Below are 57,671 nucleotides of genomic sequence, written 5' to 3' on the forward strand. Positions count from 1 at the left end.
TCGTCAATGGTTCATAAATAATAGGGTCAATAGCATTGCCTTGAGCGTCAACGAATTGCGCCCACATTAACTTATTTGGTCCATCTTCAAATACAAGACTATTATTAGTTGCGGTTTGAGTACTAAAAAAGTCCTCGATAATGATTTTTTCGCCATTTTTTAATTCTATAACCGCATTAGTTCCATCTCTTAATATGGATTTAACCTCAGTAGATGGTATCTTTACTAATACCACTGAAGCCTCTGTTAGTTTTGCTGTATTTACAGTTGTTGTTAAAACTGCATGGCTTTCTTTTGCAATAGTTTGAATCTCTGTCATATTTCCATCCTCTTGAAACATTTTTTCAAATAGTTTTCACGGCCTTAAAGACTTATACTTATTATGGAATTGTTGATCCACTTCACATTATTATTACCATTAAACACACATATTCTTTAAAAATAAATAATAAAAATATCAGTTTATAATTAAAGTGATAACTACGTCACAAAAAAATATACACTTGTATAATTTAACTATTTGATTAGTAAATAAATAACATTTTAAAAATTTTTAAAATAAATCTAGTAATAAAATATTTTACAAAAACGATTATTAATTTAACCTTCAATTTAATCCAATAAAAAATTAGAAAAACTAAAAAAAAACCCATAATTACCACATGGGATTTAAGCTCAATATTTTAAGATTATTCAAAAATCTTAGACCATATTATTTGTATTGTGCATTTTAAATACATATTATATGCTACAAATAGAAATAATTAAAAAACTTATTATTTAAACTAATAAGTCTATATTCTAAATTTTAATTTTTAAAAATTATTTGGATTTTCAAGGCGTTTTACTTCTTCTATTTTGCCCGGATTATGTACAGAGGCAATGCCATCATCCGCTTTTTTATCAACAATTGCTTCAGGGTTATAAACTGTAATTGTTTCAGTACCATAAGCATCTTCACCTACAATATATTTGAACCCTCTTCGATTCATTTTATTGCATAAACGCTGATACCAGCCTTTAAATCCTTGTGTCGCTTCATTAGGATTGTAATAAAATGCATTCATTACAGCAGGTAAACCTAAGCCACATACAACACCAGAAAGTAAAACACTTATAAAAGTATATCCAATTAAAATACTACTATATTCACGTAATTCTGGAACATTTGCTACCGCCAGTATAAGGGCAAGTGAAATTCCACCTCTTACGCCACCCCACGATAATATCGTCAGACTACCGTTATAGCTTTTACTTCTAAAAGATGGGAAAAAAGCAAATGATAAGAAGTTCGCTGCAAAACGTGAAATGTGTAGAATAATAAAGGCAACTATTCCACCTAAAATCATACTTGCATTTAAATCCAATATAAATAATTCCAACCCAATTAATGTGAAAAGGAAAGAATTTATAATACCTTCAACTGTATGCCAAAAGTGGTTTACTTCGCGTATTTCTTTATTCTCTAGTATTTCTTTCCATTTATTTCCAACAATTAATCCCCCAATTACACAAGCAATCGGTGCAGATGCATGGGCAAATAATGCGACGAGATAAGAACCACATGCCAATAAAGCAGTGATTAAAATGAGAGACTCCATTTCATGTTTTCCACGTAATAAACGTAGAATTCCGACACCAAATGCCCAACCAATAAGTGCTGCAACGACGATTTCATAAATAAAATCTTCAAAGGTATGTAAGAGTGAGAAATGTTCCCCCTGTAATACATTGAGTAAAGTCATAAATACTGCGATACACATGGCATCATTAAATAAGGATTCACCTTCAAGTTTTACAATGAGGTGATGCGGTGCACGCACCGAACTCAGGACTCCTTTAACGCCAATCGGATCGGTTGCTCCTAATGCTGCGCCTAATAGAAGTAACACCAGTATCGGGACTGGATTACCTACCAGAAATTGAAAGCCGTATAACAATCCCGCAAATAAAATCGCGCATAACACCAAGGCAATCGTGGCTAAAATCCCAATAGGTTTCCAATAATTTTTTAAATCAGAAATTTTAAACTTGAGTGCAGACGAGGTCAGAATAAAACAAATCACACCATTAATTAAGAAATCGTAAAAGTCGATACCACGTACTGCTTCTTCAATATTGTGGATATTTACAGTCACAAATTGATTACCTTGCAGTAGATTTGCTCCCCATTGCAAGATAAACACCAATACTGCGGAAACAATTGGCACTCCAATAGCTTGTGGAAAATCCAGAATGCGTTTATTGAACATGGTGGTGACAATTGACAATGCAAACACAACCGTCAGTGCCTGCAACAAAAAATAATTACCCATATAAGTCCTTCGCTTATTAGAGCAATAACCGAAACCGTTTCAATTATTTCTAATAAAAATGCAAATCAAAAAATCATTTCAAAGTAACGATAATTTTAACGAAAAGTTCAGTGTGTTCTGTGAAATAATTAACTTTTTTAACATAAAACTTTTTGACCCGATCTGCCATTGTCTATAACCAATACAGCTAGTCGAAAACTATCTATTCACTTTTCAATTTCTGATGAGCTTTTGCTAGATGACCATGCATCAAACCGTTAAGAAAATCTTTCGTTTCAGTGTTGCACTTTGTATTTTTGTCATTACAGCAGCTTTAGTCATGACCTGTCTTGTAAAAACACAGGAGATACTGCATGCCGATCGTGATTATCAAGATCGAAAAGTGCTTGATTATCAGACTGATCATGATCGGCAATATATTTTAGTTTCAAATAACCAAAAACCAGATCAAGCTGCGCTGGTTGTGTTAAAAGATCATGGTTATGTCGCAAAAGTCGCTTGTGTTCATTATCAAAAAACCATTTGTATAGATGATTACAATTTATTCAGTACGCGCTATATTCAGCAAGTTAGCCTTCAGGCGATTGGAAGTCATCTGTATTTTAGAACTATTCAATGGAATGATATTAAAACCAGTCAACTCACTTCATTATCGTGGTCAGAACAAGATATTCAGCAGTTTTATCAAAACGATATCACCAATTTAAAGTACATTTTAGGTGCTCTGATTTTGTTTTCAATGATTGGCATTTATGTCTGCTATCGACTGATTCGCAATTTTAAACAGTTTTTGGAACGCTAGGTGGAGGGCTAAACGCCCTCTATTTTAAATGTTTGAGTTAAATGTGTCACACTGGTTCACGTCACCTGATTTTAACCCCACTTGAAACCAGTGCATACGTTGCTGACTCGTACCATGCGTAAAGCTGTCTGGTACAACCTGACCTGTGGCTCGTTTCTGCAAATAATCATCACCAATTTTTTGTGCTGCATCCATCGCTTCTTCAATATCACCCTGTTCTAAAAACTTTGTTCTTTGCTCATTATGATTTGCCCAAATCCCGGCAAAACAATCAGCTTGTAATTCGACACGGACAGATAATTGATTCGCCTGTGCACGATTAACACCAGCTTGAGCCTGTTGAACCTGTGAAGAAATCCCCAACAGATTTTGCACATGATGTCCAACTTCGTGTGCAATCACATAAGCTTGGGCAAAATCACCCGCCTGATCCTGACGAGATAATTCAGTCTGATTTTGCTCACCAGAGATACCCATTTGTTGACGCATATCTTTGAAGAAGGCTGTATCTATATACACTTTCTGATCGGCTGGGCAATAAAATGGTCCCATAGAGGATTCTGCGGTACCACATCCTGAAGGAACCGCGCCAGAGAACATGACCAGTTTAGGTGTCTTATAGCTTCCACCTAATTGTTGAAAAATCGGTGACCAGGTGTCTTCGGTATCAGCCAGTACTGTCCCGACAAATTCAGATGCCTCTTGCTGCTCTGCGGTGAGTTGTTGAGGGGCTTGATCGTTTACTTGCTGCTGTTGAGTGACACTTTTAGTGGCCTGATATGCCATTTGTGGATCAACGCCAAAGAACTTCCAAGCAACGAATGCCACGATTAAACCTAAAATGCTAATACCACCCGCTTTGGCAGCTCCGCCTCCACGACGATCTTCTACATTGGTACTCACTCGACGACCTTTCCAGCGCATGGTTCACCTCTTTTATGATTATTGTGTTATGAAGTTGCTTTTTTAGGCCAAAACTTTTGTATTAAGCTTACAGCGAATAACACAATGATGCCAGCAACAATACCGACTCCCAAATTAATTAATGTTGGCGTAAGTGCCCCAATAATATTTCCTACATTGGGAATCAGCTCCAAATGGTCAGTTGCATCTTCTGTAAAATGATGCAGTAAAGGAATAGTATGTGAAATAATGCCTCCTCCAACCAAGAACATCGCAATCGTACCGACGATGGTCAGAGTTTTCATTAATTTCGGAGCAAATGCCAATAAACCACGCCCAATACTTTGTTTAAAGCGAGATGCCTGTTGAGTCAAATAAAGTCCTAAATCATCAATTTTAACAATCATGGCAACAAAACCATACACCCCGACGGTCATCACGATTGCAATTATACTCAGGACTGTGACTTTGGTCATGAATGCTGCTGTAGCAACAGTTCCTAGTGAAATCACTACAATTTCTGCGGATAAAATAAAATCAGTGCGCACTGCACCTTTGATTTTTTCTTTTTCAAATGTTGCTAAATCTGTTTCATCTTTAACTAATTTTGCAGCAGCCTCTTCAGGTGTGGTTGCTTTTTTATGCTGTAAAGAATGCAAAACTTTTTCTACACCTTCATAACATAAAAACAAACCACCAATCATCAGTAATGGATTGATTAGCCACGGTGCAAGCACACTAATGAGTAATGCCAAGGGAACTAAAATCAGTTTATTGACGAATGAGCCTTTAGCAACACTCCAGACCACAGGTAACTCACGGTCTGAACGTACACCACTGACCTGTTGGGCATTGAGGGCCAAATCATCACCCAGTACGCCTGCTGTCTTTTTAGCTGCCATTTTGCTCATGACAGCGACATCATCCAGCACAGTGGCAATATCATCTAATAATAAAAGTAAGCTGCTCGCCATTTAATTTTCCTTAGGTTTTTTAGGCTTCTTTTTTATTGTGACTGACATTAAAAAATTTTATGCCGTACAATGTCGCCTATTCAATCGTTTAATGATATGTAGATTCGTACTACTTTGGAATAGAGAATGAGTAATCTTGATCATCGTCCAATTATTTTGACTGGCGACCGTCCTACGGGACAGCTTCACTTAGGCCATTTTGTAGGTTCATTGCGCTCACGCGTAGGTTTGCAGGACAGCCATCATCAACATCTCTTATTGGCAGATGCTCAAGCATTAACAGACAATGCAGATAATCCAGATAAAGTACGCCGTAATATTCTTGAGGTTGCGCTGGACTATTTGGCTGTAGGAATTGACCCAGCGAAAACCACCATTTGTGTTCAGTCTTGTTTGCCTGCACTGAATGAACTGACCATGCTTTATTTGAACTTTGTAACAGTGGCACGTTTGGAACGCAATCCAACCATTAAATCAGAAATTCAAATGCGTGGTTTTGAACGCGATATCCCTGCTGGTTTTTTATGTTATCCAGTTGCACAAGCTGCTGACATTACTGCATTTAAGGCAACCGTTGTTCCCGTTGGTGAAGATCAGATTCCGATGATTGAACAGACCAATGAAATTGTGCGTCGTATCAATCGTCAAATCGGTCAGGATTTATTGCCAGAGTGTAAAGCTCTACTTTCAAATATGGCACGTTTACCAGGCTTTGATGGTAAAGCCAAAATGTCCAAATCACTTGGCAATACCATTGTGCTCAATGCTACGGATAAAGATATCAAAAAAGCAGTTAATGCAATGTATACCGATCCAAATCATTTGCGCATTGAAGATCCAGGTCAGGTTGAAGGCAATATCGTATTTACTTATTTAGATGCTTTTGATCCAAATTCTGAAGAAGTTGAAGAATTAAAAGCACATTATCGCCGTGGTGGTTTAGGTGATGGTACGGTTAAAAAACGTCTTGAAGGTGTTTTAAAAGACTTAATCAGCCCAATTCGTGAACGTCGCGAAGAGTTAGCGAAAGATCCTGATTATATTATGGATGTCTTGCGTGATGGTACTGAAAAATGTCGAATAATCACTCAGCATACTCTGGATGAGGTAAAAGATGGCTTAGGATTATTTAGATTCTAAGTTTTGATTAAATAGATTTGCTTAATGTATTTAAAGGTTCTTTATTTAAAGAACCTTTATTTTTTAAATAGTTAATATGTATCAGCAATGATTTAAATAATTATAAGATCATAAAATAATCGTGTTATTAACGTGATTTAACACTACTTAACGTGAATACCAATGAATCTGTTCAATGATAAAACTATGATGAGTCATGAAAGTTATGAATTTCCCCAATTTCATGACATTTCTCCTTAACCGAACTGTGTATACAGATTCGTTGTTCTGCGTAATGATCACCCCAATCATTGCGCTTTTTTTTGCTTGAATTTTTTATCCAAATTAAGCATGGTAAACGCGGTGAATACTCGTTTTCGAGGACTTTTTTAATTTACTTTTAAAGCAATAAATCTTAAATACCATCATTTTTAGGTACTTACAATAGACTTTTGCTATTTTAAATGATATTTTTTCTCAATTACTTCACCAATATCAAGTAATAAAAATAATTGAGTTGTTATCACTAAATAAGATCAAGAGCAATTTTTTATGTTATGGGAATTATTTACTCATCCTGTAAATTACATATTTAGCATTAGTCTGATTTTATGTCTATTTATTGGAATTCTTGAACTATTTTTATTAATTATAGGTAGTTCTTCTCAACTACTGGATCAGTTTCTTCCAGATCAATTGAATGATTATCAAACTGAAGTCGATTTAGATGCCAATCATGGCATACTTTGGCAATTCTTAGATTGGTTATATCTTGGGAAAATTCCATTATTGGTTTGGTTAATTATTTTCTTAACTATCTATGGATTAACTGGACTGATTTTACAGGGAATTTTCTATCATTTTACTGAACAATATTTTTCAGCCTGGCTAATAGCTGCTGCAGTGCTTTTCTTATCAATGCCTTTGGTACGTTGGTTCTCAGCCATTATTAGCAGAATTCTTCCCAAAGATGAAACTACAGCTATTTATATTGAAGATTTAATTGGACAACAGGCAGAAATTATTCTAGGAATCGCCAAAGTTAGTTCACCCGCTCAAGCCAAAGTCAAAGACCAATTTGGACAAACACATTATGTACTGGTTGAACCAGAAGACGATGAGGTTTTTCAGCAGGGACAAATTGTTATTTTAACCCGTAAAACAACGCTTGGTTTTCAGGCCATTTCGCAACATACCAATACTTAAGAGACAAAAAATGTTCAGTTCTGCTTTTTTTGAGATTGCCATTATTGCTGGCATTATTCTTATTGCCCTTGTCATCGTGGGCATTATTATCGCACGATTATATAGACGTTCAAGCAAAGAAGTTTCTTTTGTGCGAACAGGTTTTGGGGGTGAAAAAGTCATTTTAAACGGAGGTGCAATTGTACTTCCTGTTTTACATGAAATTATTCCTGTCAATATGAATACCTTGCGACTAGAGGTTAAACGCGCTGCCGATCAAGCTCTAATTACCCGTGATCGTATGCGTGTCGATGTGATGGCTGAGTTTTATGTTCGAGTTAAACCTACGGCGGAATCGATCGCTACTGCTGCTCAAACATTGGGTAAAAAAACCATGTCGCCTCAGGAACTTAAAGATTTGGTAGAGGGTAAATTTGTAGATTCCTTACGTGCTGTTGCCGCTGAAATGGCAATGGAAGAATTACATGAAAAACGTGTTGATTTTGTGCAAAAAGTTCAACAAGTTGTCTCTGAAGATTTATTTAAAAATGGTTTAGAACTTGAAACAGTATCTTTAACTGGACTTGACCAGACCAGCTTTAAATTTTTCAATCCACAAAATGCGTTTGATGCCGAAGGTTTTACCAAACTGACTGAAACCATCGAAGACCGTCGTAAAAAGCGTAATGATATTGAACAGGATGCAGATTTGGCGATCAAAGCCAAAAACCTTGAAACTGAACAAGCGCGCCTACAAATTTTACGCGAAGAAGAATATGCAAAATTGCAACAAGAACGTGAAATTTCGATTCGTCGAGCCGAACAGCTTGCAGAAATTGCTTCTCAAGAAGCAGCAAAAAAACGCGAAGCTGAAGAAGCACGTATTGCAGCAGAACGTGAAGTAGAAATTAAACGGATTGCTTCTGCACGTGATGTCGAAAATGAAAATATTTTAAAAGCTCAACTCATTCAAAAAGCTCAGGTTGAACAAAAGAAAACCATTGAGCTAGCTGAACAAGATCGTGCCATTGCGATTGCGGAAAAATCCCGTGCTGAATCTGAAGCCAAAGCATTGGCAGATCAAGCACGTGCTGCCGCTGTAAAAGCGGAGGAAGAAGTCTTAACCGTACGTGAAACCCAACGTGCTGAACGTGAAAAAGCAGTCGAGTTAGTGGCCGCAAAACAGGCGGCTGAAAAAGATGCAATTGCGATTACCGTTGCAGCAGAAGCATCCAAACAAGCCGCTGTAGATGATGCAGAAGCCGTTCGTATTGCAGCCGAGGCCGAAGCAGAAAAATTACGCCTAAAAGCCAAAGGGGAATCTGATGCCAAAATGCTGCTTGCTCAAGCGCAAGAAAAACAATATCAGGTCGATGCCGAAGGTACTCGCGCAGTCAATGAAGCATCCAATGTTTTATCAACCGAACAAGTCGAGATGCAAATTCGCCTAGCCTTAATGAAATATTTGCCTGAAATTATTCGTGAAAGTGTTAAGCCAATGGAAAATATTGATGACATCAAGATTTTACAAGTGAACGGTTTGAATAGTTTTGCAGCTAACGCAAGTGCAAGCGAAGGACAAGAAAATGCGCAAGCCTCTTTATCGGATCAAGTGGTTAATAGTGCGCTGCGATATCGCTCTCAAGCCCCTCTTATTGATAGCTTGATGAATGAATTAGGCTTACAAGGTGGCGATATTAATGGATTAACGCAGGGTTTAAAGTCCCCACCTCATAAATAGCTGTGAAATTTATCAATACCAACAAAAAATGCGATTTCAAGAATCGCATTTTTATCATAATTTATTGGTTTTACTGAAAATAATAGCTATAAGTTGTGAATTAATATCTACTATTGCTATTTTTGGACAGTGAGTTTGATATCGTTCATCACTTAAGTGTATCGTACATCAGCATGAATCCATCAATTTGATCAGTTGCTAGTTGACTGAATCATAAGAAAGCAACTGGTTGATGAATATTAAAGTTCATGTCTGGTCACGTCATATTTGATCAGGTTACCATGATCATCAAAATATAAAGTTAAATTTTTATTATGCTGCAACAGCATAATATCATTAGAACTAAGCTTAAAACTTTGCGCAATCTCGTTAATTGTAACAGGTGCTGATAGTTCTCTTCGCTCGATTTTATAAAAGCGAATCCAATTATAAGATGCCCAGACTAAAAGCATTAAAATGAAAATACCTATACATATAGCCAATGTATATAAACTATATCGCCCATTATTTCCCCATGACAAAAACAATTGCTGATATACATTACGCCCTTCAGTCCACCATAAAAAAAGAGTGATAAGCGGCATAATTAACCACATCCATATTGTCCAACCTAAGATTTGCAAGGAAAAACCAGCCAATTTATTTTTGACGTATTCAGGTTGATCAATATATTGCGGAATATCTAATCTAGGATTAGGAGAACTATTGGTTTCGAGTTGCTTATTTTTCATATTCTTTATCCGCTATAAAACCACGATCGGGACTAACCCATCGAGCACGTTTTTGTCGTTTTACAAGTGTTTTAGGTAAAGCAACCACTGTCGCTAACATCGCCAATACCCAGAAAAAAAGTGGATACCAGATGACCCAGAAATAATTACGAAAATGTCTTTGATCATATTGGCGATCAATTAATAAGCTTACTAAGAACTGGATTAAGCAAGTTAAACCTAAAATCACACCATACCACTGTGGCCATAACGATTGGACAGCCCACTCGCCCGGTAAACTAAAAAAAAGACCATAAATATATAGAACAAAAATCGAAAACATTGCATAAGCCCAAAACACGCTAATTAAGGCTTCAAAAGCAATTGGCCACATACGACGAAGTCGCCATTTAAACATTTTGGGGATATACGCAAAAATGACCTCTATACCGCCTTGTGCCCAACGCAAGCGTTGTTTCCATAGCCCTTTAAAGGTTTCAGGCATATAGATATAACACAGTGCCTGAGGAACATAATGTAAATCCCAGTGATCAAACTGCAAACGCCATGACACATCAATATCTTCAGTAATCATGTCATCACGCCAATAACCAATGCGATTCAACGCAACTTTACGAAAACCAGCAATGGCTCCTGATACAGTAAATAAACGCCCATAAGTCCGTTGCGCACGTTTAATAAGTCCAATGATTGAAGAAAACTCCCCTACCTGAATTTTTCCGAGTACGCTTGAACGATTAATAATCCTTGGGTTACCGGTTACTGCACCAACTCTTGGAAAGTTAGTCAAATGATGCATCATCCACAATACAGTATAAGGATGTAACAAAGCATCTCCATCAATACATACTAGAAATTCGTACTGACTAACCATTACACCAGATCTCAGGGCATAAGCTTTACCTTGATTTTCAGCCAAGTGCACTATCCTTAATTGAGTATGCTTTTTTTCGAGTTCATTTAAAATTTGACCAGTGCGATCAGAACTTCCATCATTAACCGCAATGACCTCAAATGTGGGATATTGACTTTGTAATGCATATCGAATGGTTTGGCGAACCTGCTTTTCTTCATTAAAACAAGGAATAATAATACTGCATCCTTCTTGACTAGGCTCAGGATGGTCAGGCTGTTTATATTCACGTTTAAAATAAAACCATAAACCACCGGCTATCCATGTCCAAGCCATGAAGAGTGGATATAAAAAAGCAAAACCGAAAACAATATCACTGATATGGAGCTGATTAAGTTCAAACATTATTTTTGCTCCATCTGAGAATGAATCATATACGGATTTTTATAATTCAGAGCGGAATCATTAAGGCTTAACTCACGATATAAATTTTCATGGATGGCCTGCCCCTGATCTAAATGATAATTCGACACACCGATTTTTTGTATACCCAGTGTTTTAAGCTGCTGATACGCATGTTTGTATATTTTCCAGTCCTGTGGCTGTTTTGCTGAAAGATCAAAACTCACGATTAATTGTTGCTTTTGCACAGAGCTAAGTTGTTGACTGGATTTTTCAAATGCCTTAAAGCTATTAGGATTTTTTAAGGGATCGATTTCAATATTAATTAAGTCGCTATACATCAAGCCTTGTTCAAGTAAAGGTTTTAAGCCATCAAATTGGGCAGTTTTAGGTTTTACTTTTAATATCGTTCGTAGATTGGTACTGATATTGACGAGATTATTGGCTTTATTTTTGATCTGTTCTTTAATTTTAAAGACCTGATGAATATTTTGTTGACATTGCTGACTCCATTGTTGATTTTGCAATGCGCAGTCCAAATGATGTTGTGCATCTAAAGTCAAGCCTTCCAGCGAACTATTATTTTTAAATAGATCTTCTGTCAAACCGACCAAAGCATTCTGCTGTTCGAGTTGTAGATCAAGCGGTAATTCAATATAAATTTGCTGTGCAATTCTAGTTCTAGACTGCCAGATAATACGATTCAGAATATCTTGATAATGTGGTAAAACCTTAGTCGGGAAATATGCAGTATCTGCTTTTCCATCACCATTTTGATCTTTCACCACCTTAAGACTAATGACATTAGTCTTCAAACTACCTACCTGATCTAGCATTTGTCCAAGCTTGTCATCAGTCAATGATGGTTTGTTATTCAATAATTCAGCAGGATCAATGGATAGAACACTTTTTCTATTTTTAGAAGGTTGTTTAATATCATTCAAAAACTTAAGCATTTGAGCATGTAATTCCTCAGGAACAGGATTTCCCATCACGATGGCACGTTGATAGGTCTTTATTGAACTATCATGTGCTGAAACATCTCCCAAACTAAAAGAAAAAGGTAAACCTGCCTGCGTTGCAAGCAGCTCAGTTTCTTTGGTGACAGCACCATAAGGCCAGAAGATAGCTTTGGTCTGAATACCTAGTTCATGATCTAAAACTGCTTTTGATTTTTTTAAGTCATTCAATACACGCTTGTGATAACTCTGATCATCTTCATAATCCGCTTGTACAGGAAAATATTGACGAGTAATGGCCGCAGGTTGCATATTTTTTTGTGGATTCGCCAATACGCCCTTGTGCAGATTATCCGAATGGGAAACAAACTCAGCTAAACCCGAATGCTGCATCTCACGCATTTGAGACCAATTCATCAAATTACCCTGACCATAAGCCTCATAGGCATCGGCAGAGTTACCATTAATCCAGCTTGTGACAATGGCAAATACAGCAGGAATCTGGTATTGCTTAAGTAGTGGATAAACACGGTTATAACTGCTGAGTGCGCCATCATCAAAGCTTAGTAACAATGCTTTATTCGGTAATGGTTTTTTGTTGTAACGTGCCTGCCAAACGTCTTCAAGCCGAATGACATTCCAGTCGGATTGTTTTAACCAAGAAAGAAATTGAGCTAAATTTTTACTACTAATGGCATAAGCATCTCGATCCCCGTTTATAGCAACATCATCTCTTACATCATGAAAAGTAAGGCTTACAAATTGTCCATGGGTATTTAAATTAGCATCTTCAGTTCTATCTTGCGCATTAACTATTGTAATAGGAGCTAGAAAGACACTGATTATGATCATCAATTTTAATTTATTTAACATTAGAATCGTCCTTCAAAACCAAATTGAGCATAAGTTCTATGTTCATCTTTTTCATCATAAGGATGATTAGACCAACCAATGCCATAGTTCATCGACCAAGTTCGAGAAAGCTGCCAGTCATGTCGATATAAAACATTAAATAAAGACTTAGTTGTATAATCTGCCTGAGAGAACGCACCTGTCCCCACTTCAAAATGCTGACTAAAATGGCGCTCATAATTCCTCCAAGTCATCCAATCATGGCTCAAAATGACTTCTGCACTATTGCTGTAACGAGGATTAAAATAATTCGTCTGTATATTTGAATTTTTATCGTATTCGTTTCTTAGGGTGATACGAGTAATATGGTGTGGAGCCTGATAAATTTGCTGAGTGAAATAACCCACAATCTCATGACGACTATTACCATCATCAATATCTGTCAACTGGTACGCCATACCTGCTTTTCTGGATTCATTGGCTTGCCATAATAATTGTAGTTTATAGGCTTTTCCGTCATCCCCCTGTTTAAGTGCCTGTAGTGGGATGTTTGCCTGACTGTCAAATCCTAGTGCATATTGCCAATGATCATTCAACCATTGTGACCAATTCAATTGAATACCTAGAGCATTAGAATGAGAACGCTGGCTTAGCTGTAGACTTGCCCAGCGTCTGTTATTCGCCCATTCCAGCCCCACCTCATAGCGCTCATCAGTTAAATCTTCTCCTTTAAACTCTGCTTTGCGTTGTATGAGATCAATGTAGGCACGATAATCATCGGCAAACCAAGGTGTATTCAGACGAGTATAGTGTTCTCTCTCAGATGAACCAGACAAACTCTGTAAGACTTCAGGTTGATCAGCACGACTTTTAGAGAACATAGTTTGATGCTGAATTGAAGCATGATTACGATCTTCCAGTTCCTTTTTGCTAAGACGTACACCTGTATCTTCTGTCAAAATCGACTGAAGAAACTTATTCTGCTCACGCCATACTTGAGTACGGTTTAATACCTGATTATTTTGCATTTGATTGATCAAAGTACTGGTCGAAACAGGTTCAAGACCATTCAATTGAGATAAATTTGATGCTGAAGTGAGTGGTTTTTCACGCCATCGCTGTATAGTCGCTAAATTATTTTGATATCCAATATTGTTTGGTGCTTTAGCAATTAAATTCTCAAAATATTGTTCTGCTTTAGCATGTTCATTGCGATAAGCATAATTTAAACCAACCAATGCCAAATACTCGGCACGATCTTCATGTGTAGTTTTATCGACACCTTTGGCTGCACTATAACGAAATGTAGGCAATAGATGATCCATATCCTGTATTAGCTTATTGGCTTCATCAAATTTTTCCTGCTCAATCAAGGCATAATATAAACCTGCATAAACACTATAATCAGGATAATTCTTTTCTTTTAATAGACTTTTATATAAATACTCTGCCTGTGCAGGCTGTCTAATTTTTAGAAATGAATCGGCAGCAGCCTGACGAACATAAGGTGGCATCTGTTCAAAAGATTGATCCAGTTTGTTAAGTGTTTGAATAGCATCTTTATGTCGATCTCGAAAATTGAGTGCATAAATATAGTCATAGTAAAATAAACGTCGTAACGTAGGTTCTTGGGGTAAATCTGTTTCAAATTCTTGCATTTGAGCAAGTACCTGATCCAGTATTTGATAGGACTCTGTCACCTCCCCCTGATAGTTTTTAACTTTATAGTATTGAATTGCGTTTTTAATTTTTTGTGAAAATTCCCGAGTTTTAACAATATAACGAATATCAGGGATTGTTTGCTCAAGACCTTGCTGCTGAATATATTTCTCGGCTGTTCGAAAATCACTGTTCATCATCAGCGCATAAATATATTGTTCCTGTACATTGGAACTAGGCTTTATAGCACTTGAATGAATCGATAAATTGGCAGCATTTAGTGCCTCAACGGGCATATCTAATAAACGATAAGCATATGAAAGCTGAGCCAATTGTTCTAAACTGAGTGCATTAATATCAATAACTTTTAAAGTATTTACAGCCTGCACTCGTTTTTTAGATTCTGCCTGAATTACTCCCAATAACAATTGCATATCTGTTGACGGATTAAGCTTTTGAAATTGATTGGCATATTGTTCTGCAAGTGCAAGCTGCTTTAAATCACGCAAAGCTTTGACGAGAACTAACTGACCATATTGAGGATAAGATTGTTGATTAAGATTTTTAAGTAAACTTAATTGTTCTAAACCAAAACGTCGATTCTGATACAAAACAATAATTTCATCTGCAAGAAGCTTCTGATCAGCAGGATTATGTTTTCTCAACTCATCAAGTTTAGCAATGCCCGTTTCGACCTTACCCTGTTTAATTTCTGCAATCACGGCTTCTCTTTGCTGATCTTTTGGACTGACAGCATGGGTCACTAGAGATACTGAACACAAACCCATCATTGAAATAGAACAGATATTCATTCTTTTTGTAATCGGCAACATACTCCCACCCTTCTAAATTAGTTATGCAAGGATAATAGATGTGAAATAAATCACAATTTTTTATTGTTACATTAATTTAATCACAAATTAAGGTTGATTTCAAAGTATATGACTTTTGTCTGTTTTATATTTAAGTTTTATTATTTTGAAATGCAGGTCGAATAGTAAAAAAGACCCCACTACTTTACAGGAGTGAGGTCATTATAGAATAAGGATTTAGTGAATAGATTAAACTAAACCTTTCTCTTTCAATACTTGTAGCATGGTTGAACCAAGCTCTGCTGGGCTGCGCGTATACGCCATTCCAGCTTTTTCAAATGCTGCAAATTTCTCTTCCGCAGTCCCTTTACCGCCAGAAATAATCGCACCTGCGTGACCCATACGTTTACCTTTAGGTGCTGTTACACCTGCAATGTAACCTACAACAGGCTTAGTCACATTCGACTGGATATATTCAGCAGCTTCTTCTTCTGCTGTACCACCAATCTCACCGATCATGATGATAGCATCTGTGTCTGGATCATCTTGGAACAGTTTAAGTGCATCGATTTGGTTCATACCCGGAATTGGGTCACCACCAATACCGATACAAGTAGACTGACCTAAGCCAAGCTTCGTGGTTTGAGCAACAGCTTCATAAGTCAATGTACCTGAACGCGAAATAATTCCGATACGACCTGGTTGGTGGATATGGCCTGGCATAATCCCGATTTTACATTCACCTGGTGTAATCACACCTGGACAGTTTGGACCCACTAAACGTGTTCCATTACCATTAGTTTCAAGGTAGCGTTTAGCTTTCAGCATATCGATGGTTGGAACACCTTCGGTGATCACAACAATTAAACCTACGCCAGAATCTACGGCTTCAACAATTGAATCCAAAACGAAAGGTGCGGGTACATAAATGACAGAAGCATCTGCACCTGTTTCACGTACTGCGTCTTTCATGGTATTGAACACAGGTAAATCAAGATGAGTCGTGCCACCTTTACCCGGCGTTACACCACCCACTACTTTTGTACCGTACTCAAGTGCTTGTGCTGAGTGAAAAGTACCATTTTTACCCGTAAAGCCTTGTACCAATACTTTAGTGTCTTTATTAATTAATACGCTCATGATTGATACTCCCTTAACCTTTTACCGCAGCAACGATTTTTTCTGCCGCATCAGATAAACCATTAGCAGAAGTTAATTTCAAACCTGATTCATCAAGGATTTTTGCACCCAGTTCAGCATTGTTACCTTCTAAACGAACAACGACTGGAACTGTGACATTCACCTCTTGAACCGCTGCAATAATTGCTTCAGCAATCATGTCACAACGAACAATACCACCGAAGATGTTGATTAAAACACCTTGTACAGAAGTATCTGCCAAAATCAATTTAAATGCTTCAATCACGCGTTCTTTGGTTGCACCGCCGCCTACGTCAAGGAAGTTTGCAGGTTGACCACCATATAATTTGATGATGTCCATAGTCGCCATTGCAAGACCAGCACCATTGACCATACAGCCGATGTTGCCTTCTAGCGCAACATAGTTCAGTTCAAATTCTGATGCCTTGAGTTCACGCTCATTTTCTTGTGATTTATCACGAGATGCTGCGATTTCAGGCAAACGGTACAATGCGTTTGAGTCAATCCCAATTTTGGCATCAACCGCCAAAATCTCACCATTTTCACGTACTGAAAGTGGGTTAATTTCAAATAATGCAAAATCATTGTCTACAAATGCCTGATAAGCACCTGTCATTAGTTTGACAAACTGACTGACTTGTTTGTCTTTCAAACCTAAACCAAATGCAACTTCACGCGCTTGGAAAGGTTGTAGTCCTACAAGAGGATCAACTGTTGTTTTAATAATTTTTTCTGGAGTTTCTTCAGCAACTTTCTCAATTTCGATACCACCTTCAGTTGAAGACATGAAAGTGACACGACGAGTCGAACGGTCAACAACCGCACCTAAATACAACTCACGTTCTACAGGATAAACATCTTCACAAACCAAAACACTGTTGACTGGCTGACCATTTGCATCGGTTTGATAAGTGACAAGATTTTTGCCAATTAATTCATTTGCAACTTCAGCAGCTTCTTCTTTTGATTTAACGACTTTTACACCGCCTGCTTTACCACGACCACCAGCATGCACTTGCGCCTTAATTACGGCAAATTTACCGCCTAGCTGTTCAAATGCAGCGACTGCTTCCGCAGCGTTCGTTGCAAGAATCCCTTCTTGGACTGGTACTCCGTATTTTTTCAACAACGCTTTGGCTTGATACTCATGTAAGTTCATTTAGTTACCTATTTTACTTCTGCCCTTAGTAATAACTCATCAACAATTAAACATCCTTCACAGTAATATTGACGAGTTATGTTATTTTTCTCTTGTTTCACCGCACTAAAAGCGATGAATAAAGAGAAAGAGCGGGTTAACCGCTCTTTTTTTAAAAATTACTTACGTTTACGTTGAATCGCATGAATGGCACGACCATCGACAGCAAGTGCTGCTTCATGTACCACTTCTGAATACGTTGGATGACCAAAAGTCATCAACTGTAAATCTTCAACTGAAGATACAAACTCAAGTGCAATCATCCCTTGATGAACAATGTCAGAAGCATTTGGACCAATCACATGCATGCCTAATAAGCGATCAGTTTTCGCATCAGCAACAAATTTAACAAAACCTGCTGACTCGCCTGCTGCTAAAGCACGACCATTGACTGCAAATGGGAATTGACCTGTTTTAACTTCATGACCTTTTTCTTTCGCGGCTTCTTCAGTTAAACCTACCCATGCTGCTTCAGGATGTGTATAGATCACACTAATAATGGTGTCATAGTTGACTTGTGCTGCATGCCCGTGAATACGTTCCACAGCCATTACGCCTTCTTCCATTGCTTTATGTGCAAGCATTGGACCGCGAACCAAATCACCAATCGCATAAACACCTTCTACAGAGGTCAAGCATTGGTCATTCACTTCAACAAAACCACGATCTGTCAATTTAATGCCAGAATCTTCTGCCAATAAACCTTCTGCATACGGCTTACGACCAACACATACGATTAACTTGTCAAAAGCTTGTTCTTTGTCTTCGCCAGCCTGATTATATTTAACCGTCACTTCGCGACCGTTCACTTCAGTACCAGAAACTTTGGCACCGATACGAATCTCTAAGCCTTGTTTAGTCAGAATTTTTTGAAATTCTTTAGACAATGCTTTGTCAGCCATTGGCAAGAAGCTATCAAGCGCCTCAAATACAACGACTTCAGAACCTAAACGACGCCATACTGAACCAAGCTCAAGACCGATAACACCTGCGCCAATCACGCCTAAACGCTTAGGAACTTCGGCAAATTCAAGCGCGCCCGTTGAGTCAACAATTAAATCTTCATCGACAGGAGCCACTGGAATATTCACAGGCACCGAACCAGATGCAAGGATCACATACTTTGGTTCTAAAACTTGAGCTTCACCTTCAAACGGAGTGAATTCTACTTTTTTACCCGCAAGTAATTTACCAGAACCTTGTAGCCACTCGATGCCATTACCTTTAAGTAATTGCGCTACACCACCAGTTAATTGGTCAACGACTTTGTCTTTACGCGCAAGCATTTTTGCGATGTCGATATTTACTTCACCAGTCGTAATACCGTGATCATCTAAATGATGAAGAGTATCTTCGTAGTGATGTGAAGAATCTAGCAATGCTTTAGACGGGATACAACCCACGTTTAGACAGGTACCGCCTAAAGAAGGCTTGCCTTTGTGAATACGTTTTTCAATACAAGCAACTTTAAAACCAAGTTGCGCAGCACGAATCGCTGCTTCATAGCCACCCGGGCCACCACCGATTACAACAAGATCAAACTGTTGAGACATTGTTATCTCCAAGTCTCAGATAGAGGATCGCTCTATCTGAGTTTTATGATTCGCAAGAAATTAAAGGTCAAGAATAAGTTTTGCTGGTTCTTCCAACAATTCTTTGATGGTCACCAAGAAACCAACTGCTTCTTTACCATCGATTAAGCGGTGGTCATAAGACAATGCAAGATACATCATTGGCAAAATTTCAACTTGACCATTGACTGCCATTGGACGCTCTTGGATTTTATGCATACCCAAAATTGCAGTTTGTGGCGGATTGATAATTGGCGTAGAAAGTAACGAACCGAATGTACCACCATTAGTAATGGTAAAAGTACCACCCGTCATTTCTTCAATTGAAAGCTTACCGTCACGTGCTTTAGCAGCATATGCACCGATACCGTTTTCAACTTCAGCATAGTTCATACGATCCGTATCACGCAGTACAGGAACCACCAGACCACGATCAGAAGACACAGCAACACCAACATCATAGTAACCATGATAAACAATATCATCGCCATCAATTGATGCATTTACCGCAGGATAACGCTTAAGTGCTTCAGTAGCAGCTTTTACGAAGAAAGACATAAAGCCAAGGCGTGCACCATGACGTTTTTCAAATGCATCTTTATATTGCTTACGCATTTCCATGATCGGCTTCATGTTCACTTCGTTAAACGTCGTTAACATGGCTGTTTCTTGGGTTGCTGCAAGTAAACGTTCAGCAACACGCTTACGCAGACGAGTCATTGGAACACGTTTCTCAATACGCTCACCAACTGCAACACTTAACGGTTGAACAGCAGGTTTGCTTTGATGATTGCTGACATCTTCCTTAGTGATACGACCACCACGACCTGTACCTTGTACATCCGCAGGGTTTACACCTGATTCTGTTAATGCTTTACGTACTGCTGGAGCTTGATCTGCAACAGGTTGAGAACGCTCAACGACAGGTGCAGCACCTGCTTCAGTTTTCGCAGCAGCTTGTTCTACTTTCTCTTCGCTTTGAACAGCTTGAGTTGGAGATGCACCAGATACAGCACCTTCTTGAAACTGAGCGATCACTTCATCAGAAAGAACGGTGTCGCCTTCATCTTTAACAATTGCTGTAATTTGACCATCAGCAGGTGCAACAACTTCCAAAACAACTTTGTCAGTTTCAATATCACAGATGACCTCATCACGTGATACCGCTTCCCCTACTTTTTTATGCCATGTCGCAATTGTCCCGTCCGCAACTGACTCTGGGAATACCGGTGCTTTGATTTCGGTTGCCATTATTTAGTCTCTCCTGATTGGTCAGCTTGAAGTGCAAGTGCATCATTAATGAGCTGAGCCTGTTGTTTTGCATGCAAATAAGCAGAACCACATGCCGGTGCAGCAGATGCTTCACGGCCTGCGTAGCTAATACGAATTTGTTTACCAGATTTCAATACGTCGTCATATAAACGCGGTGCAAGGAATAACCATGCCCCTTGGTTTTTCGGCTCTTCCTGACACCAAACAAGTTCTTTCACATTTGGATATCCAGCAATCACTTCAGCCAAACGTGCTTCTGGGTAAGGATACAACTGTTCAACACGAACAATTGCAATGTTGTTCAATTCAAGTTCACGACGTTTTTCGATCAAATCGTAATAAACCTTACCGCCACAGATCACTAAACGAGTGACATCTGATTGATTGATTTGATCTACTTCATCAATGACGGTCTGGAAAGTACCAGTTGCCAGCTCATCTAAAGTTGATGTTGCCAGCTTATGACGTAGTAACGATTTTGGTGACATCACAATCATCGGTTTACGAATTGGACGAACCGCTTGACGACGTAATGCATGGAAAATTTGCGCTGGTGTAGTTGGCGTCAATACCTGCATATTTTCTTCAGCACACAACTGTAAGAAACGTTCTAAACGTGCAGATGAGTGCTCTGGACCCTGACCTTCATAGCCATGTGGAAGTAACATGGTTAAACCACAGACACGTTCCCACTTGGTTTCACCAGAAGCGATAAACTGATCAATCACGACTTGCGCACAGTTGGCAAAGTCACCGAATTGCGCTTCCCAAATGATCAAACCATGAGGAATTGTAGTGGCATAACCATATTCAAATGCAAGCACCGCTTCTTCAGAAAGAAGAGAGTCATAAATTGCAAAACGTGATTGATTTTCTTTGACGTTACATAACGGGATATAGGTTGAACCATCGGCCTGATTATGTAGTTTGGCATGACGATGCGAGAATGTACCACGACCAACGTCTTCACCAGTAATACGAACCAAGTAACCTTCGTCAATGAGAGTCGCATAAGCTAAAGTTTCTGCCGCACCCCAGTTCAGTGGCATTTCGCCTGTCTGCATTTTTAAACGATCGTCAATTACTTTAGATACTTGACGCTGCATAACAAAGCCTTCAGGCAATTTACGCATGCCTTCGCCTAACTCTTTCAAGCGATTAAGGTCGTATGTCGTATCCCAAACATCCGTATAGTCATGACCCAGATAAGGCTTCCAGTCCACAAACATTTTCGTGTTAGGTTCAAGCACCAAGGCATTGGCCACATGATTACCAGCTTCCAAGTCAGAACGATAACCTTCAACCATGTTGTCTGCATCAGAACGGTCAAGAATTTTTTCCTGAACCAATTGATCAGCATATAAAGTACGGGTGGTTGGTTTTTTGCTGATGACCTGATACATCAATGGCTGCGTAGCAGAAGGTTCATCTGCTTCGTTGTGACCACGACGACGGTAACAGAATAAATCAATCACAACATCTTTGCGGAAAGTATGACGGAAGTCATGTGCCAATTGTGCAATGAAGGCAACTGCTTCAGGATCATCACCATTGACATGAAAAATTGGAGACTGCACCATTTTTGCGACGTCAGTACAGTATTCAGTAGAGCGCGCATCACGTGGATCAGATGTGGTAAAACCCACTTGGTTGTTAATGATGATATGAACTGTACCACCTACCGTGTAACCACGGGTTTGTGACATCTGGAATGTTTCCTGATTGACACCCTGACCTGCAAATGCAGCATCACCGTGCACAATGATTGGTAAAACATCGTCGCCACCAATATCTTTGCGGCGTACTTGACGCGCACGAACTGAGCCTTCGACCACAGGTCCAACAATTTCAAGATGCGATGGGTTAAATGCCAAAGCCAGATGTACTTCACCGCCCGGTGTCATCACATTCGATGAAAAACCTTGGTGATATTTCACATCACCTGAACCTTTTTTATGAAGTGCTTTACCTTCAAACTCACCAAAAAGTTCCGCTGGGTTTTTACCCAAAATATTCACAAGTAAATTCAGACGTCCACGGTGTGGCATACCAATGACAACTTCTTTACAACCCACAGAACCTGCACGTTGAATAATTTCGTTCATCATTGGAATGAAAGACTCACCGCCTTCAAGACCAAAACGCTTCGCACCTACATATTTATTGCCCAGATATTTTTCCAGACCTTCAGCAGCCGTTAAACGTTCTAAAAAGCCCTTTTTCTGATCTTTGTTAAAATTGAAGTGACCACGCGCACCTTCAAGGCGTTGTTGAATCCAGCGCTTTTCCTTGGTATCAACAATGTGCATATATTCTGCACCAATTGAACCACAATAAGCAGATTCCATGGCTTCAACCATTTCACCCAGAGTCGCTTCAGTTTTACCAATGGCCAGATTACCTGTATTAAATACAGTATCCAGATCTGATTTCGTCAAACCATGTGCAGCAAGATCAAGGTCAGGTACGTCTTCGCGTTTTGCAAGACCAAGTGGATCGAGTTTAGCTTTTTGATGACCGCGGTTACGATACGCAGCAATCAGTTGTAATACACCAATTTGACGACGTTCATGCTCAGTACTCACGCTACTTTGAACAACAGGTTGAACACGACTAGAATTACGACCAAGCAAAAGGAACTGTTCACGCACTGAACCGTGTGGTTGGTCGCCTTTAGGGAATTTATCGAAATATTGGCGCCAATCCTCGTCGACTGAGGTTGGGGAGGATAGGTACTGTTCGTAGAGCTCTTCAATATACGCTGCACTATCAGCGGAAAGTTCAGTGTCAAGACGCAATGCGTCAGCAACTTCTTGCATTTGTGGACCCATTTCCTATTGCAAAAACATAACGGGTTGCCTTTTAAGCGCACCCATGATTGATAACACCAAAATTGTAAAATGGCGCTATACACCCAATTGGTTCTCAGACCAACAGGGACGTTATTACCACACCAGATTTAACCCAATGTAGTGAATGAATCATAACGCCCTCTTTGGCATCATCACTCAAGTTATACTCGGCAACACCGAGCAATTTTTGCAAATCATCTTGGAAAAACTAACCCATGATTTAGCTTTTCGAAAATGACTTTTTACATAAAAATTAAGCACAATACCAAGATCGTGCCTGCAAGAGCACTGTTAATATTATGCTCTTTTTTCATATAAAGATTTGTGTCAAATCGTATCATGTTCTCAACAATCAATTGATTTTTTTGACGCATACCATCTATAAATTGGCGAAATACACCGATCCATTTCTCTACTAATATATGGTGCCTTATGTTCAAAATTACAATACTTTAGACCAAAGTCTTGGGTATTTTTTTCAAATCAATTTGAGCTGTTAATATTTTGATCACGCATGCAGCAATTAAATAAAACATCGAACTGAAAAAATAACGCCACTCATCATTTTCAGTTTAGAAATAGCTAAGGGATTTACAGTAATCAATTTATCTTTCTATAAAATGACATGTTGTAAGCATTAAAAAAGTAGAGGCATAAAATCTATATGCTGGCTCTTTCAATCATTAACCGCGTAATCATGAAAAATACAAATAACCGCATCGATCCATATAAGAAAAGCGCACATGAAACATGTGCGCTTTTTTAAATCAATGCAGGATTAGCCTGCTTGATCAAGCAACATATTACGGATGTGACCAATTGCCTTGGTTGGGTTTAACCCTTTAGGACAAACGGATACACAGTTCATAATACCTTTACAACGGAACAAACTAAACGGATCATCAAGGCGAGCCAAACGATCCTGAGTTGCTGTATCACGCGAATCGATAATGAAACGGTACGCATTCAACAATGCAGATGGTCCCAAGAATTTATCTGGGTTCCACCAGAACGATGGGCATGATGTTGAACAACATGCACACAGAATACATTCATACAAACCATCCAAGTGTTCACGCTCTTCAGGAGACTGTAAACGCTCTTTTGGTGGTGCAGGCTGATTGTTGATCAAAAATGGCTGAATTTTGTCATATTGATCATAGAATTGGTTCATATCTACAACCAAATCTTTAATCACTGGCAAACCCGGTAATGGACGAATCACGATTTTTTCAGGTAAATCGTTTAAATTCCATAAACAAGCCAAACCATTTTTACCGTTAATGTTCACACCATCAGAACCACAGATCCCTTCACGGCATGAACGACGGAAAGTCAGAGTTTCATCCTGCACTTTCAGCGCAAGTAACGCATCAAGCAACATACGATGCTTGTCGGTTAGCTCTAGCTTATAAGTTTGCATGTACGGTGCTTTATCCTTATCAGGATCATAGCGGTAGATTTCGAATGTACGAGTACCTCTACTCATCTTTTATTCTCCTGATTAGAATGTACGTGGTGCAGGTGGAATCGCGTCAACAGTCAGTGGGCTATAACGCACTGGCTTGTACTCAAGACGGTTATCTGCCGAATACCAAAGTGTATGTTTCATCCACTCATCATCACGACGACCATATGGGTAGTTTGGATGATCAGGTGGTAACTCATAATCGACAACCGTATGCGCACCACGACACTCTTTACGAGCAGCCGCAGAAATCAAGGTTGCTTTCGCCACTTCATACAAGTTTTCAACTTCTAAAGCTTCAACACGTGCAGTGTTAAATACTTTAGATTTGTCTTTCAAATGAATATTGCGAACACGTGGTTCAATCGCAAGAATTTGTTTTACACCTTCATCAAGCAATTCCTGAGTACGGAATACTGCTGCGTGGTTTTGAACAATTTCACGGATCTCATCCGCAACTTCTTGTGCATTTTCACCCGAAGTTGAATCATCTAAATGACGAATACGTTTAAGCGTGTTTTCCAAAACATCTGTTGGAAGTGGCGCGTAATCATCACCATGATGTTTAGTGACATAATCAATAATATGTTCGCCCGCTGCTTTACCAAAGACGACAAGGTCAAGCAATGAGTTGGTACCTAGACGGTTAGCACCATGTACCGATACACAAGAACACTCACCAATTGCATAGAAGCCTTTGACAGGTTTTACAAAGTCTTCGCAGTTGGTTTCAAAGGTATATTCTTTAGTGTCGTTGTTATAGTGAGCTTCCAAATGCAGATTTTCAGTTGGAACTGGAACTACAACCTGACCATGAATATTGGTCGGAATACCACCCATTTGATAGTGAATGGTTGGTACAACAGGAATCGGCTCTTTGGTGATATCCACGTTTGCGAATTTTTTACCAATCTCAAATACAGATGGTAAACGCTTCATGATGGTATCCACACCCAAGTGCGTCATATCGAGTAAGATATAATCCGCTTTAGGGCCACAACCACGACCTTCTTTAATTTCCTGGTCCATAGAACGTGAAACGAAGTCACGTGGAGCCAAGTCTTTCAAAGTCGGCGCATAACGTTCCATGAATGGTTCGCCGTCTTTGTTACGAAGAATCGCACCTTCACCACGACAGCCTTCGGTTAACAATACACCCGCACCAGCTACGCCTGTCGGGTGGAATTGCCAGAATTCCATATCTTGCAATGGAATACCTGCACGCGCCGCCATACCCAAGCCATCACCAGTATTGATGTAAGCATTGGTTGAAGCACGATAAACACGACCTGCACCGCCAGTCGCAAACAAGGTTGCTTTGGCTTGGAATACTGCAACGTTACCCGTTTCCTGATCGTAAGCAGTCACACCAAGTACATCGCCTTCTTCATTGCGAATCAGATCAAGAGCGATCCATTCGACAAAGAATTGAGTACCCATTTTGACGTTGCTTTGATATAGCGTATGTAACAGCGCATGACCCGTACGGTCAGCAGCAGCACAAGCACGTGGAACTGGTTTATCACCATAGTTCGCAGAGTGACCACCAAATGGTCGTTGGTAAATTGTACCATCGGCATTACGGTCAAAAGGCATACCCAAGTGTTCAAGCTCATAAACAACTTTTGGTGCTTCACGCGTCATAAACTCAATCGCGTCTTGGTCACCTAACCAGTCAGAACCTTTTACTGTGTCATAAAAGTGGAAATGCCAGTTATCTTCTTGCATATTACCTAACGATGCACCAATACCACCTTGAGCAGCAACAGTATGCGAACGTGTCGGAAATACTTTGGTCAGTACAGCAACTTTCAAACCTGCTTGAGCAAGTTGATAAGCAGCACGCATACCTGAACCACCACCACCTACGATGACAGCATCGAAAGTGAGGTTTTGGATATTTGAATAATCTTCTTTAGGGGTTATCGCGCCCATGATCTCTTCCTATCAATTTGCCCAGAAAATCTGGATTGCCCAGATTACAAATACAAACACTGCAATAATGACAGCCGATGTAAGTACTAGACGTAAACCTGAAGCTGAAGGACCCATTTGACGAGTAGTTACATAGTCAGTAAATACTTGCCACATCCCAATCCACGCATGTGCAGCCAATGATAAAATTGACAGCAAAGATAAAATCTTCATTGGCAACGTCATCATAAAGCCCGACCACTGTTCATAGTTAAAGCCACTATGAAGCAGAATCCAGCCCAAAATCACCACGGTATAAACCGCCAACACGACTGCACTCACACGCTGGATAAACCAATCGCGAGAACCTGAACCTGTTAAACCTGTAGCACTTTTCATTAGAACATAATCCATACGAATGCTGCGAGAATACCAATCACAGACAAGATCAATGAAATTGTAGCTGCAGTGCGACCACTTTGTAGTTCTTCAGCAAAACCAAGGTCAGCAAGTAAATGTTTAATCCCATTAATAAAATGGAAGATTAAACCCGCTACAAATACCCATACGATGAAACGTACGAAAAAGTTTCCGAAAATGACATTTTTAACGTATTCAAATCCTTCTGGTGAAGATAAAGATTTATCTAGGATCCATAAAAGAACAGGAATTAATAAGAATACGATCACACCAGAAAGACGGTGTAAGATTGATGCAATAGCCACGGGTGAGCGTAAATTTACCGCTAACACCTGACCCATGGACAAATTGACAGGTCTGTTGCTTTTCACAGCGGGCATCCTGTAGGTAAAAACTCCAGCCGGAGTTTGTTTGAATTAATTCGAAGGAAAGCTGGCATTGTTAGGCAAGCAAATGCCCAAACTTAATAAACGACACCGAATTATAAAACGTCAAATATCAAAATACAAACAGTCACATTTGGCTTTTTTCTAAAAAAATCATGAAATAAGAATCATTCACAAGTGTGGATCTATATTTATCGTTGTGATAGCAATATAGAGTACCGCTATCCTCTTCATTTTTATGATTTAACTTTTGAATGTAATATTTTTATGATTCAAATGCATGGTTTTTTATCTAAGACTAAAAGATGAAAATAAAAATTTCAGCAAAATCTCATCATTTGATTTTTTGTAAATTTTTAACACTTTGAGCAAATATTAATCCATCTGATTACAGATAATTAGAAATATAAATGCAGCATCAACCCCAAGTTTAGCTACAAACTGAGAAGAAAGAGCAACTTATTCACGCTATGATTCGCCTATGTGCTGGCTTGGCAAACAATATCTGAGTAAAAAATCAACACAAAATACGAGATTTTGGCTTGATAACGATAATGGATTGAGCAAAAAGCAAAACTCAACAAGCTATTTTTTAATCAATCAGATCACCTTTTTTAGCTCATTTCATTTTTTACGTTTTTAAATACAAGGTCAAAAAAGCGTATTGCTCCACTCGCTAAGTTCTCGGATTTCATTCATTTTAGGAAAATTATGTCATTTTGTTTTAGGTTGAAATTGTGCTAGCACATAATAAATTTGCTTACAATTTACTCCTCAGGCCTCATTTTTTTCTGCACGACATCATAAATTTGACTTATTATAGCCCGTCGAGACTGTGATTTTATTCAGTTTTTTCTGAGTTAGCCACATGGAATATCTCCCTATGGATCAAATGTTTTTCATCCATAAGTATGATTGACAAAATCACAACAGCCTCTAATCTTATAGCAATTTTGATCCGTCTGATTCGCGCTTGATAAGATTAATTTCGAGTCAGATTAACATTCACCAGGACAGGAGATCTATTGAATGTCTGAAGCAACTGGCAAAAAAGCCGTATTACAGCTTGATGGCAAAGAAATTGAATTACCAATTTACAGCGGCACATTAGGCCCAGATGTAATTGACGTTAAAGATGTATTGGCCTCAGGTCACTTTACTTTTGATCCTGGTTTTATGGCAACCGCTTCTTGCGAATCTAAAATCACATTCATTGATGGTAACAAAGGTATTTTGTTACATCGCGGTTATCCTATCGATCAACTTGCAACGCAAACTGATTATTTAGAAACTTGCTATCTGTTATTAAATGGCGAGCTTCCAAGCCCAGAGCAAAAAGAAGAGTTTGACAAAAAAGTTCGTGCTCACACCATGGTTCACGACCAAGTTAGCCGCTTCTACAATGGTTTCCGTCGTGATGCACATCCAATGGCGATCATGGTCGGTGTTGTCGGTGCTTTATCTGCGTTCTATCACAACCAGTTAGATATTGAAGATGTAAACCATCGCGAAATTACAGCTGTTCGCTTAATTGCAAAAATTCCAACGCTTGCAGCGTGGAGCTATAAGTACACAGTTGGTCAACCATTCATGTACCCACGTAATGATTTAAATTACGCTGAGAACTTCCTTTACATGATGTTTGCGACACCTGCTGATAAAGACTATCAAGTGAATCCTGTACTTGCTAAAGCAATGGATCGCATCTTTACTTTACATGCTGACCACGAACAAAATGCATCAACGTCTACAGTACGTTTAGCAGGTTCAACGGGTGCAAACCCTTATGCGTGTATCTCTGCGGGTATTTCTGCACTTTGGGGCCCTGCGCATGGCGGTGCTAACGAAGCTGTACTGAAAATGCTTGATGAAATTGGTAGCGTTGAAAACGTTGCTGAATTCATGGAAAAAGTAAAACGTAAAGAAGTTAAACTGATGGGCTTCGGTCACCGAGTTTATAAAAACTTCGATCCACGCGCGAAAGTCATGAAACAAACTTGTGACGAAGTGCTTGCAGCATTGGGTATTAACGATCCGCAACTTGCACTTGCTATGGAACTTGAGCGTATTGCGCTGTCTGATCCGTACTTTATCGAGCGTAACTTGTATCCGAACGTTGACTTCTATTCAGGTATCATTCTTAAAGCGATTGGTATCCCAACTACCATGTTTACAGTAATCTTTGCTCTTGCACGTACTGTTGGCTGGATCAGCCACTGGTTAGAAATGCACAGTGCTCCTTACAAAATTGGTCGTCCTCGTCAGCTTTATACGGGTGAGACTCAACGCGACATCAAGCGTTAATTTTCACATAAGAAAGTTAAGCTTAAAAAAGACCGCTTTTCGCGGTCTTTTCTATTTAATATGGATGCTTTTTTATTTGAAAACTTAGAAAAGTCTAAACATTTCCTTTTTCAGTAGACTCTTAGGTATTGCGATACATGCTACAAGAAGGTTGGGTACTTTCCTGCAAACGGTTGCTTTTACGCTGCTCTGCTGCTTCAAAACGACATAATTTTAAATCATTATCTAATTTTAAAGCAGGCACCCGTTGTGGCTTACCATTTTCGTCTACTGCCACCATGGTAAAATAGCAGCTATTGGTATGACGAATACTTCTTTTACGAATATCCTGTGCTTCGACACGAATCCCAATTTCCATAGAGGTTCGACCTACATGATTCACACATGCCATAAATGTGACTAATTCACCCACATAAATCGGCTCTTTAAATGTCACTTTATCGACTGACAGAGTCACCACGTAGCTTCCCGAATAGCGGCTGGCACAGGCATAGGCGACTTGATCAAGCAGTTTGAGAATTGTTCCACCATGAACATTTCCTGAAAAATTTGCCATATCAGGAGTCATAAGGACTGACATTGCAAGTTCAGATTGTTCATCCGTTGCTTGAGTGATTTGATCTAATGGAGACATCTTTATCTGGCTCTATGAAACAATAGCATAAGCTATTTATTATGATCCTTTTCTCACAAGAAAAAAATGTTTAGATCGGCAAATGTAGAAATTCTTTAAAATAAGTTAAAAGTTAAGCGTAATTTTGAATCAATCCTCGCTATTTTTAGTAGGAAACTCAAACAGCACCACCATAACCGTACTTAAACCATTAAAAGAAGAAATTTCAAATATTTTAAGATCAACATTTCTGGATCATTGATAAGAATAATGATCCAGACGTATACCCTGGTGAAGTTAAGAAGCGAGCACTGGAAAATCACCAACTACGCCGACAATACCTGTAATGATCATATCGACTGCAATAGTTCCAATCAGCAATGCAGATAATCGCCCGACGATATCGACATAACGGTCAATATATTTGGCATGTTTATAACGTAAATGATCATGCGCAAATTTCATCAAGATGAGTAAGCTACAAGTAACCGTCAAGGTTAAGGCTATAATGATGGCTGCACCACCGATCGGTAAACCTACCCCTGTGACTACAGCCGCACTAATGGTTCCGGGTCCAATCATAAATGGCATGGCGATGGTTCCCGCCAAATGTTCAGGCGCACCGCGCATCTCTCCTATCGTGTCAGCACCTTGAAATACATAACGATAACCGATGACCAAAAAGATCAGTCCACCAAAAATCTGAAACGCCTCAAAACGTACATTCAAATATTTACTAAAGATCGTTTCCCCACCCCAAGCAAATAGCACAAACACCACAAAGGCAATGATACAGCCCTGAATCAGAGCTTTATTAAAAACTCTAGCTTCTGAATTACGAATCATGCCAATCATGTAAATGCTCATCAGAAATGGATTGAGCAAAGAGAAGAATAAGGCAAATGAATGAATATAGGGGGTTAGCATTCTATTTCACTCCTATGCTTTTGGATCTGGAAACAGTGGACGATTACCCGGACTAATCCGATTGATATGCAAGAAGGTCATATGTCGCTCATAACGATCCAGAATGTCATTAATCACCTGCTCTTTGGTATAACCGACCAGATCATTGCCTTGCGAACCCTCATATAAATAAGTTTCCAGACGATAATAAAACTGTTTACCGCGCTTGCCACGTTCACTAAAGTTTGGTGCGATGTAACGCACAGGCCAGATCTGGTAAATAAAGTTCTGTTCTTCTTCCAAGTGAATCGTGATATCCAGATGATATAACTCTTGATCTTCCTCTAAGGGAACTTCGACGACATCGACTTGTACCGCGCGTTTTTGCAATTCATCGGCTACAGCTTGTACCGCTGGACGACAAATTTCATTCAACATGCGTTTGGTTTCAAATGTTCCGGGATGATGCATGACGCGAGATAAACGTTTCTTCCAGTTTAAAATATCAACATTACCGACGACGGGTGCAGCATTTAAACTGGTACTGGCTTGGCGATAATCTTCTAGTCTTAATGATTTATAGAGTCCAGCCATCACGAGAAACATCACAAAACTAAACGGCAGTCCCATAATAATCGTGGCGTTTTGCAGTGCGGTAATACCATTGGTCATCAACATGGCCAAAGTCAAAAGCCCAATCGCCACAGCCCAAAACACACTGAGCCAGCGCGGCGCATCATGGTCTATATTGGTAAATTGAGTAGTAAAGTTACCCAATACCAATGCACCTGAATCTGCTGAGGTCACATAAAATAATAATCCAGTAATGGTCGCCACACCTGCGATGAATGGAAACCACGGATACTGTGCCAATAAGTCATAAAAACCATGCGCAGGATTGACCAAAACGGTTTCAGCAAGTGCAATATTGCCATCGAAGATGACATTGTGTAAGGCACTATTTCCGAAAATAGACAGCCAAGTTAAGGTAAATAACAAAGGAATAATGAGTGTTCCAGACACAAACTCACGGATAGTCCGACCACGTGAAATACGTGCCAAAAATAACCCAACAAATGGCGACCAAGCGACCCACCAAGCCCAGAAAAATAGCGTCCAGCTATTCATCCATTCTTTAGGCTGATTAAATGCAAAACTCTCTAATGCCAAACTTGGAAAACGACTTAAATAGTCACCAACATTTTGCACCAAAGCATTCAGTAAAAATTCAGTATTGCCCAAAAATAGAATAAACAACATGAGCCCGACAGAGACGTAAATATTGATTTCTGAAAGTATTCTTAACCCTTTATTGACACCTGATGTGACTGAAATAATAGTAATAATCACCGCGACTAAAATCAGTGCCGTTTGAATCCATAAATTTTCAGGTAAATCGAATAAGACGTGTAGTCCATAGTTCAGTTGTACGACACCAATACCGCAGGTGGTTGCAATACCAAAAATTGTTCCAATGACTGCTGCGGTGTCTACACTATGACCAATAGGCCCATTAATTTTTTTACCGAAAATTGGATATAAAGCAGAGCGAATAGTCAGTGGTAAGTTATAGCGATAACTAAAATAACCCAATGCCATCCCAATTAAGGCATACATGCACCAACCGGTTAAACCATAATGAAACAAGGTCCAAACCATACCTTGACGTGCAGCTTCATAAGTCTGCCCTTCACCCACAGGTGGATGCATATAATGCGATAAAGGTTCTGCGACAGAGAAAAACATTAAATCAATGCCGATTCCTGCTGAAAACAGCATCGCTGACCAGCTCAACAGGCTGAACTCAGGTTTGGAGTGTTTTGGGCCAAGCTTGATATTGCCATAACGGGAGCAGGCAATAAAAATCACAAACACCATATATAAGGTTGCGGCGAGCAAGTAGTACCAGCTAAAGGTTGAACTAACCCAACCCAAAACTGCATTTAATGCATGATTGGCAAAGTCATTAAATAAAATCGTGGTGAGTGAAAATATTAAAATAATAAGCGCAGAAACGTAAAAGACCACACGATTTAAACGATCTTTTGGATGAGTCGTTTGATCATCAACTGCTCTTGGATTATCTGTTGCCATACAATCCTCAAGAAAAATTTAAAATAAATAAAATGGCGAGCATCGCTATTTATATCAGTCGCTGTTGGTATGGAGAGGCTGGACTTGAGTCAACGAAATTCAGGCAACCTTAAAAAAAGACTTCACTTGTTCCAATTTAACTCACAACTGACCTAGCCCTTCAAATTACAAACAACATGAAGTATTCGGCACATCATTGGTGATCTGTCTACATAAATCTAGATCATCTGTGTATATAAAATGAAAAGCTGTTTACTTTTCAAAGTTATATCACCTTGTGAAAGATAAAGCCGTCAATATCCGAATTACCCTAGCCAACACATATCTCATACATGCTGCAACGGTTAAGTCATGTTACTATACCTTATTATTGATTGAACGTTCAATCAATAATAAGGTATAGTAACTAGATCATTTCAACTGCCTCAGGTAGTGAATTTGATAAATCCTTTATTTTCCAGGGCTATACATGAACAAACGCCAAGTTAAACCCGAACATATTCGTCGACAAGAAATTATCAATGCGACTTACAAAGTGATTGCAGAAGTCGGTTTGTCGAATACCACTATTGCCCAAATTGCAAAAAAAGCACAGCTTTCTGTGGGTATTGTGAGTCATTATTTTGGCGATAAACAGGGTTTAATTCACGCATGTATGTTGGACATGCTGAATGTATTACAGCGAAAAACTGCTGAATACAAAGCACAAGTTCCAGATCCAAAGCCAGAACATATGATTAAAGCCATTATTGATTCAAACTTTGACATTAGTCAGGTCAATCAAAGCGCAATGCGTATTTGGCTCGACTTTTGGTCAGCCAGTATGCACATGCCAGAGTTGGGACGGCTGCAAAGAATCAATGACCAACGGCTTTATTCTAATTTGAAATTTCACTTTTTGGCATTGATACCCAAGCAGCAGGCTAGCATTGCAGCACGTGGTTTAGCGGCATTAATTGATGGTTTATGGCTGCGTGGCAGTTTAACCAGTGGAGCTGAATTTGACAGTGAACTGGCACGAAGTATTGCCTATAACTATGTCGAGATGCAGTTGCAACTGGCTCAAAACGCCGAATGCGGATGAACCAAAGACAAGAGGAAACAGCGCATGAGTAATATTGAACATTATGGTTTGTATATTGATGGACAATATGTCAATGCAAGCAGTGGTAAAACATTTGACAGCATAAATCCTGCGACAGGTGAAGTGATTGCCACCATTCAACAAGCCTCCCAAGCAGACATCGAAGCTGCGGTAAAAAGTGCTGTTGAAGGTCAAAAAATTTGGGCAGCAAAAACTGCGGTAGAACGCTCACGAATTTTACGTCGTGCGGTCGATCTATTACGTGAACGTAATGATGAACTGGCACGACTTGAAACGCTGGACACAGGTAAAGCCTATAGCGAAACCTCTACAGTAGATGTTGTTACAGGTGCGGATGTACTTGAATACTATGCTGGACTGGCAACCGCAATTCAGGGTGAACAAGTCCCGTTACGCGACAGCAGTTTTTTTTATACTCGCCGTGAACCCTTAGGCGTAGTTGCAGGTATTGGTGCTTGGAACTATCCCATCCAGATTGCGCTGTGGAAATCTGCGCCTGCCCTTGCGGCTGGTAATGCCATGATTTTTAAACCCAGTGAAGTGACGCCACTGACTGCACTTAAACTTGCTGAAATTTATACTGAGGCTGGACTTCCTGCTGGTGTATTTAATGTGGTGCAAGGTGTTGGCCGTGAAATTGGGCAATGGCTGACCGAACATCCTGTGATTGAAAAGATTTCATTTACAGGGGGGGTAGAAACGGGCAAAAAAGTCATGGCCAGTGCCGCAGGTTCAACCCTTAAAGAAGTCACTATGGAGCTTGGGGGTAAATCACCCCTGATTATCTGTGAAGATGCCAATCTTGACCGTGCCGCAGATATTGCGGTGATGGCGAATTTCTTTAGCTCTGGTCAAGTCTGTACCAATGGCACCCGGGTATTTATTCCCCAGTCCCTAAAGTCTGATTTTGAAAAGGCGGTGGTAGAACGTGTCCAACGGATTCGAATGGGTGATCCCCTTCATCCTGAAACCAACTTTGGCCCCTTGGTCAGCTTTCCACATATGGAAAAAGTGTTGTCTTATATCGAATCGGGCAAGCAACAAGGTGCAACACTTCTGATCGGCGGTGAACGTGCAACGGCGGCGGCGTTGGCTCAGGGTGCCTATGTACAACCGACTATTTTCACAAATTGCCGTGATGACATGAAGATTGTACAAGAGGAAATCTTTGGTCCAGTCATGAGTATTTTAAGTTACGACAGCATTGAAGAGGCTATTCAGCGTGCCAATAACACTAACTTTGGTCTGGCAGCTGGCGTAGTGACACAAGATATTTCTCAGGCACATCGTATTATCCATCAGTTAGAAGCTGGTATTTGCTGGATCAATACGTGGGGAGAATCTCCTGCTGAAATGCCTGTGGGTGGCTATAAGCAATCGGGCGTTGGACGTGAAAATGGAATATCTACACTGAATCATTATACCCGCACTAAATCTGTTCAAGTTGAACTGGGTGATTATCAGAGCGTGTTTTAACTTAGTTTTTTATTCTTTTTATTTTCCTCAAAATCATAAGTCATGACCGCTTAAGCGGCATGACACCAACAATATTAAGGAATAGTGATGACGACTCAATCTTACGATTATATTATTATTGGTGCTGGTTCAGCAGGCAATGTGTTAGCAGCACGATTAACTGAAGACGCCGATGTTTCCGTGTTGCTTTTAGAGGCGGGTGGACCCGATTATCGTCTGGGTTTTTGCACTCAGATGCCTGCTGCACTCGCCTATCCATTACAAGGTCGTCGCTATAACTGGGCCTATCTAACCGATCCTGAACCGCACATGAATAATCGACGCATGGAATGTGGTCGTGGCAAAGGTTTAGGCGGCTCGTCTTTAATTAACGGCATGTGTTATATCCGTGGTAATGCCATGGATCTGGAAGGCTGGGCAAAGCTCAAAGGATTAGAAAACTGGAGCTATGCTGACTGTTTACCTTATTACAAAAAAGCAGAAACCCGCGATATTGGTGGTAGTGATTATCATGGCGGGGATGGCTCTGTCAGTGTTGCTACACCCAAAAATGACAATAACGTGTTATTTCATGCCATGGTTGAAGCTGGTGTACAGGCAGGTTATCCGCGCACTGATGACCTAAATGGCTATCAACAAGAAGGTTTCGGTCCAATGGATCGGACTGTGACCAAGAATGGACGACGCTCAAGTACTGCACGTGGTTATCTGGATATGGCTAAAGATCGTCCAAACTTAACCATCATTACTCATGCCATGACCCATAAAATTCTGTTCAATGGCAAGCAAGCCATTGGGGTGGAATATATTCAGGGTGCAAATAAAAATGATTTGAAAAAGGTCTTTGCCAATAAAGAAGTATTATTGAGCGCAGGAGCCATTGCTTCACCACAAATTTTACAACGTTCAGGTGTCGGGCAAAGCACATTTTTAAAATCGATGGATATTGAGGTGGTGCATGATTTGCCGGGTGTAGGTGAAAACTTGCAAGATCATTTGGAGATGTATCTACAATATCAATGTAAACAACCCGTTTCGCTCTACCCTGCTTTAAAATGGTATAACCAACCCGCCATTGGTGCTGAATGGTTATTTTTAGGCAAAGGCATTGGGGCAAGTAATCAGTTTGAAGCGGGCGGCTTTATCCGTTCTTCAGATGAGTTTGAGTGGCCCAATATTCAGTATCACTTTTTACCTGTCGCCATTAATTATAATGGCAGTAATGCAGTAAACGAACATGGCTTTCAGGCCCATGTCGGTTCAATGCGTTCACCTTCACGGGGTCGAATCAAACTTAAATCTAAAGACCCTTTTGAACATCCAAGCATTTTGTTCAACTATATGTCGACTGAACAAGATTGGCAGGAGTTCCGTGCAGCCATTCGGATTACCCGTGAAATCATGCAACAACCCGTACTCGATGCTTACCGTGGTGAAGAAATTAGTCCGGGTAAAGCACTCACAACCGATGCGCAACTGGATGAGTTTGTACGTCAACATGCAGAAACGGCTTATCACCCTTCATGTAGCTGTAAAATGGGGGAAGATGAAATGGCAGTTGTTGACCATCAAGGTCGTGTACATGGTATGCAAGGTTTACGTGTCATTGATGCATCCATTATGCCGCTGATTATTACAGGAAACTTGAATGCCACCACCATTATGATGGCTGAAAAAATTGCCGATCAAATTCGTGGAAAAACACCACTGCTTCGTTCACAAGCTCCTTTTTATCGTGCTTCATAATTGATAAAAATATGATCGAACATGAGCTCATTATTACTTATGTTCGATCTATAAAATTTAATCACAATGATCGAACAAACAACGGCGTTTCATTACCGATTTTTCTATTTTTTGGTCATTTTCTTCATTTTTCGTTTACTGTATCACAAAACTACACTTTTCAAGTTTTGCAAGCTTATGAATAAAATAAGGATTTTTTGTATATCAAATGTGTTTATTATAAACCAAAAGTCATTTCCATTTAAAATTCGATTGTCAATCAGCAATGCGTCTAAAATACCAGCCCAATGGAAATGTATGTGTGAATTAAAAAATGCAAAATGGATGTTTTGAACTCCATTTACGCATTTAATATCCCTCTCTTTGAAATTTAATTCCCTACATTTCCAGCTTTTATTTTTTATTTGCCGATATTCTATCTTCACCAATAGACGATGCTTGAGCATCTCTAGCTTGGGTACTTCATCGTATGAAAAAGTTTTTAAAATACCTGTTGGTAGTTATTATTATTGTTTTAATTGCAGGGCTTATTTTTTTATTCAGACCCATAAGTTCTAAACCGATTCAAACATCCAGTCAGGATCCAGTCGTTGATGTGGTACTTGTTGGTGGCGGTATTATGAGTGCAACATTGGGAACCTATCTCACCGAGCTTGAACCTCAGTGGCAAGTTCGCATGTATGAACGTCTTGATCAAGTCGGTCAGGAAAGTTCAAATGGCTTAAACAATGCTGGTACTGGTCACTCAGGCTTTATGGAAATGAATTATACCGAAGAAAAAGACGGTAAAATGGACATTTCCAAAGCAGTTAAAGTGGCTGAACAATTTGAAATTGCTAAACAATTTTGGGCATATCAAGTTAAAAATGGCGTACTAGGTCAACCTAAAAGCTTTATTAATCCAGTTCCACATATTGCCTTTGTATGGGGTGATAACGTTCAGTTTTTAGAAAAACGTTATGCTGCCATGATCCAAAATCCTATGTTTTATGGTATGAAATTTACCGAAAACAAAGACGAAATCAAACAATGGGCACCTTTAGTGATGACAGGTCGTGATGCATCACAAAAAGTTGCAGCAACACGGATGGATGTTGGTTCTGACGTAAACTATGGTGCAATTACCACGCAGTTGGTGAGCAATCTAAATCAGCATCCTAACTTTAAATTGGCGACCTCTACCGAAGTTACAGGCATTAGCCAAAACGCAGATAAAACATGGACGGTGGGTTTTAAAAATCTAAAAACCAATCAAGTTGATCATGTAAAAACTCGTTTTGTCTTTATCGGTGCTGGTGGTGCTTCTGTCAAATTGCTACAAATGACAGGCTTACCTGAATCGAAACAATATGCAGGTTTTCCAGTAGGTGGTGAATTCCTGATGACGGATAATCCAGCAGTTACAGCTCAACATACCGCCAAAGTCTATGGACGTGCCGACTTAGGTGCTCCGCCTATGTCCGTTCCACATATTGATACGCGTTATATTGACGGTAAAAAATATGTATTGTTTGGACCATTTGCGACTTATTCAAATAAGTTCTTAAAACAGGGAACTCAATTTGACTTGTTGAACTCAACCAACAAAAACAATGTATTGCCAATGACTGCCATTGGTTTGGAAAATCTGGATTTAGTCAAATATCTGGTCAGTCAAGTCATGATGAGTGATGCAGATCGTTTTAATGAACTGAAAAAATACTATCCAGAAGCCAAAGTTGAGGACTGGAAGCTGAGTCAGGGCGGTCAACGTGTACAGGTCATCAAAAAAGAACCAGGCAAGCCAGCCAAGTTACAATTTGGTACCGAAGTTTTCGTTTCTCAAGATCGTTCTGTGACTGCATTAATGGGTGCTTCACCGGGTGCGTCTACATCGCCTTACATCATGCTGGATTTAATGGAAAAAGCATTCCCTCAACAAGTTGCAGGTAAATGGAATCCGAAGCTGCATGAGATTGTAAAATCTTATCAACAGGAATTAAGTACCAATCCTGCCCTGTTGAATGAAGTACGTCAATACACCAGTCAAACACTGGGATTGAACTACACTCCCATGAAGCAAGCTGCAATTGCCAAACCTGAAGTTGCAACCGCTGAATAATTAAACCGCTGTAAATACTAAAGGATGAGTTTCGACTCATCCTTTTTTGTTGACATAGTTTGCTAAGCGGGGAAATTTTAATCCAAAGACATTCAGGCATCTTCCAAAGAACATAAGCCCTATTCTTTAAATATACTTGCTCTCATTGCTCCCATTTAAGTACAAAACCCAATGAAGCATGGTACAACATGAACAATGAGTATAAAAAATGATAAAACGAACATAACAACGATGAAAAAATCAACAAGCGTTATACATTATTTACATCCAAAAAATAGAAGTCATGATTTAAAAGGATTATTCTGATCACAAGTTTTCATACTAGCAGGAAGATAAATTTGGCTATGTCAAAAGTAAGTGACGTTTCGCATAAACTTTATGCAGCATTGTATTTTCTAATCGTGGCAATGATTGGAATTTACTGTGCTTTAAACGCAACTTATAACGTGATTATTGGTGGTACGCCTTTTTATTTTTTTGCTGTTTTGGTGCTTGCACTACAAAGTATTTTCGCTTTACGTAATTCTGAAAGAAGTCGCAATTTGGCAGGGCTTGGCTTATTGGTTTTAGTGGTAGGTTTAGTATATACCTACGGGTTTATGTTTCTGACTCATCTTAAAGCCGTCGTTCTTATTCCTTCAATTTGTCTGACTGTATTTGGCTTACCGTCTATTTATCAGCATCCTCATCGTCTTTACATTTTGAAAATCGTGTTTATTGTTGCGCTCATTGCCTTAGCAGCAGTGCAATATTATGAACTTGATATGCTAAAAGGCTATTATGATTCGCTTCCGAATGCAGGAAGCTGGCAACAATATGGGGCGTTATAGTCGCTCGCCCCACTAGCTGAAAAATATTGATTTTATTCAAAAATTAGTCATCATCCTGTATCACACAGCTAAAAATACTTTAACCATGTCATGTGCTTATGACTATGTTTAAAATTTGAAAATGCTTTCACCACGGGATAAAGCGCAAAAGTCAGTACGATGCTGATTAGCCAGAGCTGAGTCACATTTGAAACAGAAAAATAGCCTGATACACCCGTTCCCCAGCGCATGACACAGAACACATATAAAAGCTTTAACACATATAAATGCAGTAAATAAAAGAACATTGGTACAGAACCGAATACCCCTAATACCCGAGTAAACCTTGCCTGAACGAGTCGTTCAAATGCAACGAGCACAATCAGCCCAATTCCTATATTGCATAAAATAAAAAGTAGCGACGGTGGATACTTGGTGAGATTAAAAAAGCTCATTAGAGTTAAATGATATGAATCGTAAATTTGCCATGGTCGATCACCATAGACATTGATCCAGCGTAGCAGTACAAATAACAATACACTGGATAGACCTATCCCGATTAAATAGCGATCACGTTGCTGCGTACTGAACTTAGGCTGAAAAAACTGTCCTAGAACATAGCCGATAAAAATTATCCCAATCCATGGTAATACTGGATAGGAGGTTCGGATACGCAATGTGTTCAATTCAATCCAGCCACGCTGATGTAGAATCAACCAGAGATGCTCAAGAATCGGAATGCCTTTAAAACTCGAATGATCCAATACGTTATGCCCAAAAATGATCAATAATCCAAGACTGAGCAGAATCTTTTTCGACCATCCAATGCACAGTGCCAAAACCACCATACTCAGACCGATTGCCCAAATGACCTGCAAATAAATCACATTGGGTGGAAAAGTGGCTGTCCATGCAAAATTGACCAATGTCAGTTCTAGTCCAATTAAAAACAAACCACGCTTGAGTAAAAAATCTCGAGTCTGCTCAATACTTTGACTTTTTAGCTGAAACAAATAAGCAGACATGCCAGTCAGTAATACAAAAACTGGCGCACATAAATGTGCCAATATCCGACTCCAGAACAATGCTGGTTCAGTTTCCGTAACCTGCATGGGGTCACTGACCTGCTGATGTAAATAAAATGTCTCGCGTACATGATCGAGTAGCATGATCAAAATCACCAAACCGCGTAAAGCGTCGATTGAATGCAGTCGAGAAATAGGAGTGATTTTAGTCATGACTTTGATTAAATGGCGCTTAAGAAATGTTATACTATTTCACTTATTATTTTTTGTCTTGTTAATTGAGGGATTTATGCAGCATAAATATTGTTTGCTGTCGTCATTGATTGGTTTTTCTACGATTTCTAGCCTCAGTTGGGCTGATTCTGCTCCGAATGTTCTTTCTACCATTACCTTACAAGCCAATCAAAATCTGGAAGATCCACAAATCTCCACAGCCTCGACCAAATTTGCACATGACGTTTTAGATATTCCGTTTAGTCGTAGCTCTCTTTCTCAAGACATTTTAAAACAACAAGATAGCCAGCGTATTGAAGATGCCATTCATCTGGTGAGTGGTGTATTTGCACAAAATAATTATGGCGGTGGTTTTTGGGACAATTACTCTTTTCGTGGTTTTGCTACAGATCCTAATTTGGGCGCAGCCAGTATCCGCAATGGTTTAAGCCTCAATCGTGGACTGAGCGCACCACGCGATATGGTCAATATTGAATCTCTTGATTTTTTAAAAGGCCCCGCAGCAGCCTTATATGGTCGTGGTGAACTCGGCGGACTGTTAAATATCACCACCAAAAAACCACAATGGCAGCCGCAAGGACAAATCTATTTACGCGCCAATACCGATGAGCAATATCGGGGTAGCTTTGAATATACTGCCCCACTGAATGATCAACTGGCCTATCGTTTTGCAATGGCACATGAAGACAATCAAAGCTTTCGTGATGAAGTCAGCAGTGATCGCTGGTTTTTTTCACCACAGTTAAGCTGGAAAATATCGGATCACACACAACTGGATTTTGACAGTGAAATCACTCAGCAAAAAGGAACCTTTGATCGTGGGATAAGTGCCTATCAAGGTCAAATTCTAATGAATCCAAAAACCTTTACAGGTGAACCAGACGATGGTGACATGAAAGTCAGTGATCAGTTTTATCAACTGCGTCTGGCGCATGAATGGAATGATGACTGGAACCTCAATAGTGCTGTCAGTTATAAACAAGGCTCAATGAAAGGTTTTTCAACTGAGCCAAAATCATTTGAAGCAGACGGTGAAACTTTAAATCGACAACGCCGCTATCGGGATTATTTCACTAAAGATCTATTGGCGCAGGCTGAACTGTTAGGAAAAGTGAATACGAATTGGGCGCGTCATGAAATTCTAATCAGCACTGAAGCAGGACAACTGACTTCAGACCAGTATCAATTACGTTGTGATTATAAATATTCTGGTGCGAGATACTGCATCAATCAAATCAACGTGTATCAACCCGAATATGGACTCTATTTGCCAAGCATGGGCTTACAAACCAATACCCGAGAACAGCAGGACTATTTTGCACTCAATCTTCAGGATCAAATGTTTTTGAATGATCAATGGAGTGTGTTAATCGGAACTCGTTTTGATCAAGTCAAACAGTCACTAGATAATTACAAAGCCAATAGCGCCACAGATAAAACCTTTTATCAAGCCTCACCGCGTGCGGGTATCAATTATAAATGGAATGATCAGCTTTCGTTCTATACTAACTATAGCCGCTCTTTTGCCATGAATAGTGGTACAGACGCGAGTGAGCAAGTGTTTGATCCCGAAAAAGGTGAAAGTTATGAGGTCGGAACGAAATATCAGTTCAATGAGCAATCCCTCATTAGTCTCGCCTTATTTCATATGAAAAAACGTAATGTGCTGACCACTGATCCCAACGATGCAAATTATCAATATGCCGCAGGTGAAGCTTTAAGTCGTGGTGTTGAGCTGGATCTACAAAGCCAACTAACAGACCGACTGCATATATTGGCAAACTATAGCTATACCGATGCTGAAATTCATAAAGACACCACGATTGCCAAGGGCACTGCACTCAATAATATTCCTCGCCATAGCGGCAATCTGGCACTAGACTATGTGATTTTACAGCAGGCTGCCAGCAAAGCAGGCATTGGTGGCAATGTGCAATATGTCGGGAAACGGAATGGGACGCAAAGCACTGGTTTTGAATTACCCGATTATACTTTGGTCAATTTAAATGCCTATTATGAACCGAATAGCCAGTTACGTTATCAACTCAATGTGAATAACTTATTTGATCAAACCTATTATGTGGAAAGTTATAGCGACATGTGGATACAACCAGGTGATCCATTAAATGCATCGCTCTCGGTACAATGGACATTCTAAGTTGATGCGGTCTCGGTTTTCATTCTCAAAAGGAATCACGCTCGGCAGTTGTTGGTTTTTGGGAATGATCTTAACAGCTTGTCAGCCTCAAACTGTTTCAGAAAACAAGCAGTCCTTAGAGATTAAATCGACTCAGGCAACAGCATCACCTTCTATTCTCAGTGTGGTTGATTCTTCTGGTCACACTGTCAAATTAAATCATCCTGCCCAACGTATTGTGTGCCTATTTGAATCAGGCTGTGACGGTTTATATATGCTGAATCAGGGCAGTAAAATTGTCGGTATTCCAGCAGAAATTTATCAGCAGCCCATGTTGTATCAAGCCTATTCGATTTTAGATTCACGCATTCAAGCCAAACAAATTCAAAGCCCCTCACAAGGCAGTCATGCCACCAATATCGAAAGTCTGTTATTGCTGCAACCTGATTTAGTCATCATGGGCGGTGGAGAAAAACAAACCATTGCCCTATTACGTAAATTAGGTATCGCGGTTTATATTATGGAATCTTCGACCTATGCACAGGTTAAAGAAGAATTATCTGAAATAGCCATTTTAACTGCGGCCACGACACGTGCAAATAAAATCCTGCACTATTCAGATCAAAAAATTGCGGAAATCCAGCGTAATACTACAAAACAACCGCATCGACAAAGCATTTATTATGCATGGTCAGGTGGGCGCATTTTTTCAACCTCTGGCACTGAGTCGATTACCAATGATTTTATCGAATTGGCAGGTGCTAAAAATATTGTTCAAACCAAGACCAATCAACCCAATGTCAATCCAGAAACCTTGATCGAATGGAATCCTGATAATATTGTACTCTGGAATACAGATCCGCAACTGATTTATCAACGTCCTGAATTACGCCTACTGAAAGCAGTGCAACAACGTAAAGTGTTTAATTTGAATCCAGCTTTTATCTATAATCCGCATACGATTAAAATTGTGCTCACTGCCCTGTACTTGCATGAACAGGTTTATGCTCAGCCCAAATCCCGCACCATGCAAGACACTCAATATGACATGCTTAACATGTTATATGGTTCTAAAGCAGCACAGGCACTGATCTCACCATGAAACTCACCTCACTCATGAATATGATGCGTGCTGAATCTATTACACAGTTAAGTCCATTCGTTCGTTATAGTGGCTTTATTGTCTTAGCTGTTCTGTGTCTATTTTGCTCATTATTAATTGGGCCTAGTCATGTATTGGGTTATCAGGATTATCTGCTCTGGTTCTGGCAAACTCTATTTGGTGGAAGTTATATCGCTTCCGAACAATATGCTCTGATGCAAAACATTCTTTGGAATGTACGTCTCCCTCGAATCCTACTCACCTTTATGGTCGGTGCTGCACTGGCAACCGCAGGCAATGGTTTACAAGCTTTATTTCGTAATCCATTGGTCGATTCTTATGTTCTTGGTATTTCTTCTGGGGCTGCATTTGGTGCAGCACTGGCTTTGTCTTTTAACTTAAATTCTCCCAATTTACTGGCGTTTATTTTTGGTATTTCGGCTGTGCTGCTGACCTACTTATTTGCCTATCAAAAACAGGAACAGCAAACCTCTTTGGTCATGATTATTTTGGCAGGTATGATTGTATCGGGACTATTTTTGGCTGGTTTGACCATCATTCAATACATCAGTGATCCTTTTAAATTACAAGCCATTGTACAATGGACGATGGGCAATCTGCATCAGGCCAATTGGGACAAAGTACAATATGCTGTTTTACCGATTTCAATTGGGTTGCTTGGACTGTTTTTAATGCGTTGGCGACTCAATTTACTGGCACTCGGTACTGAAGAAGCGCAAGCTGTGGGCATTAATCCCAAATGGGAACAAATCTTGCTGATTGGACTCGTCACCTTATGCACCTCTGCTTCCGTGGCTGCCGCAGGAATTATTAGTTTATATGGTTTATTTATGCCGCATATTGTGAGGATGTTGGTTGGACCTGACCATCGTGCCACCATTCCTTGCAACATGATAATGGGCGGTTGTTTCTTATTATTGATTGATAATTTTTCACGTGTTTTACTGAGTTTTGAAATCCCGATTGGAATTTTTACCATGCTACTTGGCGCCCCTTTCTTTTTATTACTCATGAAAAGCCAAAGGATGAATTGGTCATGATCCATATTCATCAGTTGAACTTTGCTTATGGGCAAAAACAGGTGCTTAAAAATATCGATCTGGCCTTTCCCGAACATCAATTTTCTGTGATTTTGGGCCGTAATGGTTGTGGTAAATCCACGCTATTTAGATTGATGGCAGGTCTGGAACCCTTACAAAGCGGCAGTATTTTATATCACAGCAAAAGCCTAAATCAGTACAAAGGCAAGCATCGCGCTGAACTTCTAGGCTTTTTACCCCAATTTCATAAAACCGTTTTTCCGTTTCAAGTCAAAGATGTGGTTTTGACAGGACGTGCTGCATTTAGCCATTTTCATCCGACCAAGCAAGATGAATATTTGGTAGATCAGGCATTGGAAGAATTGGACATCAGTCATTTAAAACATCGACCATACACCGAACTTTCTGGCGGTGAACGTCAATTAGTGATGATTGCCCGTATATTGGTACAAGCACCCAAAGTGATTTTACTGGATGAACCTACCAATCATCTGGATGTGTATTATCAGTCGTATTTGATGAAAAAATTACGTCAACTTTCTCGCCAGAACTATACCGTAATTGCGATTATGCATGATCCTAATCTGGCTTTTTTATTTGCCGATGAACTATTTTTTATGCGTCAGCATGAAATTATTCGACCAGAATCACGCCAACGTCTGACCGATCCTGTCTTTTTAAAAAGTGTTTACGATGTCGAATTTCATGAAGCCATGATTCAGGATAAAACCATTGTGGTGCCAGATTACTCATGGCTTTAGTGATTGAGCCCTTACAGCAAATTGATCTACAGCAAGCGACTGAATTTGCTATTTATACACGCCAATTACTTTTTCCAGAAGTCTATCAGTCTAAGCTGCCGCATGATCTGATTCATTTTAGTCAAACTTATCTTGAGCATCTGCAAGGCGCATGTTTTGTAGTGAAAGATCTCAACAAAATTATTGGGATGGTGGCATATCGAGCTTATAACCATCGTTTTCAATTAGACTTGCCTAAAAATAGTGTTGAAGTGGTTAAACTATTCATACAGCCTGAATATCGCCGTCAAGGTTTAGCATCACAACTGTGCCAAGCCTTATTTCAACATGCTGAACAACATCATATTCAACATTTTTATCTACATACCCATCCTTTTTTACCTGCTGCCGAATATTTCTGGCAAAAACAGGGGTTTCATGTCATTCATCGTGAATGGTTACAGCACTACGATACCATTCATATGTTTAAAACAAAAAGTTGCTGATGATTCTCTCGTCATCTTCATTAAAATTATAAATAAAAAAGACCATAAAATCGGGCTGCTGATTTTATGGTCATAAACTGAAAAATATTGAGAAAAAATTCTTTAAAAACTAAAGCCAAAATTTAAATTGACGCGATACAGCCATTTATCGCTGTTTAAGGAAGTGGCTGTGGTATAACCCGTACTATTGGTCGAACCGCCGATAATATTGGCATTTTTACCCCATGTATAATCTGCCCAGACCATAAATGGCGAAGCAATAAACATCATGCCTGTGGTATTCATCTGTGAAGCTGACCAATCGGTATGGGTTTTATCCAGATAGCTAAAGTCGTTATAAAATTTAATCGCTTTAAGCTTCCACATATCCTTGATCGGTAAGGTATATGACACATTCAGACTGGATACAGTGCCTTCTGAGGCAATAAAATAAGAAGGGGTTAAACCGTTAGTTCCCATTAAAGTCAGACGATCATCCACACCTTCTGGATTTTTAGCATCATATTGATAATGGATCACTGAACCCTGAATATTCCAGCGATCAAGATTACTATTGGCGTGTACACCTAAAGCATAATATTTGCCATCATCATCCGTGACTTTATTATGGAGTTGCGAAATCGCACCTGATAATCCAATTTCCTGCTTACCGAGTGCTGTATCAAACTTTTTAACCACGCGGGCATTGACCTGATTTTGTTTTTCATTTTGGTACGCCACCTGATTTGGAAAGGTATTTTTCAGGTCATCATAGGTGCCACTTTCAGGCGAATAACGCATGTTGGTTTCAAGCATAGTTGGATAATAACCTAGCTTAATATCCCAGTTTTTATCATCATAATTCCAGTTCAAACCCGGTGCGATATTATTGCCATAGCCTAAAAAGAACGGCAAATGATAGGTCCAGCCATTTTGTGGATAAGGATAAATCGCAAAGGGTTTATATACAAAACCGGCCTCAAGACTATTATTTTGATTCAGTTTATAACCGACATAGGCTTTTTCAATTGAAGTAAACTCCTGATCTTGCAATAAGAAACTCGAGTTTAAATAAAAATTGTCATAGGTTCCTTTTAAGTCAAGTCTTAACACATCAAAGTCTAACTTTCCCATGCCTCGATTAGTACTTTCAGGCCAGCTTTCATAACGATCCTGTACGCGAATCACCCCACCCACTTTAAATGAAGCTGTACCATCCGCATTTTTCCACTCAAGTGGAGACCCCTCTGCCCAAGAACCCGTTGAGACGCCTAAGCAGAAAATTGAAACACTTATTGATGAAACGATACTCTTTTTCATAACCACTTCCCAATATTTCGTCATGAGTTAACCGTAAAAAAAAAGCAACCCATGTTTTATATATAAAACTTTGTTTATTTTAAATTTTACCTAAAAAAAATTGGTGACCCCATTTGAAGCGAGAGCAATCCTTCGCTCATGGCATATTATTCATCACCATTTTTAGTTGTTTACTTAGATGCCTGAGCACCTAAGTAACGCAAGATCACAATAAAGCTGCTATAAGGTTTTGAAATTCAAGATCCCTTAAACTTAATAGAGTTTTTTCTGTGGAGGACCTGCAAAGTTTAATGGGCCAATCGCATGCATATCCAACTCAATCACCGCAGGGCCGTTAAACCCAATCGCCTCTTGAATCGCAATCTTAAATTCATCTGCACTGCCAACTTTCCAGCTTTTAACGCCCATCGATTCCCCTAGTTTTTGATAATCTGGGGTATGCAGTTCATTAAAATATTGGCGACCACCAAAGTAGTTATTTTGGATACCACGCATCACGCCATAACCACCGTCATTCATGATCATGAGTACCATGTCAGTATTTTCCTGCGCCATGGTTGCAATTTCGCCAATACCAAGCATTAAACCGCCATCACCCACCAGACCCACTACTTTTTTATCTGGATTGGCAATACTTGATCCAATCGCATGTGCCAAACCTAAACCGATTGCCCCTGCCAATGAGTGAATATTGCGATTGGGTGCCTGTACAGGGAATAAACGGCTACCCCATGTACTGCCTGACATAGTAATGTCACGAACAAAAATTCCATCTTCAGGTAACGCCGCACGTAAGTGATCGCAAATGAGTGCGTATTGATCAAGCTGTTGACGCAGTGCATCGATCGCCGCATTTTTAGCTTCAATTACCGCTTGATCGTAAGCAGCATCGACCTTGGAAATACCACTAAGCTGCGTCAAACTGCGCGCTAAAATATCTTTGGCATCTGCACAGATAAAATGACGTACTTTGTAATTACGTTGCTGCGCAACAGGATTGGCATCAATCTGAATGATATTTTCGGGGAACTGCACCGAGTAGGTTTTGGTCTCATTACTGCGTAGACGCGAACCGACTACCACCAAAAGATCTGCATTTTTTAACAGTTCTTCGACTTTTGCTGAGTTATGAAATGCGCCTAAGCTACGTGGATGTGCATCCGCCAAAATACCGCGACCATGGGTAGAAGACACCACAGGAATGCCCAAATCAGCAATCGCCTTAATTTCATCGACGCTATTTAAGGCACCACCACCAATCCAGAACACAGGACGCTTGGCTTGTTTAATTTGATCAACCAACAACTGAACCTGAGTGTCGTCCACTGCCGGTATTTGCATGGCTTTGACTGGACTCAAATCTAGCGGTAAATCAATTTCCGCTGCCTGTACATCAATCGGCAACTCAACACTGACTGGCCCCATTGGAACAGTCGTAGCCACACGAATCGCCTCACGAATCACGCCAATTGCGTTGTCTGGACTGGTAATACGAAAAGCCGCTTTGCTCGACGCACGTAAAAAAGTCAGTTGATCTTTGGTTTCATGAATAAAGCTGGCATCACGATCCAGATATTCACGTTCTACCTGACCTGTTAAATGTAATACAGGACTACTGGCATTCATGGCTTCGATGAGTGAACCCACAGCATTCCCTGCGCCTGCACCCGTACTGGTCAGAGCAACACCCAAACCTTTGAAACGCGCATGAGCATCTGCCATGGTGACCGCACCTGCTTCACCACGTGCTGCCACAAAGCGAATTTTTTCACGACGACCAATTGCATCGGCAATTGGCAAGTTATGGATTGAGATCACGCCATAAATGCTGCTGACCTCATGTTGTTCTAATAAGCGAGCAATCGCTTCACCGACATTGACACGTTCAGTCATGAAAATCTTCCTCTAAATTCGGTTAAATATCCATTGAAATGGTTAAATCGTTTAAATCATTACGGGTTCAAGCCATCAGTCACACCATGGGTTCGGTTGCTCGTTTAGACCCATATAAATGCTTTTTTGTTGCATATAAGACAAAATGCCCTGACGACCTTTTTCACGACCAATACCACTGTCTTTAAAGCCACCAAATGGTGCTGAAATTGAAAATTTCTTGTAGGTATTAATCCACACTGTACCGACTTCAAGCGCACGTGAAATCCGCCATGCTTTACGATAACTTTCAGTCCAGATGCCTGCCGCCAAACCAAAACAACTGTCATTGGCTTGTTGGATTAAATCCTGTTCATTGTCATATTTCATGACCACCAGTACAGGGCCAAAAATTTCTTCCTGACAGACTTTTGCCTGATTTTTTAATCCTGTAATGATGGTGGGTAAGTAAAAACTACCTTTGGCAAATTCACCTATGGTCAGTGCCTCACCCCCTGTCAAAATTTCACCACCCTCTTGTTTGGCGAGTTGTACATAGCGGTCTACAGAGTCTAAATGTGCCTGATTGATCAATGACCCCATATGCACATCTTTTTGTTCAGGATGTCCAACACGTAAGCCTTTGGTAATTTCAACCAAACGTGTTAAAAACTGATCATAAATACTGTGATGAATAAATAAACGAGAACCTGCAATACAGGCTTGACCCGCAGAACTAAAAATACCGTAGGCAATCCCTTTTGCAGCAAGCTCAACATCCGCATCGGGCAGTACAATGGTCGGTGATTTTCCACCCAACTCCAGCGAAGTGGTAATCAGTTTATCCGCAGCAATATGGGCTAAATGACGACCTGTCGTGGTTCCACCAGTAAAGGAGATTTTACGAACCAAAGGATGTTTCACAATCGCATCGCCTACCACTGAACCTTTCCCTACCAAGACACTGAGTAAACCTTTCGGCAAACCTGCTTCTTCAAAAATCTTTGCAAGCTCAAGGGCAATCAGTGATGTGGCTTCAGCAGGTTTTAAAATGACCGCATTTCCACCCGCCAAAGCAGGTGCCAACTTTTGCACTTCACTGGCAATCGGTGAATTCCACGGCGTAATTGCGGCTACGACACCAACAGGTTCATGCACGCTCATGGTCATAAAATCTGGCGCACGTTGTGTGGTTAATTCATCATTTAAGGTTTCACAAGCGGCTGCAACATAACGTGCAGTCGCCGCCGCACTTAACACCAAACCACGGGTTTCCGCTAAAGGCTTACCATTATCACGGGTTTGTAATTGGGACAGTTCATCCACCCGCGCTTCAATAATATCTGCGACTTTATATAAAATTTTAGCGCGTTCATGCGGCATACGGTTACGCCACTCAGGCGCACGCCATGCCTGATCTGCTTTGACAATCGCTTCTTCAATATCCTCGGAACTTGCTGTTGAAATTTCAGCATTCACCGAATTGTCTGCGGGAAAGGTACTTTGAATCACTGCGCCGCGACCCAAACGCCATTCACCAGCAATATATAGTTCTTTAACCATGATGTTATCCTTGTTAAATCTGAATGGCTTCAACACTGTTACGACAAGCACGAATCACGCTGAGTGCAGCCAATGTTGAGGTCTTAGGGTTAGAGGCCAGTGGAACACCCACCATTTCAATGGTCATTTGCCCGAAACGACCTTCCGCGACAATGGTATGTTTGTTCTGGGTCATGTCAGGATCAACCGTTAGCTCTACTAAGGTGTTGTCCATTCCTACGCCGGCCAGCGCAATAGTTGCGGCCACATTGGCATTGGCAGGAAAATTCAGTGCCGCTTCGCGCGCTGTTCCACGGTAAAACACGGTGGCTTTTTTTACCTGATCCAGATCAATTAATTGCTCGGCATAACTGCCGCGCCAACTATTAGGACTTTTACAGCCTTTATAGGTAACTTTTTCCAGACCACCTTCTTTGGCTGCCGCAATACCATCAATGCCTGCAATCGCACCCGCCAAGAGGTGTAAATGTGCGCCGTTTTGTTCGGCTGTTTGCTGGAGTTCAGTAAAAAATTTGCTATCCGCCAAGGTTCCAACCGAAATCAGACCAATCGTCCAGCCATTTTCCAGTACTTTTTTGGCATGTTCTTTGACTGCGGCTTGACCTGCGACTTCAATCACATAATCAGGGGTACCATCGCACTGACTGACATCGGAGATGACCTGAATATTGCGATCAACTTTTTGCTTGACGTTTTCCACACTACGTTCAGGTACAACAATCCATTTCAACTCCAGATCATGTGGCAAATGTGCATACACTTCTGAGGCCATTGCGCCAAAACCAATCATCATCAATTGTTTCATTGCATTCACCTTATAAATGTTTGTTAAAACCACCAGAGACATCAATGGTCGAACCTGTGGTATAAGAAGCCAGCGGTGAGGCTAAAAACACCAGTGCACGTGCAGGTTCTTCAGGTTTGCCTAAACGCGCCATTGGGATGCCCCGTTTTTTTGCAATATTTGCAGTCCAGTCTTGCCATGACTGGTTTGGATCTGAACGAGTTTCATAACGGCGTTTCCACTGCGCAGATTCAACCATGCCTAACAAAATTGAATTAACACGGACCTTATATTGAATAAATTCATGCGCCAATGAATGGGTTAGATTCAGCAAGGCTGCCCGCGCAGATGAAGTCGCAATCATGTGTGGTTCAGGCTGTAAAGCCAATAACGAATTGACATTGGTGACTGAACCAATATCTGAGCTTTTTAAGTCATCCAAAAAAGCACGAATAGGATGTAGTACACTGAAATATTTCAGTTCGATTTCCTTCATCCAGTCTTCGTCTTGAGTATTTTCAAAGCTAGATACCCGTCCTTGACCCGCGTTATTAATCAACATATCGACATTACCCAAATGCTGTTTCACGGTTTGAGCAAAGCTTTTGACATCTGTTTTATCCAGCACATTACACACCTGCGTAAAAATATGCGCATGTGGATATTTTTCTAAAATATAAAGTTTTGATTGTGCAAGACGTTGTTCATCTCGTCCGCACCACGCCACTTTTGCGCCTTCGGCGACTAAAATCTCAACCGCAGCCAATCCGATGCCAGAAGAGCCACCTGTGACGACCGCTACTTTTCCTTCTACTTGGAAGCTCATATGTTCTCTCTCGTTTCAATGCTGCTGTAAAGACACGATAATGTCGTTAAATAAATTTGGTTGATCGACATAGCTCAAATGCCCTGCTTCACCAATTTCAATATAATTCTGGCACTGGATTTCCTGCGCCAAAGCTGCAATCGCTTGCGGCGGTGTAATACTGTCGTTTAATCCTGAAACCATCACGCATGGCACCGCCAAATCTGTTAAATAGTTTCGAATTTCGTCATGCGCCAACAAATAAGAGGCTTGAGTAAATCCTGCAAGATTCAGGTTTTGCATGACTTGTTCAATCAACTCAAGGGTTTGGGGTTGTTTCAAATAGGTTAAATGTGGGCCACGGCTTTGCGCCAACCCCTGATTTCCCAGTTCTTTCAGCATTTTTGGTCTTTTGTTATAAACTTCGGCTTGTTGCTCAACGGGATAACGCTGATAACCCTGAGCCACATTGGCCAGAATCAGTGTTTCGACATACTCTGGATAACGTCGGGCAAAGGCACTCGCCTGTAACGCACCGAGTGAATGTCCAACCACGATCGCTTTTTTAATCGCTAACTGTTCAAATAAGCCTGCTAAACGCTGTGCATAATCTTCAGCATTCGGCTGCTCTGTGGTTAAAGCATCAGATGAACCATAACCCGGTGCATCCCATGCAATAATATGAAAATGATGACTTAAATCTTGTAATTGCTTGACCCAAGAACCCGCCCCAGAGCTAATGCCATGGAGCAATACGAGGTAATGATCTCCCGTACCTGCTTCACGATAGCTTTGCTTTTGCCCATCAATCTCGACAGACTTGACGGGAAATTGTTGTAAGTGTTCAACAAGTGTCATCATCATTTTCCTTAAAACTTGCCTTGAGAGTACGAGCCTCTTTCTGGCAATGTTGTTCATCCAATCGCTTTAGTTACGTTTAATTTGAGACAATGGGTGCTCAGGTGGATAGTTTGGAATGGTTGGTTTACCTGTACCTAACATCACACACATCAAGGCATCTTCCTGCCCCGGATTAAACAAACCACGATAAATACCCGGTGGAATTGAGATCAAATCACGTTCTTTTAAACGGGTACTGAATTTTTCGCCGTTATGTTCGATGAACAAATCAATTTCACCGCGCAACATAAAAAATACTTCTTCAACATCATGGTGAATATGCAGTGGACCTTCGCACTGTGCTGGCAAAACCATGGTCGAAAAGGTAAAGTTTTCAGCAGGAACAGTGTTGTTATCACTCGCGATGCCGGTCGCGCCTGTCCCCATATAACGCATTTGGGCACGGCGATATTTCGGGTCGTAATCTGCCTGAAATTTCAAGGCATTAAAGTCATATTTGCGAGTTTCAAAACGTGCGATACGCGTGTTTAACCATTCTTCCAAGCTCGCACCTTCGGGTTGTTTCCATGATTCAAATTGTTGAGTGCTCATGTCTTACTCCTGATTAAAATGAAAACTGTAATTAGTAACGTTTGAGTAATGGTGTAAGGAAAAAGGAACCCACAATCGCCACCATCGCCAAGAATGTGATTCCCAAATTAAAACTACCGGTTTGCATGACAATCATGCCGATCAGCACGGGTGCTAAAGCACTACCAAAGTTTGCTAAACCGTTGAAAATACCGCCTGCTGTCGCACCTACATCGGCAGTTGTCACTCGTGCCAACAAGGCAAAGATCGCTGCGACACCAAAGCCCCAAGCCATTGAACTAACCGACATGGCTGCAATAATCAGCAGAGGATTAGTCATTAAGACCATGGCATATAAGGAAATACCTGCGATTAATAAACCACTGAATACCTGAATTGCACGTTTACCAATCTTGTCCGAAAACACAGCACCCACGACTTCACCAATCAACATGGCAATAAATGGCAGGCTTGAATAAAAACCAAATTCTTTTAAATTGAAGCCTTTATCTTGAATCAGATAAGATGGAACCCAACTGTTTAAGCCCCATAGATAAGTCATCAAGGCAATATTGAAAATACACATCAACCAAAAAGCGTTGTTTTTGAGCAATACCTTGGTATTACGAAGATGACCTTTAAAATTGACACGCTTGCTTGAGTCTTCAATTTCAATGGTTTTACGCAGTTGTAGGTTACGCAATCCAAGTACGACAAATATCAATACCACCAGCGTCAGGGACGCCATGACAAAGAACGTGGTATGCCAGTCATGTTTGGCGAGAACAGCCGCCGTAATTGGAAAACCTAAAAAAGCACCAATGGGTGTACCCAGTAAAAACATGGTAGAGGCACGTGCCTGCTGACGATCGGTATAGGTTTGTTTGACAATCGCATAGGCCAATGCGAACAGAGGACCTTCTGCAACTCCTAACAACACACGCAGGAAAAGCATGCCGCTATAACTTGTGGTAAAGCCCATGATCAACATCAGCACGCCCCACGAAGCAACGCTCCAAAACAACATTTTCTTGGGATTAAAAATATCCCCCAGAAAACTCAGGAATATGGATGAAAACCCATAGGCCAATAGGAAACTGGTCATTAACCAGCCCAACTTGGCTTTATCCTGTGCAATGCCCATTGCATCCTGAAAATGTGGGTCTGAAAACAAGACTGCAATACTGATCTTGTCGAAGAAGGCCAATACCACACATGCCATCAGGACAAAAGCGGGTATCCAGTGTTTGAATCCTTTTTTCTCATCTACATCATTTAACATGCAAGCGTTCCTTCGATCTGGCGAGAGATCTAAAATGATTGTTCTGGCTAGAGGTCTTAAAGCGTATTTATGGTTTCAGCTTCATGACATTAAATTCAGGATCAGTTAATTGTTCTGGATTCAAGGCAGTGCCATTTTGAATCCAGCGTTTGGCAAGTTTGACCAGTTTGGAGTCATTGACTGCGATCATGTTCAGCAGACGATGGTGTTCATCCAGATATAAATAGCTGATCTGTGTTGGACTGCTCTGTCGAACGATCAATGTTGGATTCAACTGAGGTTGATAGGTCCCTAAAATCTGAATATTAAATTGATATTGATCTGACCATAGCCATGGAATATCGGCGTATTCGGTGGCAACACCCAACATGGATTTTGCCGCTGCAATGGCTTGATTTTGTGCATTTGCCCAAGACTGGATGCAATAGCCCAAAGTAGGATGAATGGCGACATCGCCTGCGGCATAAATGTCTGCATCAGAGGTTTGACCATAACAATTGACCACAATGCCATCTTTAACATCCAGACCAGCCTCAACACCCAATTCTTTGGCAATTTCGGCACCTGCCCCCACCACCACACAATCAAAAGTCTGCGCCGCTTCGGGATGATTTAGCACTTGTACGGTCTGATCAGAACTTTCAATCAGGTGTAAATTTGTACTATTCAGATGGATCTGGGTGCCTTGTTGCTCATGGATGTCTTTTAAAAAAGCCGAAACTTCAGGGCTGACGCTACGTCCACATAAGCGATCGGCATATTCAAAAACATGAACAGCCTTCCCTTGTTTACGTGCTGTTGCTGCAATTTCAAGTCCGATCCAGCCTCCACCCACAATCGCAATCGATTGAGCATTTTCCAGTAAACCAGCCAAGCGTTCACAGTCTTGTACATCACGCAAAGTCACGACATTGGAGATGTCTTTCCATGTATTGACAGGGACGCGAGCGCGACTGCCTGTGGCAATTAAAAGTTTGTCATAGGGTAAAATTTTGCCACTTTGCAAAACCACCTGCTTTTGATCACGGTCAATCTGGGTAGCCAAATCGGGTTTATGCCATTGCACCGAAAAAGCATCAATTTGTTCAGGAGAAAACAGATTCAAACTGTCATAGCTGGCTTCTTTA

At 40.2% G+C, this 57,671-nt stretch carries 45 protein-coding genes (2 of these 45 cut by a window edge); 15 read left to right on the plus strand and 30 right to left on the minus strand.

Annotation, left to right across the window (positions count from 1 at the left end; translation table 11 throughout):
• Window positions 1–319, minus strand: partial view of an Ig-like domain-containing protein gene (locus E0D95_RS01335; RefSeq protein WP_165443225.1) — the 5' portion only. The gene continues 5,246 nt to the left of window position 1, outside the view; the window shows 319 of its 5,565 coding nt (coding positions 1–319); the start codon lies at window positions 317–319; the stop codon falls past the left edge of the window.
• Between the two features lie 496 nt (window positions 320–815).
• Window positions 816–2,315, minus strand: a complete 1,500-nt coding sequence (locus tag E0D95_RS01340) for a cation:proton antiporter (RefSeq protein WP_130802189.1) — start codon at window positions 2,313–2,315, stop codon at window positions 816–818.
• A gap of 238 nt (window positions 2,316–2,553) precedes the next feature.
• Between E0D95_RS01340 and E0D95_RS01345 the strand changes: the two genes are divergently transcribed.
• Window positions 2,554–3,117: a hypothetical protein gene (locus E0D95_RS01345; RefSeq protein ID WP_228258817.1), complete on the plus strand. Its 564-nt coding sequence runs from the start codon at window positions 2,554–2,556 to the stop codon at window positions 3,115–3,117.
• A gap of 24 nt (window positions 3,118–3,141) precedes the next feature.
• Here the strand turns inward: E0D95_RS01345 and ypfJ are convergent, their stop codons facing one another.
• Both ypfJ and E0D95_RS01355 read right to left on the minus strand, forming a co-directional pair.
• Complete coding sequence (gene ypfJ, locus E0D95_RS01350; RefSeq protein ID WP_130802190.1) at window positions 3,142–4,041, minus strand: KPN_02809 family neutral zinc metallopeptidase; 900 nt, start codon at window positions 4,039–4,041, stop codon at window positions 3,142–3,144.
• Window positions 4,042–4,067: 26 nt separating this feature from the next.
• A complete protein-coding gene (locus E0D95_RS01355) occupies window positions 4,068–4,994 on the minus strand; it encodes a DUF808 domain-containing protein (RefSeq protein WP_130802191.1) in 927 nt (308 codons plus the stop codon).
• 126 nt (window positions 4,995–5,120) lie between these two features.
• Between E0D95_RS01355 and trpS the strand changes: the two genes are divergently transcribed.
• The 3 genes from trpS to E0D95_RS01370 all read left to right on the plus strand — a co-directional run bounded on the left by trpS (window position 5,121) and on the right by E0D95_RS01370 (window position 9,039).
• A complete protein-coding gene (gene trpS / locus E0D95_RS01360; RefSeq protein ID WP_130802192.1) occupies window positions 5,121–6,134 on the plus strand; it encodes a tryptophan--tRNA ligase in 1,014 nt (337 codons plus the stop codon).
• 531 nt (window positions 6,135–6,665) lie between these two features.
• Complete coding sequence (locus E0D95_RS01365; RefSeq protein ID WP_130802193.1) at window positions 6,666–7,319, plus strand: YqiJ family protein; 654 nt, start codon at window positions 6,666–6,668, stop codon at window positions 7,317–7,319.
• A 10-nt stretch (window positions 7,320–7,329) separates the two neighbouring features.
• The gene (locus E0D95_RS01370) at window positions 7,330–9,039 is read left to right on the plus strand and encodes a flotillin family protein (RefSeq protein WP_130802194.1); all 1,710 of its coding nucleotides are present in this window, start codon (window positions 7,330–7,332) and stop codon (window positions 9,037–9,039) included.
• A 239-nt stretch (window positions 9,040–9,278) separates the two neighbouring features.
• Here the strand turns inward: E0D95_RS01370 and pgaD are convergent, their stop codons facing one another.
• From pgaD to sdhC, 13 genes are all read right to left on the minus strand, one after another.
• A complete protein-coding gene (pgaD, locus tag E0D95_RS01375; RefSeq protein WP_130802195.1) occupies window positions 9,279–9,770 on the minus strand; it encodes a poly-beta-1,6-N-acetyl-D-glucosamine biosynthesis protein PgaD in 492 nt (163 codons plus the stop codon).
• Window positions 9,760–11,028, minus strand: coding sequence for a poly-beta-1,6-N-acetyl-D-glucosamine synthase (gene pgaC / locus E0D95_RS01380; RefSeq protein WP_130802196.1), 1,269 nt, complete (start codon window positions 11,026–11,028; stop codon window positions 9,760–9,762). Before pgaC ends, pgaD begins: the two co-directional genes overlap by 11 nt.
• A complete protein-coding gene (gene pgaB, locus E0D95_RS01385; protein WP_130802197.1) occupies window positions 11,028–12,857 on the minus strand; it encodes a poly-beta-1,6-N-acetyl-D-glucosamine N-deacetylase PgaB in 1,830 nt (609 codons plus the stop codon). Before pgaB ends, pgaC begins: the two co-directional genes overlap by 1 nt.
• Window positions 12,857–15,328 carry a poly-beta-1,6 N-acetyl-D-glucosamine export porin PgaA gene (gene pgaA, locus E0D95_RS01390; RefSeq protein WP_228258818.1) on the minus strand — a complete coding sequence of 824 codons (2,472 nt, stop codon included), beginning with the start codon at window positions 15,326–15,328 and terminating at the stop codon, window positions 12,857–12,859. The genes pgaB and pgaA overlap by 1 nt, the downstream gene beginning before the upstream one ends.
• 228 nt (window positions 15,329–15,556) lie before the next feature.
• Entirely contained in the window at window positions 15,557–16,447 is an 891-nt protein-coding gene (gene sucD, locus E0D95_RS01395; RefSeq protein ID WP_130802198.1) for a succinate--CoA ligase subunit alpha, read from the minus strand.
• A gap of 13 nt (window positions 16,448–16,460) precedes the next feature.
• Window positions 16,461–17,627 (minus strand): ADP-forming succinate--CoA ligase subunit beta, encoded by a 1,167-nt coding sequence (gene sucC / locus E0D95_RS01400; RefSeq protein WP_130802199.1) that lies wholly within the window; start codon window positions 17,625–17,627, stop codon window positions 16,461–16,463.
• Window positions 17,628–17,785: 158 nt separating this feature from the next.
• Window positions 17,786–19,219: a dihydrolipoyl dehydrogenase gene (gene lpdA / locus E0D95_RS01405; RefSeq protein WP_130802200.1), complete on the minus strand. Its 1,434-nt coding sequence runs from the start codon at window positions 19,217–19,219 to the stop codon at window positions 17,786–17,788.
• Between the two features lie 60 nt (window positions 19,220–19,279).
• Window positions 19,280–20,488, minus strand: coding sequence for a 2-oxoglutarate dehydrogenase complex dihydrolipoyllysine-residue succinyltransferase (odhB, locus tag E0D95_RS01410; protein ID WP_130802201.1), 1,209 nt, complete (start codon window positions 20,486–20,488; stop codon window positions 19,280–19,282).
• Window positions 20,488–23,328 carry a 2-oxoglutarate dehydrogenase E1 component gene (locus E0D95_RS01415; RefSeq protein WP_213073689.1) on the minus strand — a complete coding sequence of 947 codons (2,841 nt, stop codon included), beginning with the start codon at window positions 23,326–23,328 and terminating at the stop codon, window positions 20,488–20,490. The genes odhB and E0D95_RS01415 overlap by 1 nt, the downstream gene beginning before the upstream one ends.
• An 811-nt stretch (window positions 23,329–24,139) precedes the next feature.
• On the minus strand, window positions 24,140–24,850 hold the full coding sequence (locus E0D95_RS01420) for a succinate dehydrogenase iron-sulfur subunit (protein ID WP_004990705.1): 711 nt from the start codon (window positions 24,848–24,850) through the stop codon (window positions 24,140–24,142).
• Between the two features lie 15 nt (window positions 24,851–24,865).
• Window positions 24,866–26,764, minus strand: coding sequence for an FAD-dependent oxidoreductase (locus E0D95_RS01425; RefSeq protein WP_130802203.1), 1,899 nt, complete (start codon window positions 26,762–26,764; stop codon window positions 24,866–24,868).
• Between the two features lie 12 nt (window positions 26,765–26,776).
• A complete protein-coding gene (sdhD, locus tag E0D95_RS01430; protein WP_130802204.1) occupies window positions 26,777–27,142 on the minus strand; it encodes a succinate dehydrogenase, hydrophobic membrane anchor protein in 366 nt (121 codons plus the stop codon).
• The gene (gene sdhC, locus E0D95_RS01435; protein WP_130802205.1) at window positions 27,142–27,543 is read right to left on the minus strand and encodes a succinate dehydrogenase, cytochrome b556 subunit; all 402 of its coding nucleotides are present in this window, start codon (window positions 27,541–27,543) and stop codon (window positions 27,142–27,144) included. Before sdhC ends, sdhD begins: the two co-directional genes overlap by 1 nt.
• Window positions 27,544–28,578: 1,035 nt before the next feature.
• Here sdhC and gltA point away from each other — a divergent pair.
• Entirely contained in the window at window positions 28,579–29,853 is a 1,275-nt protein-coding gene (gene gltA / locus E0D95_RS01440) for a citrate synthase (RefSeq protein ID WP_130802206.1), read from the plus strand.
• A gap of 121 nt (window positions 29,854–29,974) precedes the next feature.
• Here gltA and E0D95_RS01445 read toward each other — a convergent pair whose 3' ends face one another.
• From E0D95_RS01445 to E0D95_RS01455, 3 genes are all read right to left on the minus strand, one after another.
• Complete coding sequence (locus E0D95_RS01445) at window positions 29,975–30,487, minus strand: acyl-CoA thioesterase (protein WP_130802207.1); 513 nt, start codon at window positions 30,485–30,487, stop codon at window positions 29,975–29,977.
• Between the two features lie 276 nt (window positions 30,488–30,763).
• On the minus strand, window positions 30,764–31,393 hold the full coding sequence (locus tag E0D95_RS01450) for a MarC family protein (RefSeq protein WP_130802208.1): 630 nt from the start codon (window positions 31,391–31,393) through the stop codon (window positions 30,764–30,766).
• Between the two features lie 12 nt (window positions 31,394–31,405).
• A complete protein-coding gene (locus E0D95_RS01455) occupies window positions 31,406–33,466 on the minus strand; it encodes a choline transporter (RefSeq protein WP_130802209.1) in 2,061 nt (686 codons plus the stop codon).
• Window positions 33,467–33,935: 469 nt separating this feature from the next.
• On the opposite strand from E0D95_RS01455, the gene betI reads away from it, so the two are divergent.
• From betI to E0D95_RS01480, 5 genes are all read left to right on the plus strand, one after another.
• Window positions 33,936–34,550, plus strand: a complete 615-nt coding sequence (betI, locus tag E0D95_RS01460) for a transcriptional regulator BetI (protein ID WP_130802210.1) — start codon at window positions 33,936–33,938, stop codon at window positions 34,548–34,550.
• A gap of 24 nt (window positions 34,551–34,574) precedes the next feature.
• The gene (betB, locus tag E0D95_RS01465; RefSeq protein WP_130802211.1) at window positions 34,575–36,047 is read left to right on the plus strand and encodes a betaine-aldehyde dehydrogenase; all 1,473 of its coding nucleotides are present in this window, start codon (window positions 34,575–34,577) and stop codon (window positions 36,045–36,047) included.
• A gap of 87 nt (window positions 36,048–36,134) precedes the next feature.
• Complete coding sequence (gene betA, locus E0D95_RS01470) at window positions 36,135–37,793, plus strand: choline dehydrogenase (protein WP_130802212.1); 1,659 nt, start codon at window positions 36,135–36,137, stop codon at window positions 37,791–37,793.
• Between the two features lie 469 nt (window positions 37,794–38,262).
• Window positions 38,263–39,894, plus strand: a complete 1,632-nt coding sequence (gene mqo, locus E0D95_RS01475; RefSeq protein WP_130802213.1) for a malate dehydrogenase (quinone) — start codon at window positions 38,263–38,265, stop codon at window positions 39,892–39,894.
• Between the two features lie 344 nt (window positions 39,895–40,238).
• A complete protein-coding gene (locus tag E0D95_RS01480; RefSeq protein WP_130802214.1) occupies window positions 40,239–40,724 on the plus strand; it encodes a hypothetical protein in 486 nt (161 codons plus the stop codon).
• Window positions 40,725–40,792: 68 nt separating this feature from the next.
• Here E0D95_RS01480 and E0D95_RS01485 read toward each other — a convergent pair whose 3' ends face one another.
• On the minus strand, window positions 40,793–41,941 hold the full coding sequence (locus tag E0D95_RS01485; RefSeq protein ID WP_130802215.1) for an acetyltransferase domain-containing protein: 1,149 nt from the start codon (window positions 41,939–41,941) through the stop codon (window positions 40,793–40,795).
• Window positions 41,942–42,017: 76 nt separating this feature from the next.
• Between E0D95_RS01485 and E0D95_RS01490 the strand changes: the two genes are divergently transcribed.
• The 5 genes from E0D95_RS01490 to E0D95_RS01510 all read left to right on the plus strand — a co-directional run bounded on the left by E0D95_RS01490 (window position 42,018) and on the right by E0D95_RS01510 (window position 47,508).
• On the plus strand, window positions 42,018–44,120 hold the full coding sequence (locus tag E0D95_RS01490; RefSeq protein ID WP_130802216.1) for a TonB-dependent siderophore receptor: 2,103 nt from the start codon (window positions 42,018–42,020) through the stop codon (window positions 44,118–44,120).
• Between the two features lie 64 nt (window positions 44,121–44,184).
• A complete protein-coding gene (locus E0D95_RS01495) occupies window positions 44,185–45,201 on the plus strand; it encodes an ABC transporter substrate-binding protein (protein WP_431830730.1) in 1,017 nt (338 codons plus the stop codon).
• Window positions 45,198–46,262 (plus strand): FecCD family ABC transporter permease, encoded by a 1,065-nt coding sequence (locus E0D95_RS01500; protein WP_228258819.1) that lies wholly within the window; start codon window positions 45,198–45,200, stop codon window positions 46,260–46,262. Before E0D95_RS01495 ends, E0D95_RS01500 begins: the two co-directional genes overlap by 4 nt.
• Window positions 46,259–47,023, plus strand: coding sequence for an ABC transporter ATP-binding protein (locus E0D95_RS01505; RefSeq protein ID WP_130802218.1), 765 nt, complete (start codon window positions 46,259–46,261; stop codon window positions 47,021–47,023). Before E0D95_RS01500 ends, E0D95_RS01505 begins: the two co-directional genes overlap by 4 nt.
• Window positions 47,014–47,508, plus strand: coding sequence for a GNAT family N-acetyltransferase (locus E0D95_RS01510; RefSeq protein WP_130802219.1), 495 nt, complete (start codon window positions 47,014–47,016; stop codon window positions 47,506–47,508). Before E0D95_RS01505 ends, E0D95_RS01510 begins: the two co-directional genes overlap by 10 nt.
• 102 nt (window positions 47,509–47,610) lie before the next feature.
• On the opposite strand, the gene E0D95_RS01515 is transcribed toward E0D95_RS01510, so the two are convergent.
• The 9 genes from E0D95_RS01515 to E0D95_RS01555 form a co-directional block, all read right to left on the minus strand.
• Entirely contained in the window at window positions 47,611–48,807 is a 1,197-nt protein-coding gene (locus E0D95_RS01515; RefSeq protein WP_130802220.1) for a hypothetical protein, read from the minus strand.
• Between the two features lie 252 nt (window positions 48,808–49,059).
• A complete protein-coding gene (locus E0D95_RS01520; RefSeq protein ID WP_130802221.1) occupies window positions 49,060–50,700 on the minus strand; it encodes a thiamine pyrophosphate-binding protein in 1,641 nt (546 codons plus the stop codon).
• A gap of 75 nt (window positions 50,701–50,775) precedes the next feature.
• Window positions 50,776–52,242: an aldehyde dehydrogenase gene (locus tag E0D95_RS01525; RefSeq protein ID WP_130802222.1), complete on the minus strand. Its 1,467-nt coding sequence runs from the start codon at window positions 52,240–52,242 to the stop codon at window positions 50,776–50,778.
• Between the two features lie 13 nt (window positions 52,243–52,255).
• Window positions 52,256–53,047 (minus strand): aspartate dehydrogenase, encoded by a 792-nt coding sequence (locus E0D95_RS01530; protein WP_130802223.1) that lies wholly within the window; start codon window positions 53,045–53,047, stop codon window positions 52,256–52,258.
• A gap of 10 nt (window positions 53,048–53,057) precedes the next feature.
• Window positions 53,058–53,852: an SDR family oxidoreductase gene (locus E0D95_RS01535; protein ID WP_130802224.1), complete on the minus strand. Its 795-nt coding sequence runs from the start codon at window positions 53,850–53,852 to the stop codon at window positions 53,058–53,060.
• Between the two features lie 15 nt (window positions 53,853–53,867).
• Window positions 53,868–54,692: an alpha/beta fold hydrolase gene (locus E0D95_RS01540; protein WP_130802225.1), complete on the minus strand. Its 825-nt coding sequence runs from the start codon at window positions 54,690–54,692 to the stop codon at window positions 53,868–53,870.
• 66 nt (window positions 54,693–54,758) lie between these two features.
• Entirely contained in the window at window positions 54,759–55,283 is a 525-nt protein-coding gene (locus E0D95_RS01545; protein WP_130802226.1) for a cupin domain-containing protein, read from the minus strand.
• A gap of 31 nt (window positions 55,284–55,314) precedes the next feature.
• Window positions 55,315–56,544, minus strand: coding sequence for an MFS transporter (locus E0D95_RS01550; protein WP_130802227.1), 1,230 nt, complete (start codon window positions 56,542–56,544; stop codon window positions 55,315–55,317).
• A gap of 67 nt (window positions 56,545–56,611) precedes the next feature.
• Window positions 56,612–57,671, minus strand: partial view of an NAD(P)/FAD-dependent oxidoreductase gene (locus E0D95_RS01555; protein WP_130802228.1) — the 3' portion only. Its footprint extends 152 nt past the window's final position; only the last 1,060 of its 1,212 coding nucleotides appear in the window; the start codon falls outside the window, past its right edge; it ends in the stop codon at window positions 56,612–56,614.

The sequence above is a fragment of the Acinetobacter ihumii genome (assembly GCF_900625095.1).
GTDB classification, from domain to species: Bacteria; Pseudomonadota; Gammaproteobacteria; order Pseudomonadales; family Moraxellaceae; genus Acinetobacter; species Acinetobacter ihumii.

Excerpts from the sequence above, each read along its gene's own strand:
- E0D95_RS01420 (WP_004990705.1), bottom strand. The coding sequence starts at position 24,850 with ATGAGTAGAGGTACTCGTACATTCGAAATCTACCGCTATGATCCTGAT.
- E0D95_RS01525 (WP_130802222.1), bottom strand. The coding sequence starts at position 52,242 with ATGGTTAAAGAACTATATATTGCTGGTGAATGGCGTTTGGGTCGCGGC.
- E0D95_RS01505 (WP_130802218.1), top strand. The coding sequence starts at position 46,259 with ATGATCCATATTCATCAGTTGAACTTTGCTTATGGGCAAAAACAGGTG.
- E0D95_RS01530 (WP_130802223.1), bottom strand. The coding sequence starts at position 53,047 with ATGAAACAATTGATGATGATTGGTTTTGGCGCAATGGCCTCAGAAGTG.
- E0D95_RS01345 (WP_228258817.1), top strand. The coding sequence starts at position 2,554 with ATGACCATGCATCAAACCGTTAAGAAAATCTTTCGTTTCAGTGTTGCA.
- E0D95_RS01370 (WP_130802194.1), top strand. The coding sequence starts at position 7,330 with ATGTTCAGTTCTGCTTTTTTTGAGATTGCCATTATTGCTGGCATTATT.
- E0D95_RS01520 (WP_130802221.1), bottom strand. The coding sequence starts at position 50,700 with ATGACTGAACGTGTCAATGTCGGTGAAGCGATTGCTCGCTTATTAGAA.
- E0D95_RS01415 (WP_213073689.1), bottom strand. The coding sequence starts at position 23,328 with ATGCAAGAAGTTGCTGACGCATTGCGTCTTGACACTGAACTTTCCGCT.
- E0D95_RS01535 (WP_130802224.1), bottom strand. The coding sequence starts at position 53,852 with ATGAGCTTCCAAGTAGAAGGAAAAGTAGCGGTCGTCACAGGTGGCTCT.
- E0D95_RS01425 (WP_130802203.1), bottom strand. The coding sequence starts at position 26,764 with ATGGGCGCGATAACCCCTAAAGAAGATTATTCAAATATCCAAAACCTC.
- lpdA (WP_130802200.1), bottom strand. The coding sequence starts at position 19,219 with ATGTCTCAACAGTTTGATCTTGTTGTAATCGGTGGTGGCCCGGGTGGC.
- sucD (WP_130802198.1), bottom strand. The coding sequence starts at position 16,447 with ATGAGCGTATTAATTAATAAAGACACTAAAGTATTGGTACAAGGCTTT.
- sdhD (WP_130802204.1), bottom strand. The coding sequence starts at position 27,142 with ATGAAAAGTGCTACAGGTTTAACAGGTTCAGGTTCTCGCGATTGGTTT.
- E0D95_RS01450 (WP_130802208.1), bottom strand. The coding sequence starts at position 31,393 with ATGCTAACCCCCTATATTCATTCATTTGCCTTATTCTTCTCTTTGCTC.
- E0D95_RS01340 (WP_130802189.1), bottom strand. The coding sequence starts at position 2,315 with ATGGGTAATTATTTTTTGTTGCAGGCACTGACGGTTGTGTTTGCATTG.
- ypfJ (WP_130802190.1), bottom strand. The coding sequence starts at position 4,041 with ATGCGCTGGAAAGGTCGTCGAGTGAGTACCAATGTAGAAGATCGTCGT.
- E0D95_RS01495 (WP_431830730.1), top strand. The coding sequence starts at position 44,185 with ATGATCTTAACAGCTTGTCAGCCTCAAACTGTTTCAGAAAACAAGCAG.
- E0D95_RS01490 (WP_130802216.1), top strand. The coding sequence starts at position 42,018 with ATGCAGCATAAATATTGTTTGCTGTCGTCATTGATTGGTTTTTCTACG.
- E0D95_RS01500 (WP_228258819.1), top strand. The coding sequence starts at position 45,198 with ATGAAACTCACCTCACTCATGAATATGATGCGTGCTGAATCTATTACA.
- mqo (WP_130802213.1), top strand. The coding sequence starts at position 38,263 with ATGAAAAAGTTTTTAAAATACCTGTTGGTAGTTATTATTATTGTTTTA.
- E0D95_RS01455 (WP_130802209.1), bottom strand. The coding sequence starts at position 33,466 with ATGGCAACAGATAATCCAAGAGCAGTTGATGATCAAACGACTCATCCA.
- trpS (WP_130802192.1), top strand. The coding sequence starts at position 5,121 with ATGAGTAATCTTGATCATCGTCCAATTATTTTGACTGGCGACCGTCCT.
- gltA (WP_130802206.1), top strand. The coding sequence starts at position 28,579 with ATGTCTGAAGCAACTGGCAAAAAAGCCGTATTACAGCTTGATGGCAAA.
- pgaB (WP_130802197.1), bottom strand. The coding sequence starts at position 12,857 with ATGTTAAATAAATTAAAATTGATGATCATAATCAGTGTCTTTCTAGCT.
- E0D95_RS01485 (WP_130802215.1), bottom strand. The coding sequence starts at position 41,941 with ATGACTAAAATCACTCCTATTTCTCGACTGCATTCAATCGACGCTTTA.
- E0D95_RS01515 (WP_130802220.1), bottom strand. The coding sequence starts at position 48,807 with ATGAAAAAGAGTATCGTTTCATCAATAAGTGTTTCAATTTTCTGCTTA.
- odhB (WP_130802201.1), bottom strand. The coding sequence starts at position 20,488 with ATGGCAACCGAAATCAAAGCACCGGTATTCCCAGAGTCAGTTGCGGAC.
- betA (WP_130802212.1), top strand. The coding sequence starts at position 36,135 with ATGACGACTCAATCTTACGATTATATTATTATTGGTGCTGGTTCAGCA.
- E0D95_RS01540 (WP_130802225.1), bottom strand. The coding sequence starts at position 54,692 with ATGATGACACTTGTTGAACACTTACAACAATTTCCCGTCAAGTCTGTC.
- pgaD (WP_130802195.1), bottom strand. The coding sequence starts at position 9,770 with ATGAAAAATAAGCAACTCGAAACCAATAGTTCTCCTAATCCTAGATTA.
- E0D95_RS01480 (WP_130802214.1), top strand. The coding sequence starts at position 40,239 with ATGTCAAAAGTAAGTGACGTTTCGCATAAACTTTATGCAGCATTGTAT.
- pgaC (WP_130802196.1), bottom strand. The coding sequence starts at position 11,028 with ATGTTTGAACTTAATCAGCTCCATATCAGTGATATTGTTTTCGGTTTT.
- E0D95_RS01365 (WP_130802193.1), top strand. The coding sequence starts at position 6,666 with ATGTTATGGGAATTATTTACTCATCCTGTAAATTACATATTTAGCATT.
- pgaA (WP_228258818.1), bottom strand. The coding sequence starts at position 15,328 with ATGTTGCCGATTACAAAAAGAATGAATATCTGTTCTATTTCAATGATG.
- betB (WP_130802211.1), top strand. The coding sequence starts at position 34,575 with ATGAGTAATATTGAACATTATGGTTTGTATATTGATGGACAATATGTC.
- betI (WP_130802210.1), top strand. The coding sequence starts at position 33,936 with ATGAACAAACGCCAAGTTAAACCCGAACATATTCGTCGACAAGAAATT.
- E0D95_RS01545 (WP_130802226.1), bottom strand. The coding sequence starts at position 55,283 with ATGAGCACTCAACAATTTGAATCATGGAAACAACCCGAAGGTGCGAGC.
- sucC (WP_130802199.1), bottom strand. The coding sequence starts at position 17,627 with ATGAACTTACATGAGTATCAAGCCAAAGCGTTGTTGAAAAAATACGGA.
- E0D95_RS01445 (WP_130802207.1), bottom strand. The coding sequence starts at position 30,487 with ATGTCTCCATTAGATCAAATCACTCAAGCAACGGATGAACAATCTGAA.
- sdhC (WP_130802205.1), bottom strand. The coding sequence starts at position 27,543 with ATGCCCGCTGTGAAAAGCAACAGACCTGTCAATTTGTCCATGGGTCAG.
- E0D95_RS01510 (WP_130802219.1), top strand. The coding sequence starts at position 47,014 with ATGGCTTTAGTGATTGAGCCCTTACAGCAAATTGATCTACAGCAAGCG.
- E0D95_RS01550 (WP_130802227.1), bottom strand. The coding sequence starts at position 56,544 with ATGTTAAATGATGTAGATGAGAAAAAAGGATTCAAACACTGGATACCC.
- E0D95_RS01355 (WP_130802191.1), bottom strand. The coding sequence starts at position 4,994 with ATGGCGAGCAGCTTACTTTTATTATTAGATGATATTGCCACTGTGCTG.